Below are 56,313 nucleotides of genomic sequence, written 5' to 3'. Positions count from 1 at the left end.
CAGGATGGTCGGGCCGGCGCCCGCCTGAGAGCGGACGAACACCTGGCCTGCGCTCGTCTGGATGAAGCGCCCGCCGTCGCGCCACTCGGCCACGCTTGGTGGAAGCACCTTCGGGACACTAGCCCCCGAACTGACTTATTCCACGCTTTTCACCGCAGCGCGTGGATCAACTCCACACTCGGCGATGTTTCAGGCGAACGCCTCCACCGGCGGGCAGGAGCACACCAGATTGCGGTCCCCGTACGCCCCGTCGATGCGGCGCACCGGCGGCCACACTTTCGGCCGGAACCCCTTGCCCAGCGGATACGCAGCCTGCTCGCGGGTGTACGGATGCTCCCACTTGTCCACCATCAAGCAGGCCGCGGTGTGCGGTGCGGCGCGCAGCGGGTTGTCCTCTGCGGGCCACTCCCCCGCCCCCACCTTGTCGATCTCTGCGCGGATCGCGATCATCGCGTCGCAGAATGCGTCGACCTCGGCCAGGCTTTCGCTTTCCGTGGGCTCGACCATCAGCGTGCCGGCTACCGGGAAGCTCATGGTCGGCGCATGAAAACCATAGTCCGCCAAGCGCTTTGCTACATCGTCGACAGTGACGCCGGTGGCCTTGGTGATGCCACGCAGATCCAGGATGCACTCGTGGGCCACCATGCCGTTCTCGCCGGTGTACAGCACCGGGTAGTACTCGTCGAGCCGGCGTGCGATGTAGTTGGCCGACGCAATCGCCGTCAGCGACGCCGCGCGCAGGCCCGGCGCGCCCATCATGCGGATGTAGGCCCATGTGATCGGCAGGATCGACGCCGAGCCGTAGGGCGCCGACGACACCGGCGGCGCGTCCGACATCTCGTCGGCGAGCGGGTGCCCGGGCAGATACGGCCGCAGGTGCTCGCGCACCGCGACGGGGCCCACACCAGGACCACCGCCGCCGTGCGGGATGCAGAACGTCTTGTGCAGGTTGAGATGGCTGACGTCGCCGCCGAACCGGCCCGGACGGGCCAGGCCCACCAGTGCGTTGAGGTTCGCGCCGTCGACGTAGACCTGCCCACCTGCGTCGTGCACCGCGGCGCAGATCTCCGCGATGTCGTGCTCGTAGACCCCGTGCGTCGATGGATAGGTGATCATCAGTGCCGCAAGGTCATTCGCGTGCTCGGCCACCTTGGCCCGCAGATCGTCGAGGTCCACATCCCCGTTCGGGCGGCACGCGACCACCGCCACCCGCATACCCGCCAGCGCGGCCGACGCGGCGTTGGTGCCGTGCGCGCTGGACGGGATCAGGCACACGTCGCGGTGCGGCTCGCCGCGCGCGGCGTGGTAGGCGTGGATGGCGAGCAGTCCGGCGTACTCGCCCTGCGAGCCCGCGTTGGGCTGCAGCGACACCGCGTCGTAACCGGTCATCTGCGCCAGCCAGCTCTCCAGGTCAGCGATCAGCCGCCGCAGGCCCGGGGTATCCGACGCCGGCGCGAACGGGTGCTGACGGGCGAACTCAGGCCACGTGATCGGTTCCATCTCGGCCGCGGCATTGAGCTTCATCGTGCACGATCCCAGCGGAATCATGCTGCGGTCCAACGCAATGTCCTTGTCCGCCAGTGTCCGCAGGTAACGCATCATCTCGGTTTCGGTGCGGTAGCGGGTGAACGCCGGGTGAGTCAGGAATTCGCTTGTACGCGAAGCGATTTCGGTTCCGGCGAACGACTCGTCGACCGGCTCGGCCCCGAATGCGGCGAGCACCTGATCGACGTGGCTGTCGGTGGTCGCCTCGTCGCACGACACAGAAACGTGGTCGTCGTCGACCACCCAGATGTTGATGCCCCTGGCTTTCGCCGCATCACGGATCTCGGCGGCGCGGCCTGGCACGCGGGCCAGCACGGTGTCGAAGAACGAGCGGTGCACCACCTCCACGCCCGCAGCTGCGAGTCCACCGGCCAGCCGGCGCGCGTGCCCGTGGACGCGGCGGGCGATCGCAGTGAGCCCGTCGGCGCCGTGGTAACTGGCATACATGGCGGCCAGCACCGCCAGCAGCACCTGAGCCGTGCAGATGTTGCTGGTCGCCCTGTCGCGGCGGATGTGCTGTTCGCGGGTCTGCAGCGACAGGCGGTATGCAGGCGCGCCGTCGGCGTCCAGCGACACCCCGACCAGCCGGCCCGGCAGCTGGCGCGCGTGCTTGCTGTGCACGGCAAGGTATCCGGCGTGCGGGCCGCCGAAACCCATTGGCACGCCGAACCTTTGGGCGCTACCGAACGCCACGTCGGCGCCGATCTCCCCCGGCGGGGTGACGAGCGTCAGCGCCAGCAGATCGGCACCGACCGCCACCATCGCGCCGCGCTCGTGGGCCTGCGCCACCAGGTCAGTCCAGTCGACCACCGCGCCGCTGGCGCCGGGAAGCTGCGCGATCACGCCGAAGAACTCGCCGTCGGGAAGGCCGTCCGTCAAGTCGGCCGTGACGATTTCGATGCCCAGCGGCGTTGCGCGGGTGGCCAGCACAGCGGCGGTCTGGCGATAGATGTCGACGTCCACGGCCAGTCGATGCGAGCTGCCGCGCGTCGCGCGGTGCATCAGCGTCATCGCCTCGGCGGCGGCCGTACCTTCGTCGAGCATCGACGCGTTGGCGATCTCCAAGCCGGTCAGGTCGGCGATCATCGTCTGAAAATTCAGCAGCGCCTCCAGCCGGCCCTGGCTGATCTCCGGCTGGTACGGCGTATAAGCCGTGTACCAGGCCGGGTTCTCAATGAGGTTGCGGCGCAACACCGCTGGGGTCAGCGTGTCGAAATAGCCCTGCCCGATCATTGAGACCGCGACGGTGTTGGCGTCGGCGAGACGGCGCAGCTCCGCCAGCGCCTCCTCCTCGGTGGCCGGAGGCGGCAAGATCTGCAGGCCGGGCGCCGCTTCGCCGTCGAGACCATCGAAGATCGCGGTGGGAATGGCCTTTTCTGCCAGCTCCTCGAGAGAGTTCACACCGATGACGCTCAGCATTGTCGCGATGTCGTCGGGGTTTGGGCCGATGTGGCGGTCGGCGAAACTGGTGGACACGGGCGGGCTCCTGACGATAGACGACTGGTGCCCTCTCCCTCTGTCTTCGACCCGGTAACCGGGCGCCTGAGAGATTCGGCCTGCGCCTTTCCCCATCGGCGGGTGATGACGCCCGTCATCACCGCTTTCCAGAGGCATCGTGTCCCGTCGCGGTCCGGGGGCCTGAGAGGTTGACGGAGAGGTATTGCTCCTTCGGCGTTCGTGACTGGCGGCCACGAAACTCTCCCGCTTCCGGGCGATGCGGGTGCCAGTCTACCCACCTACCGCGAGCGTGCGCGTCTGCGCATCGACACGCCGGGAAATGTGGACAACCGCGCACGCTGGCGCGGGACTGTCAGCCGATCTTGCGGTCGCGGTGCTTGCGCCGGGTGGCCAATTCGTCTTCGGGCGTGGCGATCGACTCACCGCCGTCGGCGCGCTCGCCCGGGAAGTCGGCGATCGCGCCGGTGAGTTCACGCATCGCGCCGCTGACCGCGATGCCGAACACTCCTTGGCCGCCCTGCAGCAGGTCCACCACCTCTTCGGCCGACGTGCATTCGTACACCGTGGTGCCGTCGGAGAACAGCGTGATGTTGGCCAGGTCCTGCACGCCGCGCCGACGCAGGTGGTCGACCGCGACGCGGATGTTCTGCAGCGAGATGCCGGTGTCCAGCAGCCGCTTGACGATCTTCAGCACGAGAATGTCTTTGAACGAGTACAGCCGCTGGCTGCCGGAACCGGCAGCACTGCGAATCGACGGCACCACCAACGAGGTCCGCGCCCAATAGTCGAGCTGGCGGTAGGTGATGCCGGCGATCTGGCATGCGCTGGGGCCGCGGTAGCCGACGAGCTCGTCGGGAATCGAATCATCCGGGAACAGACCGGGCTGCACCGGCTCGCTGGACGCGCTGTCACTTGCTTTCAGGTCCAGCTGCTCTTGACGTGGATGGTCATCCACTGTCCTACCTCCCGCCTGTCGCGTTGGCTATCGACTGGCCATCGTTCGCGTTACGGCTCGAGTTGCTCGAGCATACGCGTCGGGCGGGCCGCTGCGCCTGCCGTTACCGCCAAAATTATGGCGGCTGAAAGGACCGGTCAATGTGACCGCCACCCGCGTGTCGGAGCGGCTCGGACAAGTTGAGACGCTTCCGTGATCAGCTCCGCGCTCAGGTCGCCTTGAAGTCATCCGGTGAGACGCTGTCGAGGAACTCCTTGAACTTCTCGACCTCTTCTTCCCGCACGGCGCCCGAGGACTCCTCGTCGTTCTCATCGGGAATCAGCAGGCCCGCCTCCGCGAGCACCGCCTCCTCCACGTAGATCGGCGCGCCCACGCGCAGCGCGATCGCCACCGAGTCCGACGGCCGCGCCGACACCTTGATGTTGCGGTCGAAGATCAGGTCGGCGTAGAAGGTGCCCTCCTGCAAGTCGACGATGCGCACCTCTTTGAGCGAATGGCCAAGCGCGGCAATGACATCTCGGATCAGGTCGTGGGTCAGCGGACGCGCCGGCTCGACGCCCTGCTGTTCCAGCGCGATCGCCGCCGCCTCGGACTGACCGATCCAAATAGGCAGGTAGCGATCGCCGTTGGCCTCTCTCAGCAACAAGACCGGCTGGTTCTGCGGCTGCTCAACGCGTATGCCGACGACCCGAACCTCACCCATATGCGCCTGCCCTCCGCATGTGACGAAGCCAGTTGAAAGACTTCGCCGCCAGTCTAATCCTCAGCGGTCGAGAACGTCGCGCACAGCCGACTTCACCAACGCCGTGTGCAACGTGATCGCCAGCGCGGCAACCTCACGGGCCAAGTCGTCGGCCCGGTCGCGCGCGCCGGTCTTGCCGCCCTTGCCCACCGGTCCGGCGATCTGCGCGATGAGGTCGGACTGCCGGTCGGCAGCCGAGCGGAACGCCCGCAAGTGCCTGGGCTCGACACCGAACTCGCTCAGCGCAGCCGCGCACCGCAGGATCACCACGTCGTCCTCGTCGAAGAATCCGGCGGGACCCGCGATCACCACCCCGGCTTTGGTCAGCGCGGTCAGCAGGGCGTCGTCGACGCCGGCCCGCTCGAGGAGGTCTTCACGGCTGAGCCGGACCTGCGCCGCTTCGACCGCGCCGTCACCGTCGGCCGCCGCGCCGTCCAGCGTGCCGGCGACCGTCGTCAATCGCGGTGCGGCGAAGGCGAACCCGGCCGACTGCGGCAACTCGCCGTCGGGTTGGGCATCCAGATGTGCCTTGATCACCTTCAGCGGAAGGTAGTGGTCGCGCTGGGCGGTCAGGATGTAGCGCAGCCGCGCGCAGTCGTATGCAGTGAACCTGCGGTATCCCGATGCGCTGCGCTGCGGGGTGACCAGCCCCTCCGCCTCCAGGAACCGGATCTTCGAGATCGTCACGTCAGGAAACTCCGGCCGGAGCAGGTCGAGCACCGCTCCGATGGACATGCCGGCCAGGGCGGGCGTCTCGGGGGCGCTCACGGGTTTACCCGGATCCGGTTTCGCCGTCGTCGCCCTTCGGGCCCGTCAGGAACACCAGGCGGAACTTGCCGATCTGCACTTCGTCGCCGTTGGCCAGCACGGCTGAGTCCACCGGTTCGCGGTTGACGTAGGTGCCATTGAGGCTGCCGACGTCCACGACCTGGAATTCGCCGTTCTCCAGCCGAAACTCGGCATGGCGGCGCGACACGGTCACGTCGTCGAGGAAGATGTCGCTGTCCGGATGCCGGCCCGCCGACGTCACGGGCTGATCGAGCAGAAAGCGCGAGCCCGCATTGGGTCCGCGCTTGACGACGAGCAGTGCCGACCCGCTGGGCAGGCCCTCGACGCCGCCCACCGCGGTATCGGCACCCGGGCTGGCGGGCGCGTCCAGCTCGTTGAGGAAGTCCGCGCGAAAAACGGAGGTCGTTTCCACGGTGACTTCGTCAGACGTCTGGTCTGCCCCAGAATTCGAGTCCTTGTCGGTCACCCGCTGCTCCTCCTGGCTGTTCTGGCGGCTGCTTTCGTGGCCGCGGTTTCCAGCGATTTCGTCAAGCCGACCTGCGCCCTGCTCCTCAAACCGTACCCCGAGGCCTCGGTTATTGTGCCCGCCCTGTTCGTATCAAGGCGGGGGTGTCCGCGAGGTCAATTCCGTCCGTGAACCCTAACAAGTCGCCTCATTCGGTGATCGTGTTGCGGTAGCCTTCGGCGTCAAGCAGCGCGGAGACGCCTTCGTCAAGCGCGGAGGATTCGGCCTGCAACTCCACCAGCCAGCCGCCACCGTACGGCTCGGAATTCACCAGCTGCGGATTGGCTTCCAAATCACCGTTCACAGCAACGACTTTCGCCGAGACCGGCGCATACAGGTCGGACACGGACTTGGTGGATTCCACTTCGCCGAAGGGCTCACCGGCCGTCACGGTGGCACCCACCTCGGGCAGCTGGACGTACACCACGTCCCCCAGCGACGACTGCGCGAAGTCGGTGATTCCCACCCGTACGGTGTCGGAGCCCGTGCGGCGCACCCACTCGTGTTCGGCGGTGTAGTGCAGGTCAGGCGGGACTTCGCTCACGGGGCTCCTCAACTCTGGTTATGTTGGCTCAGCTTGCCGGCGGTCATTTGACGGGCTGAGCGTATTGGCGCGGTTTCGGTTGCCGCAAGGCGGTCACGTCGACGCGGTCGGACTGCTGCATCGTCATGGTGCCGCCCACCCGCTCCACGCTGTCGACGGCGCCACCGGGAATGTTCACCGCAGCCGCCAACGTCGGCGGGTCCCCAATGGCCACAACGGAATACGGGGCGGTCAGGGTTTGCCCGTCCACCGACAAGACACCCGCGCGGCCGCCCACCCAGGTGTCGACGCCCACTCGCACCGCCGCGCCGCCTGACGCCCCGCGGATCTCCATGGCCTCCGCCCCGGCGGCCCGCAATTCGTTGATGACGTCGATCATCGTCTCGGGAGACACGCCGCTCACCGGGTCATCGATCGTCAGCGTTACCCCAGGACCCGTCGCTGCCACTGTCCCCACCAAGATCGACAGCGCCGCGAGGCGGTCTTGCGCGTCCGCGACGGCGGCCTGGTCGCTGTTGCCCGACGCCCTCAACGCGGTCAGCGTGCGCTGCAGGTCAGACACCTCTTTGTTCAGCGTCGCCTCGCGCTGTTGCAGCGAGTCCAACAGCACCACCAAATCCGCGGGCCGGGCGGATTCCAATGCGTCACCGGACTCCGTCTGGCGGACCTGCGTAGCGATGGCGACGCCCAGGACCAGACACAGCAGCACAGCCAGCGTCCCGAACACCGTCAGACGTCGGCTTCGCGGCGGCTTCGCATCGACGGGAAGCTCATGACGCCCGTGATGGGACGGCTCGGCTTCGTGCTCGCTCATGCCTTTATGACCTCATGCCCTCATGCCCTCATGCCCTCATGCCCCGAACAGTTTGCGCCGCAGTGCCGCGGTGTTGCCGAAAATGCGGATGCCCAGCACCACGATGATCGCGGTGGACAGCTGCGTGCCGACGCCCAGTTGATCGCCCAGGTACACGATCAGCGCTGCGACCAACACGTTGAACACGAACGAGACGACGAACACCTTGGAATCGAAGATCCCGTCTAGGTACGCGCGCAGGCCGCCGAAGACCGCATCCAGCGCCGCCACCACGGCGATCGGCAGATAGGGCTGCACCGCGTCAGGCACGCTGGGGTGAAACACCAGGCCCAGCACGATTCCGACGGCCAATGCCGCAATACCGATCACTGCTGCCGCCTCCTTCTCGTCCAAGCGCTCATCGAGTCTTCTCGCTCATCCGATCGGCTTGGCGTACTTGACTTCTCGGCTTCCGGCCGGCGGGACAGTCAGCGACTCGGCGGTGCTGACCGTGACGCCGACGCCGTAGGACACCTGCAGCAGTCGCACGCGCTGAAAGCCTGCACTGCGCTCGAATCCGTCCTGCATCGCATGCGCCGGCCCGATCGCCACGATCGTGTATGGACTGCTGATCGGCTGATTGTCGACCAGGATCGCCCCGCCCGCTTGCCGGATCGTGACGTTGGGACCGATCCGCACCCCGCCGACCGCGACCGCCTCGGCGCCCGCCGCCCACAACGAGTTGACCACCAGCTGCAGGTCGCGGTCGAGGACCGCCTGCCGGCTGCCGGGGATGCGCTGCTTGGACACGTCGGACAGATCAGGAGTCACCCCGGGGTCGCTCATCGTCACAGTCAGCCCCGGGCCCGTCACCGCCGTCGACCCGCCCGGGACCACGAGTTCGTCGAGCCGGCGCAGCAATTCGCGGCCTTCCGCGTCACCCTCCAGCCGGCTGCGCCGCATGCTGTCGACCTCGCGGGACAGCTGGGCTCGCTGTGCGCTCAGCGCGTTGGCACCCGCCTCCGAAGACCGCACGCTGTTCACCAGAACCTGCTGGGTTTCCTTGACGCCAGGCGCCGTGGAGCGCGCTTGCGCGACGGCCGCAGCGAACACCAGCGCAATCAGCAGTGCGGCCACGGCCTGCCATACCCACGCCGCCCAGCGAGGCCGAGATGTCGTGCCCGCCCGGCGTTCGGCGGCCGCGGCGGCGTAACCGGGGTCGAGGTGTTCCGACAGCAACGACCGCAGCAGCGACGGCACCGGGTTGAACTGAGGCTGGCCGGCTTCGTGTGCGCTGAGCCCGGCGTGCGGGTCATAGCCGCCGAGAGCCCGGTCAGTCATGTGCCGACTGCCCTCCCGGCACTGGGCGTCGGCCCGTCGCAGCCACTTTCGGCATCCGGCGCAGCACTAGAACGAACTGGACGCCGTAGAGCACGAAGCTCCACAGGTACAGCGCAAAGCCCCAGATCGCGAATCCCCACCCGATGGCCAGCACGACGTGGCTCCACAACCCGTCGAACTGGCCCAGCAGAATCAGCGGAAAGCCGGACATCAGCGCGAACGTCGCACCCTTGCCGATGTAGGTCACCGGCAGCCCGGTCAGGCCGCGGCTGCGCAGGGCGGGCAGCGTCGCGGCCAGCAGCGCGTCGCGGGCAATCAGTGCGATGACAAACCACCATGGCGCAAAATGACTGAGCGCGAAGGCAATTGGGACCGCAAGCATGTAGATCCGGTCCACGGTCGGGTCGAGCAGCTCGCCGAGCCGAGAGGATTGGTTCGCCAGCCGCGCAATCTTGCCGTCCAGCCAATCCGATGCGCCGGAGAACATCAGGATGCCGGTGGCCCATGCGTCGGCGTGCTCGACGAGCAGCAGCCACAAGAACACCGGCACCAACGCCAGTCGCAGCACGCTCAGCGCGTTGGGCACCGTCAGCACCCGGCCTTGCGGCTCCCCGGCCGAACGTCGCCGGCCTTGCGGCTCCCCAGTCGGATGTCGCCGGCCTTGCGGCTCCCCGGCCGAACGTCGCCGGCCTTGCGGCTCCCCGGCCGAACGTCGCCGGCCTTGCGGCTCCATGCCGCGAACTTTAACGGAATATGCCAGGCAGGCTCAGCGCGGACAGAGTCTCGTCGGCCAGCGGGTTGTCGTGCACCATGTACGTCCACGTCGACGTCGGCCGCGCGAGCTTCGACAAGTCCAGCCCCGGCTCGTCTTCGGTGACGTTGGCGGTCTCGAAAGTCTGCTGGGCCGCCTCGATCGCGTCGGCCGCCAGCGACGCGAACGCGTCGACGGCCATCCGGTGGAATTCGTCGAGCGGGTTCTGCCGGCCCAGCGCGCGCAGGTGGATGCTTTCTCGGATGTCGGCGAGGTACGCCAGATGGTCTGCCCAGCCGCGGTCCAGGTGATACAGCATGATCAGCCGGCAGATCCGCTCCAACTGCTCCTCGGAGAGCTGCTGCGAGAGCTCGCCGTAGCGCTCCGGCGAGCGCTCCTCGAGTTCCTCGCGCGCGGTCGGGGTGCGCAGCAGCGTGTTGCGGCGCTCGACGATGATCGCGCGCTGCTGGGCGATCAGTTCGTTGTAGCGCCAGGTGTTGGCGTGCACGTCGAGAAGCTTGCCTTCGGCGACCCGCTGGGCGTGGTCCAGCAGGCCAGCCGCTTTGGGGCTGACGACGCGGCCGTCCTCGTCTGTCTCGGTGGGCAGCTTGGACGGATCGAGGTTCGCGGTGACGACGTCGTCCTCCCAGCTCGAGAAGAACACCGACGACCCCGGATCGCCCTGACGCCCGGCCCGCCCGCGCAGCTGGTTGTCCAGCCGCTCGGTGTGGTGGCGGCCGGTGCCGATGACGTGGAGGCCGCCCAGCTCGGCGACTTGATCGTGGTCGGCTTCGTCGGACCCGCCCAGCCGGATGTCGGTGCCCCGGCCGGCCATCTGGGTCGACACCGTCACCGCGGCGAGCTTGCCCGCCTCGGCGATGATCGCTGCCTCCTCCGCGTCGTTCTTGGCATTGAGCACAACTGCCGGCACGCCGGCCTTGACCAACTTTTCGTGCAGCTCTTCTGATTCGGCGACGTCACGGGTACCGATCAGCACTGGCTGCCCCGTCGCGTGCACCTCTTTGATGTGTTCGACGATCGCGTCGTTCTTCGCGGCGGCCGTGATGTACACCCGATCCGCCTCGTCCTCGCGGATGTTGGGCCGGTTCGGCGGTATCGGCGACACCCCGAGCCGGTAGAACTGGCGCAGCTGTTCGCCGGCGGCCAGCGCGGTGCCGGTCATTCCGCACACGGTGGGATACCGGTTGATCAGCGCCTGCACCGTGATGGTGTCGAGCACCTCACCGGTCTCCGTGGTCTCGATGCCCTCCTTGGCCTCCACAGCCGCCTGCAGCCCGTCCGGCCAGCGTTGCAGCTGCGCGATCCGCCCCCGCGACGCATTGATCAGGTGCACCGCGTCGTCGCGCACGATGTAGTGCACGTCTCGCTGCAGCAGCACATGCGCGTGCAGGGCCACGTTCACCTCGGTGAGCGTGGTGCCGACGTGCTCCTCCGAGTACAAATCGATCCCACCGAGTTTCGCCTCGACCTTCTGTGCGCCCGCCTCGGTGAGGTGCACGTTGCGGCTGTCGGCGTCGGTGTCGTAGTCCTTGCCGGGGATCAGTTCGCCGACGAGCCGGATGATCTCCAGCTTCGGCGTCTCGCGGTGGGTGGTGCCAGCCAACACCAGCGGCACCAGCGCCTCGTCGACCAGCACAGAGTCGGCCTCGTCGATCAAAGCGACGTCCGGATTAGGAGACACCAGATCCTCGACGTCGGTGACCAGCTGGTCGCGCAGTACGTCGAAGCCGATCTCGTTCACCGAGGCGTAGGTGACGTCGCATTTGTAGGCGGCGCGCCGTTCGGCCGGCGTCGATTCGGCGGCCACCCAGCCGACGGTCAGGCCCATCGCCTCCAGCAGCGGGCCCATCCATTCCGCATCGCGGCGGGCCAGGTAGTCGTTGATGGTGATGACGTGCACGTGGCGGCCGGCCAAGGCGTATCCGGCGGCAGCGATCGCACCGGACAGCGTCTTGCCTTCACCGGTGGCCATCTCGATGACGTCTCCAGCCAGCATCCGCAGCGCGCCCAGAAGCTGCACGTCGAACGGGCGCAGGTTGGTCGTGCGCTCAGCTGCCTCGCGGGCGATCGCCAGGAACTGCGGTATGTCGCGTGACTCGGCAAGGTCTTCGAGGTCCAGTAGTTTGGCGGCCTTGCGCAGCTGATCGTCGTCGAGATCGGCTGCTTTCTTGTCGAACTCCGCCGACTGCTCGACCTGCGCCAGTGAGCGGTTCTGGTTCTTCTCGGTGCTGGCCCCCAGCAGCTTCCAGAATCTGCTGCTCAGGCGGCCCGGCTTGGTGCTGCTCGATTTCGCCACGCCCCAACCCTACGTTTCTGTGCCGAGCGGGCGTGTCTGCCCGGCGACACGCGGTACCAGCCGTGCAACCACGCACCCTCGCGCCCCCGCGGCGCAAGTGCCTAAGCCAGAACTGAGCGCCGCGGATAGGCGACCGCAGGGTCGGTAAGCACGTTGACCACGGCCGGCAGCCCAGCGCCGAACGCCCGCTGCAGCGCCGGTCGAAGCTCGGCCGGCGTGGACACCAGCTCGCCGTGTCCGCCGAGCGCTCGCACCACCTCGTCGTAACGTGTGCCGGGCCGCAGCTCGGCGACCACCGAATATCCGTACAACATCTCCATCGGGTGTTTCTCCAGCGCCCAGATGCCGTTGTTGCCGATCACCGACACGACTTGAATGTCGTGGCGCACCAACGTGTCCCACTCCATCCCTGAGAACCCGAACGCGCCGTCGCCCTGAATCAGCACCACTTGGCGGTCCGGCCGCGCGAGCTTGGCTGCGAGCGCGTATCCGGGGCCGGAGCCCAGGCAGCCGAAGGGTCCGCTGTCCAGCCATGCGCCGGGTACGTAGCTGTCGATCATGCGCCCGGCGTAGGACCCGAAGTCACCAGCGTCGATGACGACGATCGCGTCGCGGTCGAGCATGGGCATCAGTTCCGCGTAGACGCGCATCGGATGCAGCGGCGCACGATCGTCGGACAGTTCGGCCTGTTCAGCGGAGCGGGCAGCCGTCTCGGCGGCGCGCAGGTCGGCGATCCACGCCTCGTGCCCGGGCGAACGGGCTTCGGCGAGCGCCGACAATGCCTGGGTCAGGTCGCCGTAGAGCTCGGCCGCCGCTGCCCTCGGATGCGGTCGGCCCGGTTTGGCGCGGTCGGCGACGATCAGTTGGGTGTCGGCACCGAACACCCCGCCGAAGCCAAGCCGGAAGTCCATCGGAACGCCGACGACGAGCGCGATGTCGGCCTCCTTCAACGCCCGCGAGCGTGCCCGCGAGAACGCCAACTCGTGGTCAGCGGGCACCACGCCGCGAGCCATGCCGTTCATCAGCACCGGGATGCGAGCCACCTCGGCCAGGCGCAGCAGCGCCGCCTCGGCATGTCCCCACCACACGTTGGTGCCGGCCATGATCACGGGCCGCTCGGCTGTGGCCAGCAGATCCGCGGCCCGCTGCAGCGCGTCGCCGTCCGGTGAGGGCCCGCGCGACACGTCGGCAAGCGCGCCCGGCAGGCCCTCGTCAGGCGCCTCCGAGAACACGTGGTCCATCGGGAAGTCGACGAACGCTACGCCGGACGGCGCCGTCACCGCAGCACGCAACGCCTCGTCGACGAGCGTCGACGTGGTTTGTGGCGACGTGGCCGTGGCCGCGAACCGGGCAAGCGGCGCGACGAACGGGACGTGGTCGATTTCCTGCAGCGAGCCCTGCCCCCACCGCAACGCGGGCGCGCGGCCGCCGAGCACCACCAGCGGCGACTGGTTCTGCTGCGCCGCCGCCATCGCACTCATGCCGTTGGTCACGCCCGGCCCGGCGGTCAACGCTGCCACGCCGGGGATGCGTGTCACCTTCGACCAGCCTTCGGCGGCGAACGCCGCGGTCTGCTCGTGGCGGGTGTCCACCAAGCGGATGCCCTCGCTGCGGCAGCCGTCGTATAACGAGAACAAGTGGCCGCCGGACAGCGTGAACACGGTGTCGATGCCGCTGGCCTTGAGGCGGCGGGCAATCAAGCGGCCGGCGTGCACGGTGGCGGGAGCGTCGATGCTCATGACGGTGAGCCTAGATGCCGCTGCCGCGCTGACGAGTCGCCGCTGCGGTAGCTTCGCCGCAAGGTCGCCGTCGCTGCGTCCGCCGGACACAGCCGCACAGGAGATACGCCGTTGGATGAGTTGACTCCGTTCGAAACCTCGATCAATTGGGGTCAGGAGATTTGGACTTCGTTGTGGTGGGTCAGCAAGGCGTGGGCGATCAGTGCCGTCTGCACGCTGCTGGGAGTGGTTCTGCTACTGACGCTGACCACCTGGGGAAGACAGTTCTGGCGCGTCACCAAGGGCTACTTCACCGGCGCCCCCAGCGTGCGGGTATGGCTGTGGCTTGCTGTGTTGCTGCTGCTGGTGATCCTCGGCGTGCGCCTCAACGTGCTGTTCAGCTATCAGAGCAAGGACATGATGACCGCCATCCAGACCGCGGTCCAAGGCATTGCAGCCGGCAACACGGCAGTCAAAGACTCAGGGGTGCATGGCTTTTGGGTGTCCCTCGGAATCTTTTGCATCATGGCGGCGCTGCATGTGGCCCGCACGATGCTCGACCTGTTCCTGATGCAGCGCTTCATCCTGGCCTGGCGGATCTGGCTGACCGAGGAGCTCACCGGCGACTGGCTGGACGGCAAGGCCTATTACCGGAGCCGGTTCATCGACGACACCATCGACAACCCGGATCAGCGCATCCAGTCCGACATCGACATATTCACCACCGGCGTCGGCCCGCTGCCCAACACCCCGACCAACTCGACTGGCAGCACGCTGTTGTTCGGCTCCGTGTCGTCGATCGCGTCAGTGGTGTCGTTCATTCCGATCCTGTGGAACCTGTCGGGCACGCTGACGCTCTTCGGTATCGACATCCCGCGGGCGATGTTTTGGACGGTGTTCGTCTACGTGTTGTTCGCGACCGTGGTCGCGATCTGGATAGGCCGTCCCCTCATCCGATTGAGCTTTCTCAATGAGAGTTTCAATGCCGCATTCCGGTATGGGCTCGTACGGCTACGGGACGCCGCCGAGGCAGTGGCGTTCTATCGCGGCGAGCGGGCCGAGCGCGTGCAACTGAGACGCCAGTTCGACCCGATCGTCTCCAATTACAAGAAGTACGTGAACCGCAGCGTCGGATTCAACGGGTGGAACCTGTCGCTGAGCCAGACGATCGTCCCACTGCCCTACCTGTTGCAGGCGCCGCGTCTGTTCTCCGGTGAGATCAAGCTGGGCGACGTCACCCAGACGGCCACGGCGTTCGGCAACATCCACGACTCGCTGTCGTTCTTCCGCAACGTCTACGACTACTTCGCCGGCTACCGCGCCGCCATCCTTCGCTTGCACGGGCTGGTGGTGGCCAACGAGGAGGGCCGTGAATTACCTAGTCTCACAACGGAAGACAGCGCCGGCTCGGTCGAATTGCGTGCTGTCGAGGTGCGCACGCCGACCGGCACCCAGCTGGTCGAGCCGTTGACACTGCGGCTGGCGCCCGGCGACGGGCTGGTGATCGTCGGCAAATCCGGCACCGGCAAGACCACGCTCCTGCGCAGCTTGGGCGAATTGTGGCCGTACACCTCCGGCGTGTTGCGCTGCCCGGGCGGCGGCACCAACCAGACGATGTTTCTGTCGCAGCTGCCGTACGTTCCACTGGGGGACCTGCGCGCGGTGGTGTCGTATCCCGCCGAGCCGGGCGAGTTCACGGACAAGCAGCTGCAGGAGGTGCTCGTCAAAGTGGCCCTTCCCCACCTTGTCGGGCGGCTCGACGAATCAGACGACTGGGCCAAGGTGCTGTCGCCAGGCGAGCAGCAGCGTGTGGCGTTCGGCCGCATTCTGCTGAACAAGCCCAAGGCGGTGTTCCTCGACGAGGCGACCTCGGCACTAGACGAGGGCCTGGAAATGATGCTGTACCAACTGCTTCGGCGCGAGTTGCCGCAATGCATCGTGGTGAGCGTCAGCCACCGGCCTGCCGTCAACCAGTACCACGACCAGCAGTTGCACCTACTCGGCGAAGGCGAATGGCGACTCGGCCCGGTGGAAAAGGAGAAGGAGCCGGTCTAACGCGCCTTGTGCCGTGCCGGATCGCGTCTACCGCTTGCGCTGCTGTGCAGCATGCGTTCCGGCGCGGCGCCCGAAGAACGACCCCTCACCCAGCTGCGTGCCGCTGGCATAACCCTTGCCGTCCTGGGCGATGTTCGACGCGCACGCGCCGGCCGCATACAACCCACGGACGACGCTGCCGTCGTCACGCAGCACCTCGCCGTCGATCGAAACCGCGAGCCCTCCCATCGTGAACCCCGAATACATGGCCCGGCCGAGCGACAGGTCGAACGCTGCCCACGGTCCTTTGTCTTGCGGCGCAACGTATTCCGGTTGTTTGTGGAAGTCGGGGTCTTCGCCGCGGGCGGCGTTCTCGTTGTAGCGGTTCAGCGTGGCAACCAGATTGCCCTCCGGAATCCCCAGCGCCTGTTCCATTTCCTCGACGGTCTCCCAGCCGTCGATGAACCGGATCAACGGCATGGGCGGCATTTCCGTATGGGCCTCGTCGACGATCAGGTACGCCTCGGCGTCGGGTTGCTCCATCACGAACGCCGACGTGCGCGAATGGTAGGAGTCCTCGGCGACGAACCGCTGGCCGAGCTTGTTGACGATGATCCCGGTGAGCAGGATTTCGGGCGGGTAGGCCGCCGCGGTGATGAACATCTGGTCCATGTTCTTGGCGACTCCGCCGGCCGACACCCCCAGCCGGATGCCGAGCCCGTCGTCGTTCGGGTTGCCCAGAATGTAGGGCTCCACTTCGCCGTGATGCTTGGTGCGTCGCTTCTGCCCGAGCGCGGGCGTGTACTGCGCCACCATGTCATGGTTCATCGCGAATCCGCCGGCGGCGATGACCACTGAATTCGCCTTCACCGCACCGGTTTCGCCGAAATGCTTCCATCGCACCCCGACCACCGCACCGTCGTCGTCGACGATCAGGTTGGTCGCCCCGGTCTCGTAGCGGATCTCGACGCCCAGTTCGTCGGCGCGTTTCACCAGCAGGTCGATGACCATCGCGGCGCCGCCCAGTTCGCCGGGAACCGGCACAGAGTGCCCACGCGGAGCCGGCTTGGCTTGCTCGATGAACGGCCACACCTTTTCGTTGCCGGTGTAGGACAGCCCTTCGGTGTTCGGCGGGACGATGATCTTGCCGGGATAGAAGCTGCGCTCGAACTGAAAGCCCAAGTCTTCCAGCCAGTTGAAGTGCTCGACACTGCCCTCGCAGTACGCGCGGATCTTGTCGTGCTCGGGATCTCGCGACACCGCGACCAGATACTTGTACATCTCCTCGGGTGAATCGTCGTGGCCCGTCGCTTTCTGCACGGCGGTGCCACCACCGAGATAGAAGTGGCCGCCGGCCATGGCGGACGTTCCGCCGGCTGCCGACGCCTTCTCGAGAACTAGCACCCGCGCGCCGTCGGCCGCGGCGCTCACCGCTGCGCTTCCCCCGGCGATGCCGAATCCGATGACCACGACGTCGACGTCGTCGGACCATTCCTCTACGTCGGCGGCGGCAAGGGTGGGCGGGATCTCCGTGGTCACTGCTGCTCCTGCTTCAGTTGGTCGAAAAACGCGCGAATTTCGGCGGGGATCCACGCGATCTCCAGATACGGCACGCCGGCCGCGGGCGCCGACACGTACGCGAAGCGGATGCCGCCGGGCATCTCGCCGCGCAGCACCACCGGCGCACCGTCGCGTTCAGCATCGTCGAGCGCCGCGGCGAAGGCGGCCTCGTCGTCGGCTTCGATGCAGATGTGGTGTAGGCCCGAGCCGCTGTCGCGGAGGAATTCGGTGTAGATGCTCTCGCCAGAGACCGGTGCGATGAGCTCTAGTTGGAGGTCACCGGCGTAGCTCAACGAGATATCGGCGACGAAATCCGCGGGCTCGCCCCGGTATGTGCAGGTGTCGGGGCCGAATCGCACTCCGGGTATCCGCGCCCACTTCTTGGTGCCCAACAGGCTGTTCAGCGCGTTCTCGGTGGCGTCGAGGCCGGTGGTGACCCAGGCAACCTGGACAGGTGTTCGGACAGCAAGACTCATTGTCTCGCCAGGATAGTGCTCCGCGAGACGAAGTGGAACACGTTCTAGTTCGTTAGTGCTGCAGCTGCCACGCCGTCCGCTGGACGGTTGCCGACGGCGCGTTGACGTCCTCGGCGATCTGCTGGCGGATCGAGTTCCACAACACCGCCGCTGGATAGTCGCCCCACGTGCTGTTGAACAACCCGACCAGCACCGCGCGGCCGTCGTCGGCCAGAACGTACACGGGACCCCCGGAGTCGCCCTTCTGGCTGACGACGCCGTGGCCCATCGTGAACCAGCCGTTGTACACCCCCTCGACGGTGCCGCAGCTCTCGCCGGTGGCGACGCCGAAGTGGCAGACGGCCTGGCCGGGATTGATGGCGAAGCCCGGATCGGTGACCAGCGCGCGGCCTCCCGGCAGCACATTGTTGGGCAAGACATCGCCGGCCAGAATGATGCCTTCGTAGTCGTTGATCGAATCGTTGGTGGACACCGTCGCGCCGTTGGGGGTGTTGTCGCGGTACATCGACAAGGATCCGATCACGTTGCCGCTCTTGTCGGTGACGGTGCCGCTGCCACGGCAGTGGCCGGCGGTCACCGCAATCCGCAGGGTCGGTTCGACATATCCGAGCGTGCACAGGTTGGTGTCCTGCCGGATCTCCATGCCCGGATACACCGGAACGGGACTCGCGTGCGCCGGCGCCATGGGCGCCGCGATCGCGGCGGCCGCTGTGGCGAGCACACTGAGAACACGCACGATGATCTGTTGCACCCGCCAACTCCGATCAATCGAGGCGGCCGAGCTGTCCGGCCACGTGAGGACACTACCGGCGGCTCTTGCGAACCGCCGGGCACGAGGTCGGCTACCCGCTTGTTCCGGCCCGTACTCCCCGCATATCGCGGTCCGAGGCTGCATCGTTAGCCTTCTCACACTCCCGAGATGCGCGCCAGCCCGTCATGTCGCCGGCACGGTCCGCGGCCCTGCGAAGCGCGCCAGCATCGGCCCCACGATCGCCAGGACGAACACGTACGTCGTGGCCACGTAGGCCACCGCTTCGATGGTCTGGCTGACCAGGCCGATGATCACCAGCGAGAACTCGCCGCGGGCGATCAGGGCCGTGCCCGCGCGCAACTGGCCGCGACGGGCGACGCCCTCCCGTCGCGCCGCGTAGATCCCGGTTGCCACCTTGGTGACGCCACTCACGAGGCCGAGGGCCAGCGCCACCGGCAGCATCGGCAGCAGGTCCTGCGGATCGATCGAGATGCCGATGGCAAGAAAAAAGATCGCGGCGAACAGATCGCGAAGCGGGCTGAGTACCTCGCGGGCGCGGTCGGCCGTATGGCCGGTCAACGTCAGCCCTACCAGGAACGCACCGACCGGCGCCGACGCATGAACGAACTCCGCCAACCCGGCGACTATCAATGTCAGGCCGAGGATCCGCAGTAGTAGCTGCTCGGAATCGGGGTGGGCCACCAGGCGACCCACATGGTGGCCCCAGAAGTACGACACCGCGAAAGCCGCGCTCACAACGGCGATGGCGATCGCCATGCCCAGCAGCGCCGCCCACCACGAGCCGCCCGCCGCCAAAACCGCCAACAGCGGCAGGTACGCGGCCATCGCGAAGTCCTCCAGGACAAGCACGGACAGCACCGCCGGCGTCTCGCGGTTACCGAGTCGGCGCAGATCGTTGAGCAGCCGCGCGATCACGCCCGACGACGAGATGTAGGTGATGCCGGCCATCGCGATGATGCCGACGCCGTTGAGCCCCAACAGCCATCCGGCTATCGCGCCGGGCGCCGCGTTGAGCACCACGTCGACCCACGCCGACGGCAGATGGCGGCGCAGGCTGCTGGCGAATTCGGTGATCGAGAATTCCAGCCCCAGAGTCAGCAGCAGCAACACCACACCGATCGACGCGCTGGCGGTGACGAACTCACCCGCCGCCGGTAGAGGCACGATGCCGCCGTTGCCCAGCGCGAGCCCGGCGACCAGGTAGAGCGGGATCGGCGACAGCGCGTAGCGCCGGGCGGCCGCACCGAGAATCGTGAGCACGGCGAGGATGACGCCGAGCTCGAGCAGCAGCGTCGCCGAAACCTGCACGCGTCAGCCTTCGGCCGGCGGGCCGGCTGGGCGAAGGCCGGTCGGTGGGGGCGCAGCATTGCCACCGGTCGCGTGACCTTGGTCGACGATGTTCTCGACGCCGGCGATGCCCTCCTCGGTGCCGATCACCACGAGCACGTCGCCGCTGCGCAGCGTCTCCGCGGGCCCCGGTGAAGCCAGCACCTCGTCGTCGCGCACGATGGCCACGATCGAGGCACCCGTGCGGGTGCGGGCTTTGGTGTCGCCGAGCGGGTGGTCGACGAATGGGCTGTGCGCACTGATCTCGACCTGGCCCGCATTGAGGCCCGGCACTTCGCGGGTCAGGTCGGCGAACCGTTCGGCGATCCGAGGCGCGCCGAGAATCTGGGCCAGCGCCTCGGCTTCGTCCTCGGTGAGCCGGAACACCGGGCGGGCCTCGTCGGGGTCGTCGCGGCCGTACACCACGACCTCGAAGCCGCCGGACCGCCGCGCGATCACGCCGATGCGGTCGCCGTCGCGGATGTCGAACTCGTATCGCAAGCCCACGCCGGGCAGGAGCACTTCTTTGACGTCCATGCGGTCAATCCTTGACGAGTTCGCGGTGTCGCATGCGGGTTCAGGCCGCGACGGTGGACGCGGCGAGGGTGCGCGGGCGCTCAGTGCGCGGCTGCCACCCGGGCGGGCCGAAGATGTAGCCGAGTCGTTCGCGCCAGCGGGTCGCCGAGCGCACGTCGCGGGCCATCGCTACGTATTCGCGCGTCTGCAGCGTCCAGATGTTGTACGTGTTGACCGGCTTGGTCAGTCCGTAGTGCGGGCGGAACACCTCGGGCTGGAAGGAACCGAACAGCCGATCCCACACGATCAAGATGCCGCCATAGTTCTTGTCCAGGTACTCGGGGTCCATACCGTGGTGCACACGGTGATGCGACGGCGTGTTGAACACGAATTCGATGGGCGGCCACAGCTTGCCGATGCGCTCGGTGTGGATCCAGAACTGATAGATCAGACTCACCGAGAAACTAGCGAACACCATCCACGGCGGAATTCCCAAGAGCGGCAAGGGAATCCACATTAGGATCTCGCCGCTGTTGTTCCACTTCTGCCGCAGCGCGGTGGCGAAGTTGAAGTACTCGCTGGAGTGATGCGCCTGATGGGTGGCCCAGATCAGCCGGACCCGGTGGGCGATGCGGTGATAGGTGTAATACAGCAGGTCCACGCCAATCAGAGCGATCGCCCACGTGTACCACTGACGCGGCGAGAGATGCCACGGCGCGAGGTACGCGTAGATCGCCGCGTAGCCCAGCAGCGCGACCGATTTCCAAGCCGCTGTGGTTGCGACGGACACCAGACCCATCGAGATGCTGGCCCATGAGTCGCGGCTGTGAAACGCACCGGCAGCCGGGCGGTCCTCGATGTGTTCGAGCTTGCGGGCTGCGGTCCATTCGAGAATCAGCAGCAACAAGAAAAACGGGATCGCGAACAGCACGGGATCGCGCATCTGAGGCGGCAGCATGTCGAGAATCGCCGCAATACGCTCCACTTCTGGCACCTCCGCAGCCCAGCTTAACGGTGCAGACCCGCGCCGGATGGCCGGTCTGGGCTACCGGAAGTTGAGCACTCTGTCGCCCCACATCTCGCGGGCGCGGCGGTCGATGTCGTGCACGACGGTGTCGACGTGGTCGATGACCAAGCAGGCGCGGTCGGGCTCCTGGTACGGAATCCATTCCGGTTCGCCGGGCAGGCCAACCGGCTTGCCCTGGTCGGCGAAGTTGAGCCAGCGTGTCCGCATGCGTTCGGACACCGCCTTGCCGGCCTTCAGACCGCCCAGCTTGAAGGTGGGGTCCTTCGGGCCCTGCACGAGATTGCCCCAGACGTAAGGCAATTCGGTGGCATGCGCCGCGCCCATGCGCAGCAGCCGCATCATCGGCGTGGCGAAGTCGAAGCGATACAGATAGGCCGGGGCCACCGCGCTGTGCCCTTCTGCGAACCAGACGGACGGCATCCGGAAGCCGATGTCGCTGGCGAGTCCCATCCCGCGCGCTTTCACGCGCATCCCGGCGTAGGTTGCGCCGATCTGCTCTTCGGTCGGCAGCACCACATCCGGCTGCTCTGCGGCGATTTCGGCGAACATGGCCTTGATCGCCGGAGGGGTGATCGGCATCAACGGCGACTTCATCCACTTGAACAGCGCGGCCTCGTGCTTGTTGGTGCCGATGATCAGCGGTACCGGGTGTGAGCGTCCCTCGCGGGCGAGCTTCACCGGATAGTCAGGGACGACGTCGCCGTCGACGATCGGCGCGAAGGCAACCGTGCCTGGCGTCTGTGCGGGAACGGCGTCGAACACCGCTTGCGACGCCCTGACCAGAGCACGGGCCGGAACGTCGACCAGCCGGTCGATGTCGGCGTGCGCGATGCCGAGCCGATCCAACAGCATGCCGGCTACCCGTCCAGCCCGCTCAGTATCGTAAACCGTTGTGGCGGGCGAACTTTGGGCGATTGCACCGGCGAACAGGCCCTCCGTGTGGGGGCTGGTCATCAGCGTGGTCACCACTCCCCCGCCGGCCGATTCGCCGAAGAGCGTGACTCGGTTCGGGTCGCCGCCGAATGCGGCGATGTTGTCGCGCACCCAGTGCAACGCGAAAATGACGTCGCGCAGACCGACATTGGTGTCGTATCGACGGCGCGCGCTTCGGAAGGTGGACGGGTCGAGGAAACCGAACGCGCCGAGACGATAGTTGACGGTGACGACGATCGTGTTGCCGCTCGAGGCGAGCACGCTTCCGTCGTACATCGGCTGGCTGCTGGACCCGAGGATGTACGCCCCGCCATGCACCCACACCATGACCGGCTTGTTGTCGCCCGGCTGGTTGGGCGCCCAGATGTTCAGCGACAAACAGTCTTCGCCCTCCGGTGCGCCGAGATCGAACGGCAGGATCGGCACGGGCGGCTGAGGGCATACCGGGCCGAATCGGCTGGCATCGGCGACGTCGGTCCATTTCGCCGGCGGCTGCGGCGCCTGCCAGCGCAGATCGCCACTCGGCGGTGCCGCGTAGCGGATGCCCTTCCAGGCTGTGACGTCGCCTAGATCGACGCCGCGGACTGCGCCGTACGTCGTCTCGACGACTGTGCTGGTGGTCATGCTTGATGAGTCCTGTTCACGAGGGGTTGGCCCCCATGTTACCCGCAAGTATTAAGCAGGCCTAACTTTCCGCCGCCGCGCTGAAAAACGAACGATTCCGGCTAGCGTCGGCGGCCGTCTGAAAGTACCCCGGCAAGCCCGATCACGACGATGCCGGCCACCGGAACAGTCAGCAGGCCGGCGCGCAAGCTGAAGGCGTCCGCGATACTTCCGACCACCATTGGGGCGCAGACGAATCCGACCCGCATCAGCCATGTCACCGCTGTCAGGCCAGTGCCATGCCGAAGGCCGGGAAGCTCATCGGCACGCTGCATCGCCGCAGGAACCAATGTCGCCGCGCCGAACCCCGCGGCGGCGAACCCCCCGATCACTGCCAGTTGGTTCGGATGTGCCAGCGCGGCTCCCATGCCCAACGCCGCAATCGCCCCGCCCGTGCGGGCGACCGTGCGCTGCCCGAACCGGTCGACCAGCCGATCACCCAGCAACCGGCCGACGAGCTGCGATCCCACCGCCGCTATGTAGCCCGACACGGCGAGCGCACCGGGCGCACCCAACTCCCGCATGAACAGCGTGGCCCACGAGCTGCCCGCGTCCTCCACTGCCGCGCCCGCGATCGCAATCAGAACCAATACCGCCAGCACTGCGTATGTGGCCGTCCGCGTCCCCGCGCGCACCCCCTGGGGGGACCGAGTTTCGGCAGCGGCATCGTCCGGTCCCGGCAGTAGATATCGGTAGGCGATGACACAGATTCCGGAGAACACCACCGCCGACACCGCGAGATGGGTGCCGCGCGGCACGTGCAACGCGATCGCCGCTGCGCCCATCGCGCCCCCCAGAATCGCGCCGGCCGACCACACCGCGTGGAACGAATTGATGATCGACCGGCCATACCGTCGTTGCACCCGCAGGCCATGCGCGTTCTGTGCGACGTCAGTCACTGCGTCGGCGCCGCCGGCGACGAACAGCGCGCCCGCGAACGTCCACACCGTCGGCGCCACTCCGGCCAGCCAGGCGAACAACGCGATCATCGCCGACCCGCACACCGCCACCCTCGCCGAGCGGAAACGCCGGATGAGCGGCGCCGCCGTCGGCCCGGTTACCAGCGCGCCGATCGAGAAGGCCGCGACCGCGACACCGTATATCGCGTTGGACAACCCGAGGTCAGCCTTGATCTCCGGATACCGCGGCAGCAGATTCGCGAACAGCGCGCCGTTGGTCAAAAACAGTGCAGCGACCGCGACCCGCGCGCGCCGATCCTGCGACGCTGCGAGCCGCCCGGTCCGCATCTGCGGAGACTACCCGCCACCGCGTCGGCAAAGATGGCCACCATGACCTCGCAGCAGTCATCACTCGCCGAGCTGGCCGCACGCTATCGCGTTGCCACCGAATACGAGGACGCCAGCGGCCGCCGGGTGGTGGTGCCGGAGCAGACGGTCGTGGCAGTCCTCGCCGCACTCGATGTGGTCGCAGACACCGAAGAGCAGCGCCGCGCCGCGCTTCGCGACCACGACCGCACGTACTGGTCTCGCCCACTGCCGCCAGTGATCGTCATGCGGGCCGGAACACCGACGCCGTTCTGGTTGCACGTCACCCACGGAGACCCGGCCCGGCCGTGGATTCGTCTGGAGGACGGCACAATACGTGCCGGGTTGCGCCAACTCGACAACTTCACCTCGCCGTACGACCTGGACGGCCGGCTTGTCGGCGAAGCAACCTTCGAGCTGCCTGCTGACCTGCCGCTGGGATACCACCGGCTGCACCTCGACGACGCCGGTTCGTCCGACGGCGCCGCGGTGATCGTCACGCCGGCCAGCCTGACCGTCCCGGAACGACTGGGATCGCGGCGCACCTGGGGGTTGGCCACGCAGCTGTACAGCGTTCGCTCCAAAAGATCCTGGGGCATAGGCGATCTGACCGATCTGACGGATCTCGCCGTGTGGGCAGCTTCGCAGCACCACGCGGGCTACGTGCTGGTCAATCCCCTGCATGCCGCCGCACCTACGGCGCCGATGGAGCCCTCGCCGTATTTGCCGACATCGCGTCGCTTCGTCAATCCCATCTACCTGCGCGTCGAAGCAATTCCGGAGTTCGCCTACATCCGCCGTCGGCGTCGGATCCGCAAACTGCACGACGACGTCCAAAGCGGCGCCAAACGGATCGACTCGATCGATCGTGACGCGGCTTGGGCCGCGAAGCGCGCAGCGCTCGAAGAGATCTACCGGGTGCCACGCTCCCCGGGACGCGACCTCGCCTATGCGGCGTACCGCCGACGGGAGGGTCGCGCGCTGGACGACTTCGCCATCTGGTGTGCACTTGCCGAGACGTACGGCAGTGACTGGCGTCAATGGCCCCACGATCTGCAGCATCCCGAGGCCTCAGGTGTGGCGGTCTTCGCCGAGGAGCACGCCGCCGACGTCGACTTTCACCGTTGGTTGCAATGGCAACTCGACGATCAGCTGATGATCGCCCAGGCCCACACTCGCCAAGCCGGGATGGCGCTGGGCGTCATGCATGACCTCGCGGTCGGCGTGCATCCGAGCGGGGCCGACTCTTGGGCTCTGCAGGATGTGCTGGCGCTCGGTGTCACCGCCGGGGCGCCCCCGGATGCGTTCAACCAGCAGGGCCAAGACTGGTCTCAGCCGCCGTGGCGACCGGACGCGTTGGCCGCGCATGAGTATCAGCCATTCCGATCCATGGTCAATGCGGTGCTGCGGCACGCGGGCGGAGTGCGCATCGACCACATCATCGGCCTGTTCCGGATGTGGTGGATTCCTCAGGGCGCCAAGCCAACTGACGGCACGTACGTTTACTACGACCACGAAGCGATGGTCGGCGTGCTGGCGCTGGAGGCGCATCGCGCCGAAGCGCTGGTAGTTGGCGAAGACCTCGGCACGGTGGAACCGTGGGTGCGTGACTATCTGCGCGAGCGGGGAATCTTCGGTACGTCGATCTTGTGGTTCGAGATGGACCACGACGGCGACGGCGGTCCGCTTCCGGCCGAGCGGTGGCGAGAATACTGCCTGTCCTCGGTCACCACCCACGACCTGCCGCCAACAGCCGGATACCTTGCCGGCGAACATGTCCGGCTGCGCGATCGGCTCGGTCTGCTCACCCGGTCGTTCGAGGAGGAGCTGCAAAGCGATCGCGCCGAGCAGCAGGCGTGGTTGGAAGAGCTCCGCCGCGCTGGGTTGCTCCACGACGGCGCCGATGTCGACGACACCGTGCTGGCCCTGCACCGTTATCTGGCGCGCACCCCCTCGAAACTACTGGCACTGTCGCTCAGCGACGCCGTCGGAGACCGGCGCACCCAGAACCAGCCCGGAACCACGGACGAGTACCCGAACTGGCGCGTACCGCTCGCCGGCCCGAAAGGCCGGAAGATGCTGCTGGAGGACGTGTTCCGTGATCAGCGTGCCGCGACGCTGGCCGGCGCCATGCGCGTCGCGGTGGAGGCTGAAGCCACATGAAATACGCCGTCATCGCTCCAGTCGACGCCGGGGTGACCGCCGACCCGGCATGGATCACAGACTTCGCCCGTCATGTCGAAGCATGCGGTTTTGACGAGATCGTGGCCGTCGAGCACACGGTTCTCGCGACCTCCTACGACAGCCGCTACCCCTACGACCCGTCGGGAAAGGTCGGACTGGCTGCAGACTGCCCGGTACCGGATCCCCTTGAACTACTTGGGTTCATCGCCGGTCGCACCACGACGCTGGGTTTGGCCACCGGTGTGCTGGTGCTGCCCAACCACCATCCCGTCGTGCTGGCCAAACGGGTTGCGACGGTCGATGCGCTTTCTGGCGGCCGGCTGCGGCTCTGCGTCGGGGTGGGTTGGTTGCGCGAAGAGGTCGAGGCGTGCGGTGCGCCGTTCAGTAGTCGGGGGCGGCGCGCCGACGAACAGATCGAGGTGATGCGGTTGCTGTGGGCCAATCGCCCTGCGGATGCCACGCACAGCGGCGAATTCTTCCGATTCCGCGACATTGCCTGCTACCCGAAACCGCTGCGGGGTGAACACTTTCCGATCCACGTCGGCGGTCACAGCATCGCCGCGGCCAAGCGCGCGGGCCGGCTCGGCGACGGTTTCCAGCCGCTGGGCGTGACCGGCCCGGCGCTGCAGGAACTGGTGGACGTCATGCGTCGGGCGGCGGCAGACGCCGGACGCGATCGGTCAGCGCTCGAGCTGTCCCTCGGTCACCTCGTCGAGAAGATCGACCGCGAGCGAGCGGACAAGTTGGCCGAACTCGGCGCGGTTCGCGTCGTGCTCGCCATGCCGCCGGTTGGCGAGCTCGACGACGCCAAGGACCTTCTGTCGGCGTGCGCGCAGCGCCTCGGGCTGGCGCCGTGAACTCAGCCGACCAGCTCGCGCTCTCCCAGCTGGTGCACCGGTACGCCGCCGGTATCGACGACCGCCGGTTCGACGACGTCGTCGCACTGTTCGCTGAAGACGCGACGTTCACGGTGCCAGATCCGCCGAAAGTGCTGGAACCGGCGGTCGTCCACCGCGGCTATGCCGAGATCCAAGCAGCGGTCAGAGCAGTCGAGCGGGTCGAGCGGACCGTGCACGCGATCGTCGGCGAAACCTACACGGCCGCAATGACAAACGCGCACGGCCGCATCGGGTGCATCGCACACCACTTCACCAGAGTCGGCGACGAGTTCTCGGACGCCGTGTGGTATCTGCAATACGACGACGAGTACGTTCGAACCGACGCCGGATGGCGATTCCGCAGCCGCACGCTGACGATCGATGCAATCGAGACGCGGCCGGTCCGGCGGTTGCGGCCGAAGGGGACATGACGATGCGCGCCTGGATTGTCTGGTCCGTGGGACTACTGGGCTACATCGTCGCGGTGCTCGACCGCACGACGTTGGGAGTGTCCGGGCTGCAAGCCGCCGACCGTTTCGGCGCCAGCCCGGGAGTGCTGTCGACGTTCGTCGTGCTTCAGGTGGTGGTGTATGCGACCGCGCAGGTTCCCGCCGGTGTGTTGCTCGACAAGCTCGGCTCCAAGACACTCATCGCCACCGGCGCCGGGCTGATGGCGGCCGGACAGCTCACGCTCGCCTTCTCCACCGCGCTGCCCGCGGCGATCGCTGCGCGCGCCGTGCTCGGCCTGGGCGACGCGTTGACGTTCATCTCGGTGCTGCGACTGGTACCACACTGGTTTGCCCCGCGGCGGGTTCCGCTCGTCACGCAATTGACCGGCATCTGCGGGCAGCTGGGACAGGTGCTGTCGGCGCTGCCGTTCCTCGCGCTGATGCTGCACTCCGGCTGGACCGCTGCATACGTTGCCGTCGCGGCGTTCGGGCTGCTGTCGCTTGCGCTGACGCTCGCGCTGGTGCGCGACACCCCCGAGGGGGCGATCGCTCGTGACGAGAAGACCGACTTCCGCGCCACCCTTGCCAGCGTCAAAACGGTGTGGCTGCGGCCCGGCACCCGGCTGGGCTTCTTCACCCACATGGGCACGCAATTCTCGGTCACCGTGTTTGCGTTGATGTGGGGTGTCCCGTACCTGACTGCAGCGCAGGGGGTTTCAACAGAGACGGCGGGCGCACTGTTGTCGCTGTCCGTGGTCACCGCCATCGTCGCCGGTGTGGTGCTCGGGGTGTTGACGGCGCGCTACCCGCTGCGCCGGTCATGGATGGTGCTGACGATCATCGCCAGCAACGTGGCGATATGGACTGTGGTGCTTGCACTTCCGCACCGCGCACCACTATGGCTGCTGACTTTGTTGGTAGTCGTGATCTCGGTTGGCGGCCCAGGTTCGATGGTGGGCTTCGACTTTGCACGCACGTTCAATCCCCGGGCGACGCTGGGCACCGCTCAGGGGATGGTCAACATGGGCGGCTTCTTGGCATCGCTGGTGGTGATGCAGATCATGGGCCTCATCATCGGTGCGGCAGGCGGCTACTCGTTCGCGTCGTTCCGCCTGGCCTGGACGGTTCAGTACGGCGTGTGGACGCTGGCGGTCGTCGGCATCTTGATCACCCGGCGCAAGGCTCGTCGCGCTCTTACGCCGGACCAGTGGCGCTATCTGATCGAGGGCTTCGAACCGCCGCACGCCGAACCGCCGGCCACCGGGCCGCCGCATGGCGAACCGACAATCGAGACCCGCGGTTAACGCTTGCGCGCCGACTCGCGCCGGTTGGCCTTCTTGATCGCCGAAACCAGTTCTTCTTTGTTCATCGACGATCGGCCAGAAACATCCAGCCGGCGGGCAACCTCCATCAAATGCTTCTTGCTGGCATTCGCATCGACGCCTTCGGCCGTCTCGCCTTTTGCGTTCGGTCCGCCGCTCTTCGCGCGCTGATCCGACGGGCCCTTCTTGCTCTTGGGCTCCCAGTGGTCACCGACCTTCTCGAAGCTGTGCTTGAGTGCGCTGTAGGCGACGCGATGTGCGCGCTCGCCTTCCCCGTATTCTTTGGCCGCGGCGTCGTGCGCCTTGGCGAACGTCCGCTGTGCCTTGGCCGGCGACTTCTGCAACGTGCTCGGCAGTTCGCTTTTCTTTGCGCTTCCGCTCTTGGTGGTCTTGGGCATCGTCAAACTCCTTTGGTGATGTACACCTCGAAGTCGCTTACCCAGCCTGCGAAAGCCCTAAAACCAGCCCTGAAGCACCTAGGACTCGACGAGGTCCTTCAGGTTCTTCAGCGTGGCCGACAGCGTCCGGCCCACTTGCCGGGTGGCGAGGTGGTCCGCGATCAGGCCGAGAAGTCCGCCGGGGGCCTGGTAGGACAGCCGGAAGATCACCTTCGTCCGCCCATCGGCGGTGTCGCGCAACCGGATTCGGCCCCGCAGGTTTATCCCCGTGATGCCGATGAACGCCAGATCGCGCGGCTCGTCGAACTCCACCACCTCGATCAGCCCACCGACCGGTACCGAGCCGATCTTCCAATGGACGGTGTAGCGAGCGCCCACCCGCACCGAGCCGTCGGTAACGGTCTCCCAGCGGGCGAGATTCGCCATGAACCTCGGATAGCAGTCCGGATCGCTGACGACCTTCCAGACGTCGTCGCGGTTCGCGTCGATGACGCAGCGGCGTTGAACCCTCATTCGTGCACTCTCACCTGTCAGCCGATCAGCGGGAAGCGTCGTTCGGCAGCCAACCGATCCACACCGGCCTGCAGGCTGCCCAGGACTTTGTCGTTGATCGTGTCGTCGTCGGCGGACTGGATGTCGGCGGCGTCGATCGGGTCCTGCACCTCGATGACGATCTTCGACGGCAGCGGCAGCCGCGGGATCATGTCGCTGACCACCAGACCCCATGGCGGCGCCAGCAGAATCGGCACGCTCTTGAGCCGTGCCACCTTGTCGACCATCAGCAACTTGGCGAGCCACTGCCCGCGGTCGAGAAACAGCGCCGCCTCCTGACCGCCGACGCTCGCGATCGGCACGATCGGGACGCCGGCCTCCCGGGCCAGGCGGACATAGCCTTTGCGGCCGCCGAAGTCGACGCGATGGCGCTCCCACGACGGTCGGAACACCTCGTAATCGCCGCCGGTATACACCAGCAGCGCGGCCCCCGACTGCAAGGCCAGCAGCGCATTGTCGTGGTTTGCGGCGACGGTGCCGAACTTGCGCAGCGAGCCCAGTCCGGGCATGGACACGACGAGGTTGTGCGCCAGCTGGTAGAACGGCCGCTCGACGCCGAAGTACGACGAGAACGCCAGCGTGAACACAAACGTGTCAGGCGGCAGGTTGCCGCCGCTGTGGTTGCCCACCAGCAGCACCGGCCCCTCCGCCGGGATCCGGTCCAGCCCCCGCACGTCGGCCCGGAAATACACCGACGCCAACAACCACAAGCCGGGCAACTGGTCGCGGATGTAATCGGGGTCGCGCTGGTCCAGATCAGCTTTCGGCACGCGCGAGGTCACCTGCTCCCGCGCCCACTGCAGAACGTCGCCAACTCCGGGCATGCCCGACATATTGACATCGACCGCGCAAACGAAACATCGATGTGCGCACGACCGTAGACTTCGGTCATGCTGCGACCGCAACGATGCGAGCGCGAGGTCGATCCCGGGCCGGTGCAGATCCAGCCCCGCAAAGTGCACTTCGACTTCTCCGACATTCCGCTGCACTGGATACCGGGGCATCCCGTCGCCTCGGACATGGTCGGCATCCTCAACGTCGTGCTGCCCGCGGCGGAACGATGGTTCGTCGCGACGTACAACGAGGCTCTTCCGCTGGTCAAGGACCCCAAGCTCGCCGACGACATGCGCGGTTTCATCGGCCAGGAGGCCATTCACGCCGACATCCACGAGCAGGCCCTACACGAGTTCATGGAGGCGCGCGGCTTCGACCCCAAGCCGGTGCTCGATCAAGTCGAATACGCGTTCTCCAAAGTGCTCGGCGCGTCGACTGCCACCGAACCGAAGCGCCGGCACAACCAGCTGTGCGACCGGTTGTGGTTCATCGCGGCGCTCGAGCACTACACCGCGGTGCTCGGCGACTTTGCCTTGAACAACGCGTGGGAGGACTTCGGTGCGCACCCCACGTTCGTGGACTTGTTCCGCTGGCACGGCGCCGAGGAGGTGGAGCACCGCAACGTCGCCCACGACGTCGCCACCTACTTCAGCGACAGCTACCTCGACCGTGTCGGCGCGATGCTCATGGCGTCCACATTCATGTTCGTGATGTTCCAGCGGGTCTCGTGGTATCTGGTCAAAACCGACCCGCAGCTGGACTTCGGATGGCTGCGGATGCAGAAGCTGCGCTATCTCGACTCCAAACACGGCCTGCTGCCCCGCTACCGAAAGCTCTTCGGCAGCAACACTTTTGACTATCTGCGACCGGGCTTCACACCCGAGAAAATGGGGTCCACCGCGCAAGCGGTCGCCTACCTGGCGAGTTCGCCGGCCGCGCGGGCTGCCCACCTCTGATGGCTCGCTTGGGGTTTCGCGTCGCCGACGTGCCGGCAAGCGCCTCCGGCCGCACCAGACACGACCCGCTGCTGGGATTGGCCAACGTGATCGTGTCCGGAGTGTGGGGCCTCACCGGCGCTCTCCGCCGGCCGCCGGCACCGCCGGAGCGCGACCGTATGCGCCCCCTGCGAGTAGCGGACCGGCAAGTGGTAGCTCACGACGAGAACGTCGTAGCACTGACACTGGCCGCTGCGGACGACGCGCCGCTGCCGCGGTGGTACCCGGGCGCACACATCGACATCCACCTGCCCAGCGGCCGGGTCCGTCAGTACTCGCTGTGCGGCGATCCCCGCGACCGCCAGACCTACCGCATTGCCGTGCGCCGCATCCCTGACGGTGGCGGCGGCTCCGTCGAGGTGCACGACGCACTCGTGGTCGGATCCACCGTCACCACCGCCGGGCCCCGCAATGCCTTCCCGCTGGTCATCCCCGGTCATGGCTCACCCGCAACCAGGTTGCGGTTCATTGCCGGTGGTATCGGCATCACGCCGATTTTGTCGATGTTGCGCCACGTGCAGCGCCTGGATGTCGAGTGGTCGATGATCTACGTGGGCCGAAGCGCTGACAGTCTGCCCTTCGTCGACGAGGTGTCGCAATACGGCGACCGGGTGCGGATCCGCACCGACGACGTGCACGGGCTGCCGGCTGCCGACGAACTCTTGGGCGAATGTTTAGACGGCACAGCGGTTTACGCGTGCGGGCCGGCGCCGTTGCTCACCGCGATTCGCAGTCGGCTGGCCGGCCGCGACGGTGTCGAACTGCATTTCGAGCGATTCGCCGCGCCTCCCGTGGTCGACGGCGAGGAATTCTCGGTGCGCATCCGATCCACCGGCGCGGTGGTTGACGTCGGCGCGCAGGAGACGCTGTTGTCGGCGTTGCAGCGCTGCGGGGTGGGCGCGCCGTACTCGTGTCAGCAGGGATTCTGCGGAACCTGTCGCACCCGGGCGCTCGCCGGTCGCGTGGACCACCGCGACACGCTGCTCACCGAACCTGAGCGGCAGGCCGGCACGATGCTCGTCTGCGTCTCGCGCGCACCCAAAGGAGAGATGCTCACCCTCGAGTTGTAGGGGGCGTGAAGCACTCGACCGAGCCGATCGCGGCCGTGCGCGGATCCACGTCGGCGAACACGACGGCACGTCCGGCCGGGGTGCCCACCGACGCCACTACCGCCGAACCGGAGGCAATCAACCTGTGCACGTGGCAGTTTCGCAGATCCGGTTGCAGGCTGCCGTCGATCAGCGCCTGTTCGACGAGCCGCTTGCCCCCATTGCCCACACTGCGAAGTCCCCCCGCGTAACGCGCCGTGCCAGCCACCCCTTGGTTGCGCAGCAGCGCCGCAGCGAGCTGCAGTCCGATCGGCACTGCGTTCACGCCTTGGCGCAGGAATTGACCGATCATCGCCGAGAGTTCCCAGTAGGCCCGCAAACTGGCAATAAGCCAGCCGGATTCACCGGGCTGCAGGTCGTAGCGGATGACCGTGGGCACCATCAGCCGCACTCCGCGACCCATCACCACTTCGAGTGTGAGATCACGTACCACCGTGGTGCCGGAGACGATGTCGACATCAGGGTGGAATGTGATCTGCCGCGGTCCGATGAACGTGTCGTAGAAGCGGCCGATCTGGCGGTGCCCGACGTGAGGTTGAGTTCCGACCGGATCCTCGACGCGCCCGTCGGCGGTGAACAGCCCAATCCACTGAGCGCGGTCATGTGCGCCCGCTGCCCGCGGCGATGCTTCGACGGCGGCAAGCAACTCGTCGCCGGACGGTTCCATCTTGCTCAGTTGGCCTTGGGCAGCGGAATGCCTTGACTGGCTGAGAATTCCGCATCCGCCTCCGACGCGAGCCCGATCGAGACGATCGTTCGCGGGAACATCGCGTCGGTTAGATACGCCAGCGCCACCGCCCACCGGTTGACGAACCGCGGCATGGCATACAGGTGATAGCCGCGGGTGACCAGCTTCGCCGGATATCCGGAAATGTGGATGTTAAGCGGGTTGGCGACGGCGTAGCGGGGGCCCAGGTCGACGACCAGACCCATGTTGCGGTGCCGGTAATCCTTCTTCGTGCCATAGCCGAGGCTGGCAGCTACATTGCGTGCCAACGTTTTTCCCTGGCGAATGGCGTGCTGCGCGGTGGGCGGAGTGATCTTTCCGGGTTGCGTGAGATCCGGCACCGCGGCGGCGTCACCGCCCGCGAAGACGTCCGGATGGCCGGGGACCTGCAGGTCGGCCTGCACTTTGAGCCTGCCCTTCTCGGTGGGCAGGCCGAGCTGCTCGATCAGCGGGGCGGCCGTCACACCGGTCAGCCAGGCCACTGTGCGGGTGCCTACCACCGAACCGTCGCTCAACACAACGTGATCAGCATGCACTTCCTTCAACGTCTTACCCAGCTGGATGTCGATGCCGCGACTGCGCAGCACGTCCATGGCGGCTTGGCCAAGCCGTTCCCCCACCTCCGGCATCACCTGCTCGGCGAGGTCGAGCAACAGGAACTTCACCGACGCGGGGTCGAATCCCATCTGCTTGGCTGCGGCGTCGGCGAGCGCACGCAATTGCGCTACGAGTTCCGTCCCCGAATACGAGGCGCCGACCACCACGATCGTGCGGCGCGACTGAGCCAGGTTCTTGTCCTCGTCGAGGCAGGCCAGCTCGAATTGCTCGAGCACATGGTCACGCAGGTACAGCGCCTCCGCGGTGGACTTCAGGCCTCTGGCGTGGGTGGCCAAGCCGGGGATGTCGAACAGGCGGGTCACCGATCCGGGGGCGAGCACCAGGCGGTCCCACGACATGCTGCGCGACCGCTGTTCGGGATCGGTGAATGTCAGCGTGTGGCCCTTGAGGTCCACCTCGTCGACGCGGCCGCGCAGAGCGCGGGCCCCTTTGAGCATGCCGGCCAGCGGGATCGTCACGAAGCGTGCGTCCACCACGCCGCCCGCCACGTCAGGCAGCAGGGGGGTGTAGAGCATGTAGTCGATCGGCGAGATCAGGGTCACCGTCACGGGGGCGTTTCGCCTGCGCATCTGGCGGGCGAGTCGGCGCGCACATTCGAAACCCGTGAATCCGCTGCCGACGACCACGACGGATTTCATCTGCGGAACGGAATTCAGCTGTGTCGTCCCCGTGTGATTTGCCATGCGGTCTCATGTACCCACCGCGAGGCGCGCCAATTCATGGCGTCGTCGAACCGCTTCTGGGTTGCTGCGGTTTCGTTGGCCCAAGGTGCAGATCCGACAGGTTCCGAATGCCGAAGTGGCGTCTCAGGACTCGACGGGCGACGTTCATGCCGCACATCCCATGCACTCCGGGACCAGGTGGTGTCGCCGCCGAGCACAGGTAGACGTTGTCGATCGGGGTCCGGTAGGGGTCCCAACGCGGCACCGGCCGGGCCACCATCCGGTACATCGAAACCTGGCCGACGGCGATGTCGCCGCCGACGTAGTTCTCGTTGTGCCGCGACATCTCGCTGGCCGGGATGCAGCGCGATGCCACGACGATGTCGCGGAACCCCGGCGCGAAACGTTCGATCTGCGCGGTCACGGTCTCGGTCATGTCACGCGTCGAGCCGTTCGGCACGTGCGCGTAGGTCCACAGGGGCGACTGACCGCCCTGCGCCCGCCGCGTCGGGTCGGCCACCGTCGGATGGCTCAACAGCACCATCGGAGTTTCGCTGTGCCGGCCCGCGGCGGTATCGCGCTCGGCCTGCGCCATCTGCGCGCGGCTTCCGCCGATGTGCACCGTCCCAGCCGAACCCACCCGCGGGTCGGTCCATGGGATCTCTTCCGACACAACGAAATCCACCTTCGCCACGCCGCTTCCGGGGCGGAACTTCTGCACGGCCGCCCGGTATCGCGACCCCAGGCGCTCGCCGAACACGTCGACGAGGGTCCACGGCGATGTGTCGAACAGGTACACCCGGGCATCCGGCAGATCCTCGGCGCGCCGGATACGACGACCACAGCTGACCACACCGCCTCGCGCCGAGATGTCCGCGATCAGCGCGTCGGCGATCGACTGGCTCCCGCCCACCGGAATCGGCCAGCCGTGGGTGTGGGCGAGCGCACCCAGCAGCATCGCCGCTCCACCGCCGGCGACCGACGGGATCAACGTATTGGCGTGTGCCTCAACCCCTGTGACCAGGGCGCCGCACAGTTCGGCGTTGGTCATCCGCTCCCACAGCGGTGTCCCCAGTTGCAGCGCCCGCGCTGCCAGCGAGACGGCCGCAAGCAATCCGCGCGGCCTCAGGGCCGCGGCGGGCACGCTCCGGAAGTCCGACAGTGCGATGTCACGAACCGCCTGCACGGCGTCGACGAGCGGTGCCATCACCCGCCTGAACAACCGGCCGTCTTCTCCCCCGAGTTCGTCGACCGTGCGATCGAGGCTGCGATATGCGATCGCGGCGCGACCGCCGTCCATCGGGTGGGCATACGCCGCCTCCGGCTGGGCTAACGTGACGCCGCGCCCGGCAAGATCGAACCGCTGGAAGAACTCGGATGCAGCGGCCAGCGGGTGCACTGCCGAGCACAAGTCATGACGCAGCGGCACCTCGAGATCGAGCTCGACCGTCCGGCAGCCACCGCCGGGCTGCGTCTGGGCCTCCAAGACCTCGACCGATAGTCCGGCTGCGGCGCAGATCGCCGCTGCGGCCAGACCGTTGGGACCCGAGCCCACGACCACGACGTCGCGTCGGCTGCTCATCACGCCGTACCAAAGCGCAGTGTTGCCATCGTCGTCATTCTCGCCGACTGCCGGAAGCGGCCCGCACATAGGCCCACGGGGCTACGCTGGACCCGCTGTGTTCACACTGAGGCGCCACCTCACGACCGGAATGCTGGCCGCCGCCGCAGCGGCCGGGGTGATGTGTGCGCCGCCGGCGGCAGCCGACTGCACCACTAGCGGCGGCGTCACGGTGTGCGCGCAGGGCACAGTCACCGGCCCGTCGGGAGCACCGGCACCCTCGGCAGGTCCGTATTACCCGTACCCCTGCGAAGAGGACTGGCTGTGCGACGACGGCGGGATATCGATCGTGCTCGCCCCGCCCCGCTGGCGTAACTGACTCACGCATCGTCGTGACCCGTTGGGCCGCTTGGCTATTCGGTGATAGACGTCGCCCGCAGCCGAGCCAGGATTAGCAATTGCACGCGTAGGGAACTCCCCGCGCAAACTTCGAACATCTGGCAGATTTGGGACTGGGAAGGTTGCACTATGCGCGCGATGACACTGGCCGCGACATCGGCGGCGGTCGCCGCGACCGCGACACTGGGCGGCTTGGCCAGCCGGCCCGCGGAGTCCTTCTGGTACCGGCGGTTGAAAAAGCCTGGCTTCCAGCCGCCGCGGCAGGTCTTCCCCGTGGTGTGGCCGGTTCTCTACGCCGACATCGCAGTCGCATCGGCGTCGACCATCGACGGCCTGCGCGATCAGGGACGTTCCGAGGAGGCACGCGGATATGTCGTCGCGTTGGCCGCCAACCTCGTGCTGAACGGCAGCTGGAGCTGGCTCTTCTTCACCCGCCGCCAGCTCGGCGCATCGGCTTTGGCGGCCGCGGCGCTGACCGCCAGCAGCGCGGATCTGACTCGACGCACCGTTGGAACGCTCGGCCCCCGTGGGCTGGCACTGGCCGCCTATCCGTTGTGGTGTGCCTTCGCCACGCTGCTGTCCACCCGCATCTGGATGCTCAACCGCCGACGATGACCGGCTCGATACGACCACAATGATGATCGGAGAGGGTGGCGTCCGTCCCGCCCTCCGTATGCAACGAGGCGAGGAAACGATGGCGACCACCACATCCCCCGTTCACACCGCATCCAGTCTCGCGGCGCTGTTTCTCCAGCGCGTCGAACGTTCGCCCGACAAGGAGGCATTCCGCTACTTCGAGGCCGGCAATTGGGTGTCGGTCAGCTGGCGGCAGGCAGCCGACCGGGTGGAATCGCTGGCGGCGGGGCTGCTGGCACTCGGCGTGGAACCCGAGCAGCGCGTGGGCATCGCTTCCAGCACCAGATACGAATGGATACTCGCCGATCTCGCTGTCATGTGTACAGGCGCAGCCACCACGACCGTGTATGCGAACACCAACGCCGCCGACACCGCCTACATCCTGTCCGACTCCGAATCGAAGGTGGTCTTCACGGAGAACGCCGAGCAGCTGGCCAAGCTGACGGAGCGTCGTGCCGATCTGCCCGGCGTCACCAAGGTGGTGGTATTCGACGCCTCAGAAGCCCCGGAACAAGACCGAGGCGACGGCGACTGGGTGATCACTCTCGACGAGCTGGCCGAACTGGGCGCCAAGCATCTGGCCGAGCACCCCGAGTCAGTCCGCGACGCCGTCGACGCGATCACGCCCGACCGGCTCGCGACGTTGATCTACACGTCCGGAACCACGGGCAAGCCGAAAGGCGTTCGGCTGCAACACAAAGCGTGGGTGTACCACGGGATGGCCGTCGCGGAAATGGGCCTGCTGGGCGAAGACGACATACAGCTGCTGTGGCTGCCGCTGGCCCACTCGTTCGGCAAGGTGCTGGTATCTGCGCAACTGGCGTGCGGCTTCGTCAGCGCTGTCGACGGACGCGTCGACAAGATCATGGAAAACACCGCCGCCGTCAAGCCCACCTTCATGGCCGCTGCGCCGAGGATTTTCGAGAAGGCGCACGCCCGCATCGTCACCGCCCAGCAGGACCAGGGCGGGGTGAAAGAGAAGCTCTTCAAAACGGCCTTCGCCGTCGGCGTCGAGGTCGACCGCCGGCGTCGCCAGAACAAATCCGTTCCGTTACCAATGGCTCTGCAGCACAAGCTGTTCGACCGATTGGTGTTCAGCAAGGTGCGGCAGGCATTCGGCGGCCGCATCCGGTTCTTCGTGTCCGGTTCCGCGCCGCTCAACCGTGAGATCGCCGAATGGTTCCACGCTGCGGGCTTACTGATCCTCGAGGGCTACGGCCTCACCGAGACCGCGGGTGGCGGTTTCATCAACCGCCCCGACAACTACAAGCTCGGTACCGTCGGGTTGCCGTTCGACGGCACCCAGGTGCGCATCAGCGACGAGGGGGAAGTGCAGATCAACGGTCCGGAAGTGATGGCCGGCTACCACAACTTGCCCGACGCGAGCGCCGGCGCGTTCACCGAAGACGGCTGGCTTCGCAGCGGAGACAAGGGTGAGCTGGACTCCGAGGGGTTCCTGCGGATCACGGGCCGGATCAAGGACATGTTCAAAACCTCAGGCGGTAAGTACATCGTGCCGCCGGCGATCGAAGCGAAGTTCATCGCGATGTGCCCCTACGCCAGCCAGTTCCTGGTCTTCGGGGAAGCCCGCAACTACTGCGTCGCGCTGATCTCCCTGGATCCGGACAGCCTTTCCGGGTGGGCGGCCGACCGCGGGATGACCGGCAAGTCGTACGCCGAACTGGTCCAGACGCCGGAAGTGCACGCGCTGGTCGACGAGTACGTCAAGAAGCTCAACGCCGAGCTCAACCGCTGGGAGACGATCAAGAAGTGGGCGCTGCTGGACCACGACCTGTCGGTGGAGCGCGGTGAACTCACCCCATCGCTGAAGGTCAAGCGCAACGTAGTGGCCGAGCACAACAGGGAGCTGATCGACGGCCTCTACCGCTGAGCGCCGATCAGTCTTGCAAGAAGTCCTTGTGGCGCCGACGCCACCGGTTAGGCTTTGCCCCGGAAACGACGGGAGGGTGGGGAAATGAATCGTCAGCTACTTGCCGCCATCGCGGGCACGGCCGCCGTCATCGCCACGGCGCCCGCGGCAGCCGCCGACGACCCATCCGGACGCTATGACGGCGACGTGCCCGGCATGTCGTATGACGCCGCCCTCAATGCCCCGTGCTACAGCTGGGAGCGTTACATCTTCGGGCGGGGCCGTGGCGGTGAGGCGATGCAGTGCCACTGGATTCCCAACCAGTGGCCGCCGGTCGACACGGGCTTCTGGGTGATCTCGTATCCGCTGTACGGCGTGCACAACATCGGCGAGCCGTGCGAAAACCCGCGTGGCGCAGCGGCACAGTCACCCGACGGGATCGCGCTCGTGTGCACCGCCCAGTTCGGCTGGCAGCAATGGGTGTAGCAACGCACTGAACTCGAACAGCTTGCGCCGCAACAGGTTTCGTTGGCCGGGTTAGATCGGCGCGATGTAGTCCGACGTTCGGAAGTCGCCGCTCAGCTGAGTGGAGATGCCCAGCGGCCCCTCCACCGACACCCATGCGCCCGTCGCGCCATCCATGACAGGTGCCGAGACGGTCGCGGTGCCGTTGCCGGCCCCGTCGGTGTAGATGCGGCCCACGCCGACCCCGGGTTCGCCGGCACCGCAGCTGATGCCCGGACGCGGCACCTCGACCAGACGCACGCCGTACCAAATGTCAGGATTCACCGCGAGCAGGTGCACCTCAGCTGACACCGTGTTGCCGCTTCGAGACAGCAGCGCGTATGCCGACCCCTTGCTGTCTGAGGGCACATAGGGCTCGTTGGTCCAATCACACCGCCGCAGAACCGAGCTCAACGGCATGTACCGCGTGCCGTCGTCGGCCGCTGCGCGGGGCGTACCGGATGGCAGCACCGCCGCTGAGGTGGTCACAATGATCGCCGTTGCCATGAAGGCGCTGAACCGCGTGAGCTGTCGCATCGGGAGAATCCTTCCTGGTCGCCACGCCCCACCCTGGCAAGTATTGACGACAACCGCGTGGATAAACGCACAAATGGCGCCGGAGTTACCGTACAACCGCTTCGTAGGCATCACACTCGAGGACGAACGCGGTCGGCGGAGGGACGACACGATGGTTATTGGCGACGACGAAGTCACCAAGGCGGCGCGACTGGACGAGCAGTCCCACCGCGCGCAGGTCCGGCGGGCCGCACTGGCCAGCACTGTGGGCACCACGATCGAGTGGTACGACTTCTTCCTCTACAACACTGCGGCCGCACTTGTTTTCCCGCATTTGTTCTTCCCCGCGTCGAGCGCGTACGCCGGCGCCATGCAGTCGTTCGCGACTTACGCCGTCGGCTTCGCCGCGCGCCCCGTCGGCGCAGCGATCTTCGGGCACTGGGGCGACCGGATCGGCCGTAAGGCCACATTGATCACCACGCTTCTGGTCATGGGCATTTCCTCGGCGATCGTCGGCATCCTGCCCGGGACCGCGTCCGTCGGGATCGTCGCGCCGCTGCTGCTGGTGGTCATGCGGCTGGTTCAGGGCATCGCGATCGGCGGCGAGTGGAGCGGTTCGGTGTTGCTCGCGATGGAATGGGGTGCGCAGGAAAGACGCGGCCTGCTGGCGAGTTCCGCCCAGGTCGGTGTCCCGGTCGGGCTGGTGCTCGGGACCGGAGGCATGACGCTGTTGTCGGCGGCGCTGCCGCCCGACGCGTTCAATGCGTGGGGGTGGCGAGTGCCGTTCTTGGCCAGCCTCGTGCTGGTGGCTGTCGGGCTTGCGATCCGGCTGAAAATCCTTGAGACACCGATGTTTGCGAGAACCGTGATCGAGCGCAAGGTGGTGCAGACACCGGTCAAGCACGCGATCCGCCACCATTGGCGCGAGATTCTGCTGTCGGCCGGCGCTCGGTTCAGTGAGCAGTTACCGTTCTATCTGTTCACCGCGTATGTCCTCAAGTACGTCAAAGACCGCGGCGGGTTCAGCGGGACCTTCGTGCTCAACGCGGTGCTCGTCGGCGCCGTCTGCGCGCTCGCGGCGATCCCGTTCTTCTCGCATCTGTCGGACCGTGTCGGCCGCAAACGGGTGTACCTCGCCGGCGTGATTCTGGTCGGCGCGTTCGCGTTTCCGTACTTCGCAGTGCTCACCCATGGCGGCCATGTGCTGATTTTCATCACGATCGTGCTGTCGCTGATCCTGCATGCGATGCAGTACGGCCCGCAGGCGGCGATGATCGGCGAGAGTTTCCCGACGCATCTGCGCTACGGCGGCGCGGGACTGGGTTACCAGCTGGCGTCCGTCTTCGCCGGTGGCCCCGCTCCCCTGCTGGCCACCTGGCTACTGCATCAGACCGGCACACCATTTTCGATCTCGCTGTACATCCTTGTCGCAGTGATCGTTTCGGCTGGATGCGTGGTGGCCCTGCCCGACCGGTCGCGGGCCGACATCGAAGACGACCGGACCTACAGCCGCAATTGACGCCCACCGCGCGATCCTCGAAAATCGGCCGGCGGCGCGTGATCGCGACCTAAAATCACGGTGCCGATGAGACCAAAGAACCTGTGGCGTCATCCGGTACGGGTGCCGCCCACTGAGAAGCCTCGGGCAGAGGGTCGTGTCCACCTGCCCGACGGGCGCCGGCTGGGTTTCGCGGAGTTCGGGGATCCGTCGGGTGACATCGTGCTGTGGTTCCACGGCACACCGGGCGGCCGTCGGCAGTTCCCGCTACTAGGCCGGCGCGCTGCCCAAAAGCTCAGGCTGCGCGTGGTTCTCGTGGAGCGTCCCGGCGCGGGGCTTTCGGATGCCTATCGATACGACGCGGTGGCCGACTGGGCCACCGACGTGGCGCACGTTGCCGACGCGGTGGGCGCCGCCCGCCTGGCCGTCGTCGGGCTTTCCGGCGGCGGCCCGTACGCGTTGGCGTGCGCGGCGGTGGAGCCGCTCGCCAGTCGCGTTGTGGCGGTGGGCATCTTAGGCGGCGTGGTGCCGTCGGTCGGTCCCGACGCGGCTGCCACCGGGGCCATTGTGCTGGCTCGTCGCTTCGCGTTGCCGCTTTCTCTGTTGCGTCAGCCGTTGGCGCTGACCGTATCGGGACTGATCCTGCCGATCATCCCGTTCGCGCACTACGCATGTCGTGCGTACGCGAGCATCACGCCCGAGGGCGACCGCCGGGTGCTGCACGATCCGGAAATGGAAGGCATGTTCGTCGACGACCTCATCTTGTCGACACGAGGACGGCTGCAGGCGATCGTGGACGACGCCCGATTATTCGGGCGGGACTGGGGATTTCGACTAGCGGATGTCAAGGCGCCGGTGCGGTGGTGGCATGGTGATGCCGACCCGATAGTGCACCTGGTGGGAGCTCAGGCGTGCATCGAACGACTGCCCAACGCCGAGCTCATTCTGCGCGCCCAAGAAAGCCACCTCGGCGGCTTCGCGACCGCCGACGAAGTGCTCGAATTCGTCCGCTCTCAGTTCTGAGCGTCGAACCACACCTGACCCGTGGTCATTGCAGGACCGCGGGCGTCGGCTCCCAGCCACGCACGGTGGATGTCGTTGACAGACGGGCGTGTTCGATGTCGACTTCCCACTCGGGGAAGCGCTTGATGATTTCCTCCAAAGCGATCCGGCCCTCGAGTCGGGCCAACGCCGAGCCGAGGCAGAAGTGGGTGCCCACACTGAACGCAAGGTGCTGTCGCGGCTGGCGGTGGATGTCGAAAACGTCTCCGTCAGGCGGGAATTGACGATGATCGCGACATGCGGCACCGATCAGCATCATCATGACGCTGCCCTCCGGAACGGTCTGGCCGTAGTAGTCGATGTCCCGGGTCACGTACCGCGCCACGTGCGGCGCAGGCGGCTCGTAGCGCACTAGCTTGCCCGCCCACCCGATCAGCCGAGTGGTGGTTTCATTTCCGGCGCCGGCGACCACGTTCAGGTAGACCAGGAGCTCCGCACGGGTGAGTCGCCGCAGCGTGCCTGTCTCGTCGGTGAACTCGACGTTGAGCGACTCGGTCATGATGTCGTCGGACGGGTGTTCGGCGCGCCAGTCGATGTACGCGGCGAAATGCTCCCCCGTCACCAAGCCCTGCTTCGCGGCTTTCATCGGCATTTGAGCGCCGAGGTCGTCGACGAAGTGGCCGCGCGGGTCGGCGGCCTTGGTCGCCTGCTACCTAACCGGCACCAGATCCGGCTCGTAGGCCTGCCGACAGCGGGTGCCGCCACGGAATGATTCGGTAGTCAAGTCCGGACCGGCGGGAAGTCGTACAGCTGCGAGCGCACAGGCCTTGAAGACACACGCCGCGCTACTGAGCCGGTGCTGGACAGGTTCGGCGCGGCGATGGACTCCGGTCGGCCACAAATCGCCCCACAGAATGACCTCGGTGAGACCCCGATCCAGGGCCGCGACAACGGCCTTACGTATACGTGCGTCGCGGTTGAAGACGTCGGCGGCGACCGCAATTGCTTGAGGCGCAGGCACATCCCCGATTGCGTCGAGCGTTGCAGCCGGAGCCGTTCGAATTCCGAGAATGCGAAGCGCCCGCGCGTCAGCGGGTTCGTCGAGATGCAGGGTGACATCCCACCCCGCCATCGCGCGATCGAATAGCCAGCCGCCGGCCGACCGCACGACGTCGTCGACGTCGACGGCGATCACATGGAGCCGGTACCGAGTCGACGTCCCTGCTGTCTCGGGGCCGCGTTGAGGCGCCCGTCGCGGGGCGGCGTAAGGGAGCTCGAACTGGATCGTCGCGTCGTCTCGGCGCACACCAACAGCGTGACAGTTTCGATGTCATCTGTAAAGCTCGGATTCAACCGTCGAAGGGGGCGCACCCATGGATGTCCACAGGATCAGCGACGAACTCGGAATCACTGCGCTGCTCAACAGGTATGCCCGTGCCGTCGACACCAAGGACTGGACTTTGTACCGGTCGGTCTTCACCGCGGACGCCCGTATCGACTACTCGTCGGCGGGCGCGGTCGCCGGTGGCCGTGACGAGGTCGCCGAGTGGCTCAGCCGGGGATTCGCGGCGATTCCGATGAGCATGCACTACATCACCAACGTGGAAGCCGAGCTCGACGGCGACACGGCGACGGTGCGGGCGATGTTCTACAACCCGATGCAGTTGCCCGGCATGACCGAGCTGAGCTATTGCGGTGGCTACTACCACCACCGGTTGGTGCGGACCTCCGACGGATGGCGCAGCGCCGAACTGCGCGAAGAGAACGTGTGGTTTGTCAACGCGCCGAGACGCTGATCTGAATCCGACGCACAGCCGCTCTGCCGGTCGGGCGGCGGCTCGAACGTATAGTCCCCCGGCTTGAATCTGCGCGTCATCGCCCAGAACGCGCGGGCGCTTCGCGGCCACTGGGTGACCACGCGGCCGTTGGGCGCCCGAAAGTAGTTGCTGCACCTGGTGGTCCACACGGTGCCCGCCATCCACCGGTCGATTTTGGCGACGAACGCAGCCATGGTTTCCGGCCGCACGGCGACGTACGGTTTACGTTTGCGGCGAAGGTATTTCAGTGCCGCCACGACGTAGCGAGCCTGCGCTTCGAGCATGAAGATCACGCTGTTCGACCCGACGTTGGTGTTCGGGCCGTACAGCATGAAGAAATTCGGGTAGCCCGGAACCGCCATGCCCAGATAGGCGTACGCGCCATCCCGCCACGTCTGACGCAACGACGTGGCGCCTTCGCCCACCACGTCGATCTGGCCCAGGTAGTCGGCCGCGGCATAACCGGTCGCGCACACCACGACGTCCACCTCGAGTTCAGTGCCGTCTTCAGTGACCAGTGAGCGGCTGCGTAACGCCCGAGCCGGGCTGGCCACCACCTCGACGTTCGGTCGAGTCAGCGCAGGTATGAAATCAGACGAGAACACCAACCGCTTGCACCCCAGCGGATGATCCGGAGTCAGCTTGCGGCGCAGCTCCACGTCGTCCACGACTTCGTCGAGCATCTTCTCGGCGAGCGCCTTGAATTCCTGCGTCTTGTCGCTGCCGTTCTCGATCACCGAGATGTTGGCCTCACTGCGCAGCCACAGTCGCGTGCGGTACAGCCTCTTGGCGAACGGCACGTATGCGAGGATCCATTGCTCGCGCTTGGTGTACGGGCGGTCCGGCTTCGGCAGGATCCACGTCGCCGAGCGCTGCACTGAATACACTTTCTTGGCCACCTTCGCCAGTTCCGGCAGCAGTTGCGACGCCGTCGAACCGGTACCCAGCAACGCAACTCGCGCACCCGTCAGATCCACCGAATGGTCCCAGCGTGCCGAATGCATCACGACGCCGGTGAACGGCTCTTCCTCGACCAGCTTGGGCATCACCGGTTGAGTGAAGATCCCGACAGCCGATACCACGACGTCGAAGTCGTGCCGCTCACCGGTGGAGGTGGTCAGCCACCAGCGGTTGGCGACGGAATCCCATTGCGCTGAAACGATTTCCGTGTTGAGCCGCAGGTGCGACGCCAGTCGGTAGCGCCGAGCACACTGCTCGAAGTACTCCAGGATTTCGGGCTGGGCCGACCACAGTCGCGACCAATGCGGATTGAGCTGAAACGAGTACGAGTACAGGTGCGACTTCACATCGCAGGCAAGGCCCGGATAGGTGTTGATCCGCCAGGTGCCGCCGACACCGTCCTCGCGGTCGAATATCGTGAAATCGCGAAACCCGGATTTTTGCAGGAGAATCCCGAGCGCCAGTCCACCCGGCCCGGCACCGATGATCCCCACCGACAGGGTGTGCCCGCTCGTCGTACTCATCCGATCTGCAGGCATTGGCCGCCGTCGACGACGAGTTCGGCGCCGGTGATGAACGACGCCTGCTCGGAGAGCAGGAAGGCGACGGCATCGGCGACCTCGGCGGGCCGGCCCAGTCGCCCGATGACGGCCCGCGCGCTCAGACGGGCCTGGGTGGCGTCGTCGAGCATCAGTGTCTGGATCGGTCCGGGAAACACCGCGTTCACGCGGATACCGGACGGCCCCAGCTCGGCCGCTGTGATCTGAGTGAGGCCGCGCAGCGCCCACTTGGCCGAGCCGTACGCTGCGTGATGGGGAAACGGCCGAAGCGCACCGGTGCTGCACGTGTTCACGATCGCGGCACCCTGCGCGCGGCGCAGCTGCTGCAGCGTGGCTCGGATGCCCAAGAACGGACCCAGGCAGTTGACGCGCCAGCTGCGCTCGAAACCCGCTGGCGTTTCTTCGTCCAGCGCTGCTCGGTGCAGCACGCCTGCATTGTTGACCAGTGCGGTCAGGGTTCCGAACCGCTCGACCACCGTCTTGACCGCGGCGTCCCACTGATGTTCGGCGGTCACGTCCAGCTCGATCGCGATGACGTCGGGATCCTCGAGCGCGTCGACTGTCGCGGTCAGCTCGTCGACCATGAGATCGCATGCTGCGACGCCGAATCCGATTGCACGCAACCGCCGCGTGATCGCGGCGCCCTGCCCGCGGGCGGCGCCGGTCACAATGGCTACGCCGGTCACTGGCCCGTGGCTTCCCTCAGATGCGCTGCCACTCCGCGACGCAATGCCTGCGATTCGGAGGCCAGCGTGATCATCCGGAATCCCAGCCCTGCCATCACATTGCCGGCTTTGCCGTCTCCAGCGTGCACACCGGTCACCAGGCCGGCCGCCGCGGCGGTGGAATGGATCCGCCTCATGGCGTCGCAGACAGCGGGCTCAGTGAATGCCTCAGAGACGCCGTGCCCCATCGACAGCGAAAGATCGACCGGACCGACATAGATCCCGGAAAGCCCTGGGACAGCGCATATCTCGGTTATATTAGCGAGTCCGCGGGCGGTCTCCACCATCGCGAATACGCTGGCCCGCGACTCCAGCGTGGCAGTGTCGCGGCCCAGGCTCGGCGCCAAAGGGCCGAAGCTGCGCACTCCCGACGGTGGGTACCGGGTAGCGGACACCGCCGCGGCGGCCTGCTCGGCTGACTCGACCGTCGCGATGATCACCGCGTCGGCGCCCGCGTCCAGCACCCGCCCGATCGGAGCGGCATTCGCCGAAGGCAGCCGCACTGCGGTGACGATCGGGACGTGTTCGAGCCGGCGCAGCAGCAACGCGACGTCGGCGTCGCTGAGATAACTGTGCTGAACGTCGAAACCGACGTAGTCGTATCCGGCGCGGGCGAATTCCTCCGGGCCCATGATCGTCGGGCCGACCACCCATCCGCCCCACAACGGTGATTTCGTGTCGAGAGCTTGCTGCAGTCTGCTCACGCGACGATCGCAATCTTCACGCGTTCTGGTACGGGACGGCAGGCGAGTTCGAACGCCGACTGGACGTCGCCGATGCCGAACACGTGCGTGACGTAGTTCGGCAGGAGTTCGGGGTGTTCGCGTGCGAACGCGTCGGCACACCGCAGCACCCGGCTGCGGTCGAGTGTCACGCCGGATTGCAGCGTCAGATTGTTGCGCAGCATCGTGCGCATGCTGATCGGGTAGCAGTCGTCGTCGGCCACGCCGAAGTAGAGCACAGTGCCGCCGAAGGCGGCTGCGTCGATGGCATGGCCAAGCGTCGCGACTTGATGGCCGACGGCTTCGATGACGATGTCCGGCTTGTCATTCGGTGAGAGATGGCTTACCCAGCGGTCGCTGGTGGCGCGCACCACCGTGTCGACACCGAATTCCTTGCCGACGACTTCCCGATCGACCGGGTCGACGCCGGTGACGTGCCGGGCCCCTTTCACCTTGGCCACGTACGAGAACAACAACCCGATCGAGCCCTGACCGATCACCGCGACATGGCGTCCGTGCAGCTCGCCCAGTTGCTCGAATGCGTACAGCACGCATGCCAATGGCTGCAGTGCGACCGCATGGCCCGGATCAAGCGCCGGGTCGTAGCCCGCCACGCCGTTGCCGTCGGTGGCCACCCGCTCCATCAGGCCGTCGAACCCCGACGCCCAGCCCACCACGCGGTCGCCGACGCGGTGGTCGGGATGGCGCGTCGCGATCACCTCACCCACGACCTCATGGATGGGAAAACCGTCCTTCTCGGCCGCAGACAGGCCACAGTCGCCCGCGATCTTGCCTCGCACACCGCGAAACGGCGGAATGTCACTGCCGCAGATGCCGGCGGCCAGGAAGCACAGCAGCACCTGGCCGTCAACGAGATCATCGGATGTCTTGTCCGGCAGGGAGTTCCGTTCGAAGGCAAAGGGCGCGACGAGCCGGTACGACCACATCGTCACACCTGCACCGGTATGCTGTTCCAACCCCACTGGAAGCTCGACGGCGGGCGCGACGCTGCTTCGCTGACGACGTTGAACTCTGGTACGCGCTTGAGCCACTCGGCCACCAAGATCGCGATCTCCAGCCGCGCGAGGTGATAGCCGAGGCAGAAGTGCTGGCCGCGGCCGAAGGCCAGGGACCGCTCGATGCGCCGGTCCCAGATGAACTCGTCGGGGTCGGGATACTGGCGTTCGTCGCGGTTGGCCGAGGCGATCAGCGTGATCACGCGCTGGCCCGGCCCTATCGTGATGTCGTGGAGGGTGAACGGCTTGCGCACCGTGCGCGCAAACCATTGCGCCGGTGCGCAATAGCGGATGATCTCGTCGCGCGCGACGGGCACGTTGGCCTCGATGTCGGAACGCACCTCCGCCATCTGCTGCGGCCGGCGTGCCAGTTCCCAAAGGCCGTGCGCGACGATCTTGGGCACAGTCTCGGTGCCGCCGATGAACACACCCAACATCTGCGTCGCGACCTCCACGTCGGATAGCGCTGATCCGTCGGGCAACCGGTACGCCAACAGCTTGTCGACGATCGGCAACTTTTCGCCGGCGCCGGCGCGACGGCGCTGCACCACCGGGATCAGGTATTCGAGATATCCGGGCCGGGCGTTGGCCACCTCCACCCCACTGCCGGGTTCCGCGAGGCTTCCTGCGTTGACCGTCGCCAGTACCTCCGCCGCCAGCTCGGCGGGTAGACCCACCAGATCGCACACCACCGTGGCGGCGACGATGCCGCCGTATTCCTGTGTCAGATCGAACTGTCCGCGCGCAGTCAACTCGTCGAGGCGCTCATTGGCCAAGCTGCGAATCCGATTGGCGAGAGCGGATACCGATTCCGGGCGGAACGGCGCCGACGTGCACTTGCGTACACCGTCGTAGATCGGTGCGTCGAAGTTGGCGTGAAACGGCATGGGGTGCAGCGGCGGATCGGGCACGGGCCCGTCGTTGTGGTGTGCCAGAACCGCTGCGGCGGGCAAAGTTCCCTCGGACGCCACGAAGGTGCCGTCCATGATCTCGAGTATCCGCCAGATGTCGTCGAACCGCGACAGCGCGTAGGTGTCCCACTTCTCGATGTAGTACACGGGATACTTGTCCCGTAGCACGCGGTAGTACGACAGCGGATCGGCCATGACGGCAGGATCGAACGGGTCGTACGAAAAGTCTTGCATCACCGCGCTTTTCATTGCAGTGGTGACGGCGGTAGGGCGGCGAGGATGGAGTCCTCCCACCCGTCGCGCAGTGCGGGCGCGACGCTCATCCAGGTGACGATCTCGGCGGGTGGGTTGTCCTTCCAGGACGGGTAGTGGTTGGCGAAGCAGTCCCAGTCGCCATCTAGCGCCCAGTAATGGATGACTTCGTTGAAGCGGAAGGTGGTGGTGAACGAACCAAGCCAGCGCTTGCCTGTCCGCTCAGACCACGGAACGTAGAGGCGCTCCAGCTCGCGGATGTAGTCGTCTTGCCGGCCGGGCTTGGTCTGCATGATCTCCTGAATCACCAGTCCGGCTTTGACATCGGCCTCTTTGAGTTGAGCGAGCGTGCGGTTGCTCGGAGCGGGGTACATGATCCGCCCCTCCCCCGACGCGCCGGCTTCAGACAGGAACGCCGTCCACTTGGCCGCGGCCGCCTCGTGGCTGCCCCCGCAGGCTTGTGCACTACCGATTCGCGCATAGTCGGAGAACCCGTCGATCTCCCAGATGACAGTGGCTTGCGGCCAGTGGCCGTTGTAAGGCGTCGTCTCCCAGATCGCAAACAACCGCGCGCCGAGTTCCTCCATCATCGGCTGGTACACGTCGGCGAACAGCTGCGTGAACCGGTCGGTTCCAGCAGAGCCCAATGCGATGGTCTCGTGCAGATAGAGCAGCGTGTGGCTGTAGTACTTGCGCATCAGTGCTCATCAGAAGTTGACAGTCGCACCTAGCGAGCGTGACACTTATGCCGTGTTTTGTAAAGGCGCCACGGGACGTCGAATGACCCCTGCCGGATGACGCTGACCCCGCTGGCCAACGGTTTCTGTTTCGGCGAGGGTCCACGCTGGTTCGAGGGCCTGCTGTGGTTCTCCGACATGCTCGGCGAGGCAGTCCACACTGTCACCCTGGCCGGTGAGATGAGCACGCTGCCGCTGGCCGGTCATGCTCCGTCCGGATTGGGCTTCCGGCCCGACGGTTCACTGCTGATCGCCTCCACGCAACATCGGCAGATTCTTCGCTACGACGGCGAAAACGTGGACTGCATAGCCGATCTCAGCGCGATGGTGCCGGCCGACCTCGGCGACATGGTGGTCGACGACACCGCCCGCGCCTACGTCGGATCACAGGCCCGACGCGGCGGCGTGATCGTGCGGATCGACAGCGACGCCAGCGCGTCAATCGTCGCCGACGACCTGGACTTCCCCAACGGCATGGTGATCACACCCGACGGGGCGACACTGATCGTGGCCGAGTCGGTCGCTCGGCGATTGAGCGCCTACAACATCGACGAAGACGGCGGGCTGTCGGATCGCCGGATCTTCGCAGACGGCCTCGACGGACCGCCCGACGGGATCACGTTGGACGCCGGTGGTGGCATCTGGACCTCGATGACGCTGGCCCACCAGTTTCAGCGAATTGTGCAGGGCGGCAAGGTCACTGACCGCCTCGACATCGGTGAGCGCACCGCGATCGCCTGCACGCTGGGCGGACCGGAGCGACGCACGCTGTTTCTGCTGTCCAGCACCGACGCATATCCCGAGCGGCTGATCGGCACCAGGTCGTCCCGCCTTGACGCGGTGACCGTGGACATCCCAGGCGCGGGCCTACCATGAGCGACGCGTATTACGAGCTTGTCGACGAATCCGCCTCGGACACGGAAAGATTCGTCGCCACCGACTTGGTGCGTAGCACCTGGACCGCCGCGATCCAGCACGCGGGACCGGTGTCGTCACTGCTGGTTCGTGGTCTGGAGCGCTGTGCTCGCCGCGACGACACCCGACTCAGCAGGGTTGTCGTCGACCTGCTGGGTCCCGTGCCCACCGAGGGCGAATTCGAAGTGCATGCGGCGTTGGACCGGCAGGGCAAGCAGATCGAGCTGGTCACCGCCGAAATGCTGGCACCCGGCCCGCACGGAGCACTGCGACCGGTTGCAAAGGCCAGCGGTTGGCGGTTCCAGTACCTCGATACTCGCGAGACGGTGCGAACGGGTCCGCCCGAGCTGCGCCCCGTCGCGCAGGGCCGCAACCGCAACCTGGCCGAGAAGTGGGACCGCAACTACCTCCACAGCCTGGAGTGGCTCTGGCTGACCAAACCGCTGAACGACGGGCCGGGTGAGTCGTGGATCAGACCGACTGTGGATCTGGTGAACGGCGAAACCATGACTCCGCTGCAGCGGCTCTTCGCGGTGGCCGACTGCGCGAACGGCATCGGCTCCAAACTCGACATCACCAAGTGGACGTTTCTGAACACGGATCTGTCCGTGCACGTGTTTCGGGTTCCTGACGGCGAGTGGACCGGCATTCGCGCGGAAACCAGTTACGGCCCCGATGGCGTGGGCACCACAATCGGGACACTGTTCGACGAGCAGGGCGCGGTGGGCGCTATTGCACAGTCGGTGCTGGTGCGTCGGCGTCCGCAGGGCTGAGCGTCCCCGTCACTCGATGTATGCCGGAAGGCGTTTGATGCCGTGGACGAAGCTGCTCAACAGGAAGTCCGGTTCTCCGAACTCGATGCGCCGAAGCCGAGTCAGCAACTCCCGGAACAGGTTTCGCAACTCGCACTTCGCCAGCTGGTTGCCCAGGCAGAAATGCGGCCCACCGCCGCCGAAGCCCAAATGCGGGTTCGGTGAGCGCACGAGGTCGAACGCGTGCGGTGCGGTGAACACGGCTTCGTCGCGGTTGGCCGAGCAGTAGAACAGCGCCACCTTGTCGCCGGCGATGACGGGCTGCCCGGCGATTTCGGTGTCCTGCACGGCGAATCGCGCGAATTGCAGCACCGGCGTCGCCCAGCGTACGAATTCCTCCAGCGCAACGCCGATTCGACCGTCGAAGTCGTCCGTCAACCACTCCCGCTGCGCCGGGTGGTTCGCCAGCGCCAACATCACGTGCGATGTAGTCTGTTTCGTGGTGTCGTTGCCCGCCGAGGCCAGCAGGATCAGAAACGCGCCGATCTCCTCGTCGGTCAACCGGTGACCGTCGACTTCGGCGTTGACGATGCTGGTCATCAGGTCGTCCGCCGGGCTGCGGCGCCGAAATTTGGCCAGCTCGATCCCCGTGTTGCTCAACAGCATGATCTCGTTGATCGTGTTCTGTGCGCGATCCTCGAGGGAGCTGTACTCGTCGTCGCTCATGCTGAACAGCTTCTCGGCCGCATGGGCTACGGCTTCCCGGTCCTGGGGCGGCACGCCGAGCATCTCGGAGATCGTCATCATCGGCAGCCGAGCCGAGCATGCTTCGACGAAGTCCACTTCGCCGGCGCCCACCAGGTTGTCCACCACGGCGACCGCGTTGCGGTGGATCTGATCCTCGATGCGGCGCACGTTGCGGGGGGTGAACGCCGCGCTGATCAGTCGGCGATAGAGCGTGTGCTGCGGGGGGTCCATGGTCAAAAAGAACGTCGCGATGCGTTGAACCTCTGCCGGCATCGGATCCAGCGCGACGCCTCGCGCAGAGGTGAACAGCTCAGGGTGCTGGCTGGCGAACATGATGTCGGCGCGCCGGGTCAGCGCCCAGAACCCGTCCTCTTCCATCGGGAACAAAGAGGACATCGGCGGGTGCCAACTGAGTCCGTCGGCAGCGCGGAGTTCGGCGAAGGTCTGGTCGCGAACCTCGAAGGGCTGGCTCCAGAAGGCGTCAGACGTGATGTCGAACGGACTGTATTCGTGCGCCCGAGGCGAACTGGCGACAGTCACTCCGGCTCCCTTCCGACGGTTCGCGACAGTTCTGACGTCGGATCAGCGTGACAGTTCGCCGATAATTTGTAAAGCTATCGGGGTGCCGCAATCTGCCGACCCGGACCGCGCCACCCGGGAGCGGATCCTGTCCGCCACGGCGGAGGTGCTGGGCCGCCGCGGCATGATCAAGCTCAGCCTGTCGGAGGTCGCGCTGCAGGCCGGCGTGTCCCGTCCGACGCTGTACCGCTGGTTTGCCTCCAAGGAGGATCTGATCAGTGCGTTCACCGTCTGGGAAAGACAGATGTACGAGCGCGGCGTCGCCGACGCGATGGCTGGCCTGCCGGCGCGTGAAAGGCTCGATGCTGCACTGAGATTCATCGTCGAGTATCAGCAGTCGTATCCCGGGTTGCGAATGGTCGACGTCGAGCCGGCCCTTGTGATCCGCCGGCTGTCGCAGATCGTTCCGGTGATGCGCGAGCGGCTCGAGCGGCTACTGCCCGGCCAGGCCGGTGCCCAAGCTGCGGCGACGGCGGTGCGAGTCGCGGTGGCGCACTACCTGGTACGCAGCGACGACGCCGACCAGTTTTTGGCGCAGCTTCGGCACGCGGTCGGTATGAAAGCTTGGGCGAGTTAGCGCTTCTGGCGCGAATCAAGCTCTGCGAGAATCTCTTTCGTGTGCTCGCCCAGTTCGGGCGCAGGTGCGCGCGGCGCCCAGGGCGTCCCGTGGAAGTCGGCCGGAGTGGCGACCATCGGCACGCTCGACTCGCCGTCAGGGACGTCGACGATCCCGCCGGCTGCGTGGAACTGTTCGTCTGCCACGACGTCCTCGATCGAGTTGACCGGCGACCAGAAGAAATCCGGCTCGGACGCGAAGATCGTCGCCCATTCGTGCAGGGGCTTCGTCGCGAAGATGGCGTCCAGCTCGGCGATCAACTCCACCGCGTTGGCCGCCCGGGTGCGCGCGTCGGCGTACCGCGGCTCGCTGAGCCAGTCCGGGCGGCCGACGACTCTGCACAGCGCGGGCCAGTGCCGGCCGGCCTCCAACCCGACGATCCAGAATCGTCGTCCGTCGGCGGCCGCGTAGTTGTTCATGCACGGATTGCCCATTGTTTCGCGCTGTCCTATCGCGATGGGCTGGCCGGTGAGCAGATAGGTGTTGAGGTCGAAGCTGATTGTGTACGCGCCCTGCCGGTACAGCGACGTACTCACCAGCTGTCCGGTCCCGGTGCGGTTCCGCGACACCAGCGCCGCGCACACGGCCCCGGCCAGCGTCATGCCGGCCATGTGGTCTCCCATGCCGCCGCGCTGGAACGGCGGAGTGTCGCCGGGGCGGGTCAACAACGCCGCGATGCCTGCGCGGGACCAGAACGCCGCGACGTCGTAGGCGGACCGGTCGGCGTCGGGCCCGGATTCTCCGTAGCCGGTGATCAAGCCGTATATCAGCCGAGGATTGCGCGCGGTGAGCGTCGGGAAATCCAGGCCGAGGCGGCGCAGTCCGGCCGGACGCACGTTGGTGACGAAAACGTCGGCGGCGCTGAGCAATTCGTATGCCGTCGAGCGGCCGTCATCGGTAGCAAGGTCGATGACAATGCTGCGCTTGGAGCGGTTGTCCATCTCGAACGGCGGGTTGACCCCGAGGTCACATCCCAGCATCCGGCCGAACATCCTGGCCGGATCACCGCTGGGCGGTTCGATCTTGACCACGTCCGCGCCCCAGTCGGCGAGGATGCCGCCGGCGGCCGGGCCGGCGAACCATACACCGAGTTCGATGACACGGATGCCCTCTAGCGGTCCTGGCATGCCTGATTTCTACCGCCACGCCAGTCGGACATCGAATGAGGGTGACACTGTGCCCACCCTTTGTAAAGCTATACGGATGACACCGTCAGCACCCGCCCAGCCGCACGAGGATCACGTCGTCGACGAATCCTCGACAAGTCAGCGGCTGCTGATGGCCACCGCTGAGGTCCTCGCGCGCAAAGGCATGACCAAGCTGAGCCTCTCGGAGGTCGCACTGCAGGCCGGTGTGTCGCGGCCGACTCTTTACCGCTGGTTCGCCTCGAAGGAGGAGTTGCTCGATGCGTTCAGCGCCTGGGAGCGGCAGATGTTCGATCGCGGCATCGCGAAGGCGACCGCGGGACTGAAGGGCAAAGAGAAGCTGGACGCGGCGCTGAGGTTCATCGTGGAATACCAGCATTCTTACTCGGGGTACCGGATGGCCGACATCGAACCGGCTCACGTCATTCGGCAGTTGTCGGGCGTCATTCCGCTGATGCGGGAACGGCTGCAACGGCTGATCGCCGGGCCCAACAGCGCGGTCGCCGCGGCCACGGCGATCCGGGTCGCCGTGTCGCACTACCTGGTGCCCAGCGACGACGCCGACCAGTTCCTCGCACAGCTTCGGCACGCCGTGGGCATCAAGCAATCCCCCGACGAGCTGTGACACCTACAGTGAGCGCGCAAGCGCCGCAACGGTTTCGAGGTCGTCGAGGGCCGCGACGGCACGCTTCAAGCCCTCCAGCGCGATAATGTCGGATTGCATGCCGCCGAGGCCCGCGGTGGTGAGCGGCGACACGAACGCATAGGTGACGGCCTGCCGGTAACGCGTCCACAGTTCGTCACGGCCTAGGCCGGGGCCGCCAGCAGCCGACACCGCTTGGCGGTACACGTCGAGCAGTTGGCGCTCGTTGGCCCGGCGGTCTTCGGTGTCCATGCCCAGCACCAACGTGTAAGCCAGGTCCCTGGCGCCGTGGCCCCGGCGTACCACCTGCCAGTCCAGCAAGCCGGCGCGGCCCTCGCGGAAGAACGTGTTGCCTGGATGGGGGTCACCATGCAGAACGGTGTGCGGACCCTCGTCCACGATCGCCGTCGCCAAAGCGAAGTTCTCCCAGAGAAACCGCCCTGTCTCGACGGGAATCGACGTGCGGTCGGCC

Annotated in this window: 55 protein-coding genes, 2 pseudogenes and 2 riboswitches (2 of these 59 cut by a window edge); of the genes and pseudogenes, 18 read left to right on the top strand and 39 right to left on the bottom strand. The window is 66.6% G+C overall.

Features of this window, described 5'->3' with window-relative positions; genetic code table 11:
• The 13 genes from AC5Y39_RS07355 to AC5Y39_RS07295 form a co-directional block, all read right to left on the bottom strand.
• On the bottom strand, window positions 1-108 hold the start of the coding sequence (locus AC5Y39_RS07355; protein ID WP_500016873.1) for an alpha/beta fold hydrolase. The gene continues 762 nt to the left of window position 1, outside the view; 108 of the gene's 870 nt are visible here — the first part of the coding sequence; it begins with the start codon at window positions 106-108; the stop codon falls past the left edge of the window.
• A gap of 81 nt (window positions 109-189) precedes the next feature.
• Window positions 190-3,021: an aminomethyl-transferring glycine dehydrogenase gene (gene gcvP, locus AC5Y39_RS07350; RefSeq protein WP_500016875.1), complete on the bottom strand. Its 2,832-nt coding sequence runs from the start codon at window positions 3,019-3,021 to the stop codon at window positions 190-192.
• A 30-nt stretch (window positions 3,022-3,051) separates the two neighbouring features.
• Window positions 3,052-3,161: riboswitch (glycine riboswitch) on the bottom strand.
• Window positions 3,162-3,259: riboswitch (glycine riboswitch) on the bottom strand.
• 96 nt (window positions 3,260-3,355) lie between these two features.
• Entirely contained in the window at window positions 3,356-3,958 is a 603-nt protein-coding gene (locus AC5Y39_RS07345; RefSeq protein ID WP_500016877.1) for a MerR family transcriptional regulator, read from the bottom strand.
• Window positions 3,959-4,166: 208 nt separating this feature from the next.
• Window positions 4,167-4,661 (bottom strand): bifunctional nuclease family protein, encoded by a 495-nt coding sequence (locus tag AC5Y39_RS07340; RefSeq protein WP_500016879.1) that lies wholly within the window; start codon window positions 4,659-4,661, stop codon window positions 4,167-4,169.
• A gap of 60 nt (window positions 4,662-4,721) precedes the next feature.
• Window positions 4,722-5,468, bottom strand: a complete 747-nt coding sequence (ftsR, locus tag AC5Y39_RS07335; RefSeq protein WP_500016881.1) for a transcriptional regulator FtsR — start codon at window positions 5,466-5,468, stop codon at window positions 4,722-4,724.
• Window positions 5,469-5,472: 4 nt separating this feature from the next.
• The gene (gene garA, locus AC5Y39_RS07330) at window positions 5,473-5,955 is read right to left on the bottom strand and encodes a glycogen accumulation regulator GarA (RefSeq protein ID WP_499908507.1); all 483 of its coding nucleotides are present in this window, start codon (window positions 5,953-5,955) and stop codon (window positions 5,473-5,475) included.
• 187 nt (window positions 5,956-6,142) lie between these two features.
• Window positions 6,143-6,538 carry a glycine cleavage system protein GcvH gene (gene gcvH / locus AC5Y39_RS07325; protein ID WP_500016883.1) on the bottom strand — a complete coding sequence of 132 codons (396 nt, stop codon included), beginning with the start codon at window positions 6,536-6,538 and terminating at the stop codon, window positions 6,143-6,145.
• Window positions 6,539-6,581: 43 nt separating this feature from the next.
• The gene (locus tag AC5Y39_RS07320; RefSeq protein WP_500016885.1) at window positions 6,582-7,352 is read right to left on the bottom strand and encodes a DUF881 domain-containing protein; all 771 of its coding nucleotides are present in this window, start codon (window positions 7,350-7,352) and stop codon (window positions 6,582-6,584) included.
• A 36-nt stretch (window positions 7,353-7,388) separates the two neighbouring features.
• Window positions 7,389-7,721: a small basic family protein gene (locus AC5Y39_RS07315; RefSeq protein ID WP_500017085.1), complete on the bottom strand. Its 333-nt coding sequence runs from the start codon at window positions 7,719-7,721 to the stop codon at window positions 7,389-7,391.
• A gap of 45 nt (window positions 7,722-7,766) precedes the next feature.
• Window positions 7,767-8,672, bottom strand: a complete 906-nt coding sequence (locus tag AC5Y39_RS07310) for a DUF881 domain-containing protein (RefSeq protein ID WP_500016887.1) — start codon at window positions 8,670-8,672, stop codon at window positions 7,767-7,769.
• On the bottom strand, window positions 8,665-9,405 hold the full coding sequence (locus tag AC5Y39_RS07305; protein WP_500016888.1) for a CDP-alcohol phosphatidyltransferase family protein: 741 nt from the start codon (window positions 9,403-9,405) through the stop codon (window positions 8,665-8,667). Before AC5Y39_RS07305 ends, AC5Y39_RS07310 begins: the two co-directional genes overlap by 8 nt.
• A 10-nt stretch (window positions 9,406-9,415) precedes the next feature.
• A complete protein-coding gene (gene secA2, locus AC5Y39_RS07300) occupies window positions 9,416-11,740 on the bottom strand; it encodes an accessory Sec system translocase SecA2 (RefSeq protein ID WP_500016890.1) in 2,325 nt (774 codons plus the stop codon).
• A gap of 101 nt (window positions 11,741-11,841) precedes the next feature.
• The gene (locus AC5Y39_RS07295; RefSeq protein ID WP_500016892.1) at window positions 11,842-13,479 is read right to left on the bottom strand and encodes an acetolactate synthase; all 1,638 of its coding nucleotides are present in this window, start codon (window positions 13,477-13,479) and stop codon (window positions 11,842-11,844) included.
• A 120-nt stretch (window positions 13,480-13,599) separates the two neighbouring features.
• Here AC5Y39_RS07295 and AC5Y39_RS07290 point away from each other — a divergent pair, with 120 nt between their 5' ends.
• Window positions 13,600-15,513, top strand: a complete 1,914-nt coding sequence (locus AC5Y39_RS07290; RefSeq protein WP_500017087.1) for an ABC transporter ATP-binding protein/permease — start codon at window positions 13,600-13,602, stop codon at window positions 15,511-15,513.
• Between the two features lie 27 nt (window positions 15,514-15,540).
• On the opposite strand, the gene AC5Y39_RS07285 is transcribed toward AC5Y39_RS07290, so the two are convergent.
• From AC5Y39_RS07285 to AC5Y39_RS07250, 8 genes are all read right to left on the bottom strand, one after another.
• Window positions 15,541-17,031 carry an FAD-binding protein gene (locus AC5Y39_RS07285; protein ID WP_500016894.1) on the bottom strand — a complete coding sequence of 497 codons (1,491 nt, stop codon included), beginning with the start codon at window positions 17,029-17,031 and terminating at the stop codon, window positions 15,541-15,543.
• The gene (locus AC5Y39_RS07280; protein ID WP_500016896.1) at window positions 17,028-17,528 is read right to left on the bottom strand and encodes a VOC family protein; all 501 of its coding nucleotides are present in this window, start codon (window positions 17,526-17,528) and stop codon (window positions 17,028-17,030) included. Before AC5Y39_RS07280 ends, AC5Y39_RS07285 begins: the two co-directional genes overlap by 4 nt.
• A 52-nt stretch (window positions 17,529-17,580) precedes the next feature.
• Window positions 17,581-18,267: an Rv1815 family serine proteinase gene (locus AC5Y39_RS07275; RefSeq protein WP_500017089.1), complete on the bottom strand. Its 687-nt coding sequence runs from the start codon at window positions 18,265-18,267 to the stop codon at window positions 17,581-17,583.
• Window positions 18,268-18,462: 195 nt separating this feature from the next.
• On the bottom strand, window positions 18,463-19,608 hold the full coding sequence (locus tag AC5Y39_RS07270; protein ID WP_500016898.1) for a cation:proton antiporter: 1,146 nt from the start codon (window positions 19,606-19,608) through the stop codon (window positions 18,463-18,465).
• 3 nt (window positions 19,609-19,611) lie between these two features.
• Window positions 19,612-20,163 (bottom strand): cation:proton antiporter regulatory subunit, encoded by a 552-nt coding sequence (locus AC5Y39_RS07265; RefSeq protein WP_500016900.1) that lies wholly within the window; start codon window positions 20,161-20,163, stop codon window positions 19,612-19,614.
• Window positions 20,164-20,203: 40 nt separating this feature from the next.
• Window positions 20,204-21,100: a sterol desaturase family protein gene (locus AC5Y39_RS07260; protein ID WP_500017091.1), complete on the bottom strand. Its 897-nt coding sequence runs from the start codon at window positions 21,098-21,100 to the stop codon at window positions 20,204-20,206.
• An 87-nt stretch (window positions 21,101-21,187) separates the two neighbouring features.
• Window positions 21,188-22,726, bottom strand: coding sequence for a carboxylesterase/lipase family protein (locus AC5Y39_RS07255; protein WP_500016902.1), 1,539 nt, complete (start codon window positions 22,724-22,726; stop codon window positions 21,188-21,190).
• A gap of 101 nt (window positions 22,727-22,827) precedes the next feature.
• Window positions 22,828-24,012 carry an MFS transporter gene (locus tag AC5Y39_RS07250; protein ID WP_500016904.1) on the bottom strand — a complete coding sequence of 395 codons (1,185 nt, stop codon included), beginning with the start codon at window positions 24,010-24,012 and terminating at the stop codon, window positions 22,828-22,830.
• A 42-nt stretch (window positions 24,013-24,054) separates the two neighbouring features.
• Here AC5Y39_RS07250 and malQ point away from each other — a divergent pair, with 42 nt between their 5' ends.
• From malQ to AC5Y39_RS07230, 4 genes are read left to right on the top strand one after another with little or no spacing between them, the layout of a single operon-like run.
• Window positions 24,055-26,193: a 4-alpha-glucanotransferase gene (gene malQ, locus AC5Y39_RS07245; protein WP_500016906.1), complete on the top strand. Its 2,139-nt coding sequence runs from the start codon at window positions 24,055-24,057 to the stop codon at window positions 26,191-26,193.
• The gene (locus tag AC5Y39_RS07240; RefSeq protein WP_500016908.1) at window positions 26,190-27,071 is read left to right on the top strand and encodes an LLM class F420-dependent oxidoreductase; all 882 of its coding nucleotides are present in this window, start codon (window positions 26,190-26,192) and stop codon (window positions 27,069-27,071) included. Before malQ ends, AC5Y39_RS07240 begins: the two co-directional genes overlap by 4 nt.
• Complete coding sequence (locus tag AC5Y39_RS07235) at window positions 27,068-27,523, top strand: nuclear transport factor 2 family protein (RefSeq protein ID WP_500016910.1); 456 nt, start codon at window positions 27,068-27,070, stop codon at window positions 27,521-27,523. Before AC5Y39_RS07240 ends, AC5Y39_RS07235 begins: the two co-directional genes overlap by 4 nt.
• A 2-nt stretch (window positions 27,524-27,525) precedes the next feature.
• Complete coding sequence (locus tag AC5Y39_RS07230) at window positions 27,526-28,845, top strand: MFS transporter (protein WP_500016912.1); 1,320 nt, start codon at window positions 27,526-27,528, stop codon at window positions 28,843-28,845.
• Here AC5Y39_RS07230 and AC5Y39_RS07225 read toward each other — a convergent pair.
• From AC5Y39_RS07225 to AC5Y39_RS07215, 3 genes are all read right to left on the bottom strand, one after another.
• The gene (locus AC5Y39_RS07225; RefSeq protein ID WP_500016914.1) at window positions 28,842-29,261 is read right to left on the bottom strand and encodes a ChaB family protein; all 420 of its coding nucleotides are present in this window, start codon (window positions 29,259-29,261) and stop codon (window positions 28,842-28,844) included. The two genes, AC5Y39_RS07230 and AC5Y39_RS07225, sit on opposite strands and share 4 nt — an antisense overlap.
• A gap of 78 nt (window positions 29,262-29,339) precedes the next feature.
• Window positions 29,340-29,774: an SRPBCC family protein gene (locus AC5Y39_RS07220; protein WP_500016916.1), complete on the bottom strand. Its 435-nt coding sequence runs from the start codon at window positions 29,772-29,774 to the stop codon at window positions 29,340-29,342.
• 17 nt (window positions 29,775-29,791) lie between these two features.
• Window positions 29,792-30,637 carry a lysophospholipid acyltransferase family protein gene (locus AC5Y39_RS07215; protein WP_500048196.1) on the bottom strand — a complete coding sequence of 282 codons (846 nt, stop codon included), beginning with the start codon at window positions 30,635-30,637 and terminating at the stop codon, window positions 29,792-29,794.
• Window positions 30,638-30,703: 66 nt separating this feature from the next.
• Here AC5Y39_RS07215 and AC5Y39_RS07210 point away from each other — a divergent pair, with 66 nt between their 5' ends.
• Both AC5Y39_RS07210 and AC5Y39_RS07205 read left to right on the top strand, forming a co-directional pair.
• The gene (locus AC5Y39_RS07210) at window positions 30,704-31,603 is read left to right on the top strand and encodes a metal-dependent hydrolase (protein ID WP_500016920.1); all 900 of its coding nucleotides are present in this window, start codon (window positions 30,704-30,706) and stop codon (window positions 31,601-31,603) included.
• The gene (locus AC5Y39_RS07205; RefSeq protein WP_500016922.1) at window positions 31,603-32,712 is read left to right on the top strand and encodes a PDR/VanB family oxidoreductase; all 1,110 of its coding nucleotides are present in this window, start codon (window positions 31,603-31,605) and stop codon (window positions 32,710-32,712) included. Before AC5Y39_RS07210 ends, AC5Y39_RS07205 begins: the two co-directional genes overlap by 1 nt.
• Here AC5Y39_RS07205 and AC5Y39_RS07200 read toward each other — a convergent pair.
• From AC5Y39_RS07200 to AC5Y39_RS07190, 3 genes are all read right to left on the bottom strand, one after another.
• Window positions 32,696-33,418 carry a nuclear transport factor 2 family protein gene (locus tag AC5Y39_RS07200; protein WP_500016924.1) on the bottom strand — a complete coding sequence of 241 codons (723 nt, stop codon included), beginning with the start codon at window positions 33,416-33,418 and terminating at the stop codon, window positions 32,696-32,698. The genes AC5Y39_RS07205 and AC5Y39_RS07200 overlap by 17 nt on opposite strands.
• 5 nt (window positions 33,419-33,423) lie before the next feature.
• Window positions 33,424-34,734: an NAD(P)/FAD-dependent oxidoreductase gene (locus AC5Y39_RS07195; protein ID WP_500017093.1), complete on the bottom strand. Its 1,311-nt coding sequence runs from the start codon at window positions 34,732-34,734 to the stop codon at window positions 33,424-33,426.
• 79 nt (window positions 34,735-34,813) lie between these two features.
• Window positions 34,814-36,340 carry a phytoene desaturase family protein gene (locus tag AC5Y39_RS07190; RefSeq protein ID WP_500016926.1) on the bottom strand — a complete coding sequence of 509 codons (1,527 nt, stop codon included), beginning with the start codon at window positions 36,338-36,340 and terminating at the stop codon, window positions 34,814-34,816.
• A gap of 97 nt (window positions 36,341-36,437) precedes the next feature.
• Between AC5Y39_RS07190 and AC5Y39_RS07185 the strand changes: the two genes are divergently transcribed.
• The 4 genes from AC5Y39_RS07185 to AC5Y39_RS07170 all read left to right on the top strand — a co-directional run bounded on the left by AC5Y39_RS07185 (window position 36,438) and on the right by AC5Y39_RS07170 (window position 39,710).
• A complete protein-coding gene (locus tag AC5Y39_RS07185; protein WP_500016928.1) occupies window positions 36,438-36,698 on the top strand; it encodes a hypothetical protein in 261 nt (86 codons plus the stop codon).
• A gap of 149 nt (window positions 36,699-36,847) precedes the next feature.
• The gene (locus AC5Y39_RS07180; protein WP_500016930.1) at window positions 36,848-37,333 is read left to right on the top strand and encodes a TspO/MBR family protein; all 486 of its coding nucleotides are present in this window, start codon (window positions 36,848-36,850) and stop codon (window positions 37,331-37,333) included.
• A gap of 79 nt (window positions 37,334-37,412) precedes the next feature.
• Window positions 37,413-39,245, top strand: coding sequence for an AMP-dependent synthetase/ligase (locus tag AC5Y39_RS07175; protein WP_500016932.1), 1,833 nt, complete (start codon window positions 37,413-37,415; stop codon window positions 39,243-39,245).
• Window positions 39,246-39,329: 84 nt separating this feature from the next.
• A complete protein-coding gene (locus AC5Y39_RS07170; RefSeq protein WP_500016934.1) occupies window positions 39,330-39,710 on the top strand; it encodes a hypothetical protein in 381 nt (126 codons plus the stop codon).
• Between the two features lie 51 nt (window positions 39,711-39,761).
• Here the strand turns inward: AC5Y39_RS07170 and AC5Y39_RS07165 are convergent, their stop codons facing one another.
• Entirely contained in the window at window positions 39,762-40,265 is a 504-nt protein-coding gene (locus AC5Y39_RS07165; protein ID WP_500016936.1) for a hypothetical protein, read from the bottom strand.
• A 151-nt stretch (window positions 40,266-40,416) separates the two neighbouring features.
• Here AC5Y39_RS07165 and AC5Y39_RS07160 point away from each other — a divergent pair, with 151 nt between their 5' ends.
• The gene (locus tag AC5Y39_RS07160) at window positions 40,417-41,763 is read left to right on the top strand and encodes an MFS transporter (protein WP_500016938.1); all 1,347 of its coding nucleotides are present in this window, start codon (window positions 40,417-40,419) and stop codon (window positions 41,761-41,763) included.
• A 66-nt stretch (window positions 41,764-41,829) separates the two neighbouring features.
• Window positions 41,830-42,765, top strand: a complete 936-nt coding sequence (locus AC5Y39_RS07155) for an alpha/beta fold hydrolase (RefSeq protein WP_500016940.1) — start codon at window positions 41,830-41,832, stop codon at window positions 42,763-42,765.
• A 25-nt stretch (window positions 42,766-42,790) separates the two neighbouring features.
• Here the strand turns inward: AC5Y39_RS07155 and AC5Y39_RS07150 are convergent.
• A pseudogene (locus tag AC5Y39_RS07150) lies at window positions 42,791-43,402 on the bottom strand (cytochrome P450); the annotation flags it as partial.
• Between the two features lie 51 nt (window positions 43,403-43,453).
• Entirely contained in the window at window positions 43,454-44,050 is a 597-nt protein-coding gene (locus tag AC5Y39_RS07145) for a hypothetical protein (RefSeq protein ID WP_500016942.1), read from the bottom strand.
• Between the two features lie 67 nt (window positions 44,051-44,117).
• Here AC5Y39_RS07145 and AC5Y39_RS07140 point away from each other — a divergent pair, with 67 nt between their 5' ends.
• On the top strand, window positions 44,118-44,540 hold the full coding sequence (locus AC5Y39_RS07140; protein WP_500016944.1) for a nuclear transport factor 2 family protein: 423 nt from the start codon (window positions 44,118-44,120) through the stop codon (window positions 44,538-44,540).
• Here the strand turns inward: AC5Y39_RS07140 and AC5Y39_RS07135 are convergent.
• The 6 genes and pseudogenes from AC5Y39_RS07135 to AC5Y39_RS07110 form a co-directional block, all read right to left on the bottom strand.
• Window positions 44,534-46,060, bottom strand: a pseudogene (locus tag AC5Y39_RS07135) (flavin-containing monooxygenase); the annotation flags it as partial. The gene AC5Y39_RS07140 and the pseudogene AC5Y39_RS07135 sit on opposite strands and share 7 nt — an antisense overlap.
• The gene (locus tag AC5Y39_RS07130) at window positions 46,042-46,767 is read right to left on the bottom strand and encodes an SDR family NAD(P)-dependent oxidoreductase (protein WP_500016946.1); all 726 of its coding nucleotides are present in this window, start codon (window positions 46,765-46,767) and stop codon (window positions 46,042-46,044) included. The gene AC5Y39_RS07130 and the pseudogene AC5Y39_RS07135, both read right to left, overlap by 19 nt.
• A complete protein-coding gene (locus tag AC5Y39_RS07125) occupies window positions 46,764-47,510 on the bottom strand; it encodes an HpcH/HpaI aldolase family protein (protein ID WP_500016948.1) in 747 nt (248 codons plus the stop codon). Before AC5Y39_RS07125 ends, AC5Y39_RS07130 begins: the two co-directional genes overlap by 4 nt.
• On the bottom strand, window positions 47,507-48,475 hold the full coding sequence (locus AC5Y39_RS07120) for a zinc-binding dehydrogenase (RefSeq protein WP_500016950.1): 969 nt from the start codon (window positions 48,473-48,475) through the stop codon (window positions 47,507-47,509). The genes AC5Y39_RS07125 and AC5Y39_RS07120 overlap by 4 nt, the downstream gene beginning before the upstream one ends.
• 2 nt (window positions 48,476-48,477) lie before the next feature.
• A complete protein-coding gene (locus AC5Y39_RS07115) occupies window positions 48,478-49,689 on the bottom strand; it encodes a cytochrome P450 (RefSeq protein ID WP_500016952.1) in 1,212 nt (403 codons plus the stop codon).
• An 11-nt stretch (window positions 49,690-49,700) separates the two neighbouring features.
• Complete coding sequence (locus AC5Y39_RS07110; protein WP_500016954.1) at window positions 49,701-50,405, bottom strand: NIPSNAP family protein; 705 nt, start codon at window positions 50,403-50,405, stop codon at window positions 49,701-49,703.
• 96 nt (window positions 50,406-50,501) lie between these two features.
• Between AC5Y39_RS07110 and AC5Y39_RS07105 the strand changes: the two genes are divergently transcribed.
• Complete coding sequence (locus AC5Y39_RS07105; RefSeq protein ID WP_500016956.1) at window positions 50,502-51,320, top strand: SMP-30/gluconolactonase/LRE family protein; 819 nt, start codon at window positions 50,502-50,504, stop codon at window positions 51,318-51,320.
• Complete coding sequence (locus tag AC5Y39_RS07100; RefSeq protein WP_500016958.1) at window positions 51,317-52,132, top strand: thioesterase family protein; 816 nt, start codon at window positions 51,317-51,319, stop codon at window positions 52,130-52,132. Before AC5Y39_RS07105 ends, AC5Y39_RS07100 begins: the two co-directional genes overlap by 4 nt.
• A gap of 9 nt (window positions 52,133-52,141) precedes the next feature.
• Here AC5Y39_RS07100 and AC5Y39_RS07095 read toward each other — a convergent pair whose 3' ends face one another.
• Entirely contained in the window at window positions 52,142-53,398 is a 1,257-nt protein-coding gene (locus AC5Y39_RS07095; protein ID WP_500016960.1) for a cytochrome P450, read from the bottom strand.
• Between the two features lie 82 nt (window positions 53,399-53,480).
• On the opposite strand from AC5Y39_RS07095, the gene AC5Y39_RS07090 reads away from it, so the two are divergent.
• On the top strand, window positions 53,481-54,014 hold the full coding sequence (locus tag AC5Y39_RS07090) for a TetR/AcrR family transcriptional regulator (protein WP_500016962.1): 534 nt from the start codon (window positions 53,481-53,483) through the stop codon (window positions 54,012-54,014).
• On the opposite strand, the gene AC5Y39_RS07085 is transcribed toward AC5Y39_RS07090, so the two are convergent.
• Window positions 54,011-55,180, bottom strand: a complete 1,170-nt coding sequence (locus AC5Y39_RS07085; RefSeq protein WP_500016964.1) for a CaiB/BaiF CoA transferase family protein — start codon at window positions 55,178-55,180, stop codon at window positions 54,011-54,013. The genes AC5Y39_RS07090 and AC5Y39_RS07085 overlap by 4 nt on opposite strands.
• Window positions 55,181-55,256: 76 nt before the next feature.
• Here AC5Y39_RS07085 and AC5Y39_RS07080 point away from each other — a divergent pair, with 76 nt between their 5' ends.
• Window positions 55,257-55,823: a TetR/AcrR family transcriptional regulator gene (locus AC5Y39_RS07080; RefSeq protein ID WP_500016966.1), complete on the top strand. Its 567-nt coding sequence runs from the start codon at window positions 55,257-55,259 to the stop codon at window positions 55,821-55,823.
• A 3-nt stretch (window positions 55,824-55,826) separates the two neighbouring features.
• On the opposite strand, the gene AC5Y39_RS07075 is transcribed toward AC5Y39_RS07080, so the two are convergent.
• Window positions 55,827-56,313, bottom strand: partial view of an aminoglycoside phosphotransferase family protein gene (locus tag AC5Y39_RS07075; protein ID WP_500017096.1) — the end only. The gene runs 626 nt beyond the window's last position; only the last 487 of its 1,113 coding nucleotides appear in the window; its start codon lies off the right edge, out of view — the gene reads right to left on this strand; it ends in the stop codon at window positions 55,827-55,829.

Source organism: Mycobacterium sp. NGS39 (assembly GCF_059812765.1).
Note: the sequence above shows the minus strand (reverse complement) of the source record. Positions and strands in the feature narration are given on the sequence as shown.

Coding starts and splice junctions, on each gene's coding strand:
- AC5Y39_RS07085 (WP_500016964.1), bottom strand. CDS start 55,180: ATGCCAGGACCGCTAGAGGGCATCCGTGTCATCGAACTCGGTGTATGG.
- AC5Y39_RS07140 (WP_500016944.1), top strand. CDS start 44,118: ATGGATGTCCACAGGATCAGCGACGAACTCGGAATCACTGCGCTGCTC.
- AC5Y39_RS07080 (WP_500016966.1), top strand. CDS start 55,257: ATGACACCGTCAGCACCCGCCCAGCCGCACGAGGATCACGTCGTCGAC.
- AC5Y39_RS07210 (WP_500016920.1), top strand. CDS start 30,704: ATGCTGCGACCGCAACGATGCGAGCGCGAGGTCGATCCCGGGCCGGTG.
- AC5Y39_RS07225 (WP_500016914.1), bottom strand. CDS start 29,261: ATGCCCAAGACCACCAAGAGCGGAAGCGCAAAGAAAAGCGAACTGCCG.
- AC5Y39_RS07190 (WP_500016926.1), bottom strand. CDS start 36,340: ATGAGCAGCCGACGCGACGTCGTGGTCGTGGGCTCGGGTCCCAACGGT.
- AC5Y39_RS07205 (WP_500016922.1), top strand. CDS start 31,603: ATGGCTCGCTTGGGGTTTCGCGTCGCCGACGTGCCGGCAAGCGCCTCC.
- AC5Y39_RS07255 (WP_500016902.1), bottom strand. CDS start 22,726: ATGACCACCAGCACAGTCGTCGAGACGACGTACGGCGCAGTCCGCGGC.
- AC5Y39_RS07260 (WP_500017091.1), bottom strand. CDS start 21,100: ATGCTGCCGCCTCAGATGCGCGATCCCGTGCTGTTCGCGATCCCGTTT.
- AC5Y39_RS07220 (WP_500016916.1), bottom strand. CDS start 29,774: ATGAGGGTTCAACGCCGCTGCGTCATCGACGCGAACCGCGACGACGTC.
- AC5Y39_RS07320 (WP_500016885.1), bottom strand. CDS start 7,352: ATGAGCGAGCACGAAGCCGAGCCGTCCCATCACGGGCGTCATGAGCTT.
- AC5Y39_RS07175 (WP_500016932.1), top strand. CDS start 37,413: ATGGCGACCACCACATCCCCCGTTCACACCGCATCCAGTCTCGCGGCG.
- AC5Y39_RS07180 (WP_500016930.1), top strand. CDS start 36,848: ATGCGCGCGATGACACTGGCCGCGACATCGGCGGCGGTCGCCGCGACC.
- AC5Y39_RS07165 (WP_500016936.1), bottom strand. CDS start 40,265: ATGCGACAGCTCACGCGGTTCAGCGCCTTCATGGCAACGGCGATCATT.
- AC5Y39_RS07195 (WP_500017093.1), bottom strand. CDS start 34,734: ATGAAATCCGTCGTGGTCGTCGGCAGCGGATTCACGGGTTTCGAATGT.
- AC5Y39_RS07105 (WP_500016956.1), top strand. CDS start 50,502: ATGACGCTGACCCCGCTGGCCAACGGTTTCTGTTTCGGCGAGGGTCCA.
- AC5Y39_RS07295 (WP_500016892.1), bottom strand. CDS start 13,479: ATGAGCATCGACGCTCCCGCCACCGTGCACGCCGGCCGCTTGATTGCC.
- AC5Y39_RS07120 (WP_500016950.1), bottom strand. CDS start 48,475: ATGTGGTCGTACCGGCTCGTCGCGCCCTTTGCCTTCGAACGGAACTCC.
- AC5Y39_RS07305 (WP_500016888.1), bottom strand. CDS start 9,405: ATGGAGCCGCAAGGCCGGCGACGTTCGGCCGGGGAGCCGCAAGGCCGG.
- AC5Y39_RS07230 (WP_500016912.1), top strand. CDS start 27,526: ATGCGCGCCTGGATTGTCTGGTCCGTGGGACTACTGGGCTACATCGTC.
- AC5Y39_RS07240 (WP_500016908.1), top strand. CDS start 26,190: ATGAAATACGCCGTCATCGCTCCAGTCGACGCCGGGGTGACCGCCGAC.
- AC5Y39_RS07250 (WP_500016904.1), bottom strand. CDS start 24,012: ATGCGGACCGGGCGGCTCGCAGCGTCGCAGGATCGGCGCGCGCGGGTC.
- malQ (WP_500016906.1), top strand. CDS start 24,055: ATGACCTCGCAGCAGTCATCACTCGCCGAGCTGGCCGCACGCTATCGC.
- AC5Y39_RS07280 (WP_500016896.1), bottom strand. CDS start 17,528: ATGAGTCTTGCTGTCCGAACACCTGTCCAGGTTGCCTGGGTCACCACC.
- AC5Y39_RS07265 (WP_500016900.1), bottom strand. CDS start 20,163: ATGGACGTCAAAGAAGTGCTCCTGCCCGGCGTGGGCTTGCGATACGAG.
- AC5Y39_RS07115 (WP_500016952.1), bottom strand. CDS start 49,689: ATGCAAGACTTTTCGTACGACCCGTTCGATCCTGCCGTCATGGCCGAT.
- AC5Y39_RS07100 (WP_500016958.1), top strand. CDS start 51,317: ATGAGCGACGCGTATTACGAGCTTGTCGACGAATCCGCCTCGGACACG.
- AC5Y39_RS07110 (WP_500016954.1), bottom strand. CDS start 50,405: ATGCGCAAGTACTACAGCCACACGCTGCTCTATCTGCACGAGACCATC.
- AC5Y39_RS07340 (WP_500016879.1), bottom strand. CDS start 4,661: ATGGGTGAGGTTCGGGTCGTCGGCATACGCGTTGAGCAGCCGCAGAAC.
- AC5Y39_RS07170 (WP_500016934.1), top strand. CDS start 39,330: ATGAATCGTCAGCTACTTGCCGCCATCGCGGGCACGGCCGCCGTCATC.
- AC5Y39_RS07200 (WP_500016924.1), bottom strand. CDS start 33,418: ATGGAACCGTCCGGCGACGAGTTGCTTGCCGCCGTCGAAGCATCGCCG.
- AC5Y39_RS07155 (WP_500016940.1), top strand. CDS start 41,830: ATGAGACCAAAGAACCTGTGGCGTCATCCGGTACGGGTGCCGCCCACT.
- AC5Y39_RS07215 (WP_500048196.1), bottom strand. CDS start 30,637: ATGCCCGGAGTTGGCGACGTTCTGCAGTGGGCGCGGGAGCAGGTGACC.
- AC5Y39_RS07160 (WP_500016938.1), top strand. CDS start 40,417: ATGGTTATTGGCGACGACGAAGTCACCAAGGCGGCGCGACTGGACGAG.
- AC5Y39_RS07310 (WP_500016887.1), bottom strand. CDS start 8,672: ATGACTGACCGGGCTCTCGGCGGCTATGACCCGCACGCCGGGCTCAGC.